This is a genomic window from Paraburkholderia sp. BR10882 (assembly GCF_040948855.1).
Classification (GTDB): domain Bacteria; phylum Pseudomonadota; class Gammaproteobacteria; order Burkholderiales; family Burkholderiaceae; genus Paraburkholderia; species Paraburkholderia nodosa_A.
Genome location: NZ_JBFPKP010000018.1, coordinates 57,160 through 112,684, shown reverse-complemented (window position 1 = coordinate 112,684; position 55,525 = coordinate 57,160). Strand labels below are relative to the sequence as shown.

The 55,525-nt window shown below is 65.1% G+C and carries 57 protein-coding genes (1 of these 57 cut by a window edge); 22 read left to right on the top strand and 35 right to left on the bottom strand.

What is annotated here, in order from left to right; genetic code table 11:
- Positions 1-13, top strand: the final stretch of a protein-coding gene (locus AB3X99_RS32395) for a lipid II flippase Amj family protein (RefSeq protein WP_368619225.1). Its footprint begins 791 nt before the window's first position; the window shows 13 of its 804 coding nt (coding positions 792-804); the start codon falls outside the window, past its left edge; it ends in the stop codon at positions 11-13.
- 117 nt (positions 14-130) lie between these two features.
- The gene (locus AB3X99_RS32390; RefSeq protein ID WP_368619224.1) at positions 131-784 is read left to right on the top strand and encodes a Type 1 glutamine amidotransferase-like domain-containing protein; all 654 of its coding nucleotides are present in this window, start codon (positions 131-133) and stop codon (positions 782-784) included.
- Here AB3X99_RS32390 and AB3X99_RS32385 read toward each other — a convergent pair.
- Positions 701-1,129 (bottom strand): hypothetical protein, encoded by a 429-nt coding sequence (locus tag AB3X99_RS32385; RefSeq protein WP_368619223.1) that lies wholly within the window; start codon positions 1,127-1,129, stop codon positions 701-703. The two genes, AB3X99_RS32390 and AB3X99_RS32385, sit on opposite strands and share 84 nt — an antisense overlap.
- Positions 1,130-1,466: 337 nt before the next feature.
- On the opposite strand from AB3X99_RS32385, the gene fusA reads away from it, so the two are divergent.
- The 3 genes from fusA (at position 1,467) to AB3X99_RS32370 (ending at position 5,194) form a co-directional block, all read left to right on the top strand.
- Entirely contained in the window at positions 1,467-3,521 is a 2,055-nt protein-coding gene (gene fusA, locus AB3X99_RS32380; RefSeq protein WP_368619222.1) for an elongation factor G, read from the top strand.
- A gap of 118 nt (positions 3,522-3,639) precedes the next feature.
- Complete coding sequence (locus tag AB3X99_RS32375) at positions 3,640-4,197, top strand: TetR/AcrR family transcriptional regulator (RefSeq protein WP_368619221.1); 558 nt, start codon at positions 3,640-3,642, stop codon at positions 4,195-4,197.
- Positions 4,198-4,273: 76 nt separating this feature from the next.
- Complete coding sequence (locus AB3X99_RS32370) at positions 4,274-5,194, top strand: alpha/beta fold hydrolase (protein WP_368619220.1); 921 nt, start codon at positions 4,274-4,276, stop codon at positions 5,192-5,194.
- 12 nt (positions 5,195-5,206) lie between these two features.
- Here AB3X99_RS32370 and AB3X99_RS32365 read toward each other — a convergent pair whose 3' ends face one another.
- The 3 genes from AB3X99_RS32365 to AB3X99_RS32355 are packed head-to-tail and all read right to left on the bottom strand — an operon-like array spanning position 5,207 to position 6,457.
- Positions 5,207-5,950: a response regulator gene (locus tag AB3X99_RS32365; protein ID WP_069266943.1), complete on the bottom strand. Its 744-nt coding sequence runs from the start codon at positions 5,948-5,950 to the stop codon at positions 5,207-5,209.
- A complete protein-coding gene (locus AB3X99_RS32360; RefSeq protein ID WP_165979342.1) occupies positions 5,913-6,077 on the bottom strand; it encodes a hypothetical protein in 165 nt (54 codons plus the stop codon). Before AB3X99_RS32360 ends, AB3X99_RS32365 begins: the two co-directional genes overlap by 38 nt.
- Complete coding sequence (locus AB3X99_RS32355; protein WP_368619219.1) at positions 6,074-6,457, bottom strand: GFA family protein; 384 nt, start codon at positions 6,455-6,457, stop codon at positions 6,074-6,076. Before AB3X99_RS32355 ends, AB3X99_RS32360 begins: the two co-directional genes overlap by 4 nt.
- A gap of 232 nt (positions 6,458-6,689) precedes the next feature.
- Between AB3X99_RS32355 and AB3X99_RS32350 the strand changes: the two genes are divergently transcribed.
- The gene (locus tag AB3X99_RS32350) at positions 6,690-7,055 is read left to right on the top strand and encodes a hypothetical protein (protein WP_133181087.1); all 366 of its coding nucleotides are present in this window, start codon (positions 6,690-6,692) and stop codon (positions 7,053-7,055) included.
- A 46-nt stretch (positions 7,056-7,101) separates the two neighbouring features.
- Here AB3X99_RS32350 and AB3X99_RS32345 read toward each other — a convergent pair whose 3' ends face one another.
- Both AB3X99_RS32345 and AB3X99_RS32340 read right to left on the bottom strand, forming a co-directional pair.
- A complete protein-coding gene (locus AB3X99_RS32345; RefSeq protein ID WP_368619249.1) occupies positions 7,102-8,418 on the bottom strand; it encodes an ATP-binding protein in 1,317 nt (438 codons plus the stop codon).
- Between the two features lie 186 nt (positions 8,419-8,604).
- Positions 8,605-9,525 (bottom strand): LysR family transcriptional regulator, encoded by a 921-nt coding sequence (locus AB3X99_RS32340; RefSeq protein WP_368619218.1) that lies wholly within the window; start codon positions 9,523-9,525, stop codon positions 8,605-8,607.
- A 142-nt stretch (positions 9,526-9,667) separates the two neighbouring features.
- Here AB3X99_RS32340 and AB3X99_RS32335 point away from each other — a divergent pair, with 142 nt between their 5' ends.
- Positions 9,668-10,651, top strand: coding sequence for an aldo/keto reductase (locus tag AB3X99_RS32335; protein ID WP_368619217.1), 984 nt, complete (start codon positions 9,668-9,670; stop codon positions 10,649-10,651).
- Between the two features lie 291 nt (positions 10,652-10,942).
- Here AB3X99_RS32335 and AB3X99_RS32330 read toward each other — a convergent pair whose 3' ends face one another.
- Complete coding sequence (locus AB3X99_RS32330; RefSeq protein ID WP_368619216.1) at positions 10,943-11,209, bottom strand: hypothetical protein; 267 nt, start codon at positions 11,207-11,209, stop codon at positions 10,943-10,945.
- 96 nt (positions 11,210-11,305) lie between these two features.
- Positions 11,306-11,698, bottom strand: a complete 393-nt coding sequence (locus AB3X99_RS32325; RefSeq protein ID WP_069266948.1) for a LysR substrate-binding domain-containing protein — start codon at positions 11,696-11,698, stop codon at positions 11,306-11,308.
- A 656-nt stretch (positions 11,699-12,354) separates the two neighbouring features.
- Here AB3X99_RS32325 and AB3X99_RS32320 point away from each other — a divergent pair.
- On the top strand, positions 12,355-14,277 hold the full coding sequence (locus AB3X99_RS32320; RefSeq protein WP_069266949.1) for a hypothetical protein: 1,923 nt from the start codon (positions 12,355-12,357) through the stop codon (positions 14,275-14,277).
- A gap of 345 nt (positions 14,278-14,622) precedes the next feature.
- Positions 14,623-15,060, top strand: coding sequence for a hypothetical protein (locus tag AB3X99_RS32315; RefSeq protein WP_069267048.1), 438 nt, complete (start codon positions 14,623-14,625; stop codon positions 15,058-15,060).
- Between the two features lie 5 nt (positions 15,061-15,065).
- On the opposite strand, the gene AB3X99_RS32310 is transcribed toward AB3X99_RS32315, so the two are convergent.
- The 3 genes from AB3X99_RS32310 to AB3X99_RS32300 form a co-directional block, all read right to left on the bottom strand.
- A complete protein-coding gene (locus tag AB3X99_RS32310; protein ID WP_368619215.1) occupies positions 15,066-16,436 on the bottom strand; it encodes a sigma-54-dependent transcriptional regulator in 1,371 nt (456 codons plus the stop codon).
- The gene (locus AB3X99_RS32305) at positions 16,426-18,291 is read right to left on the bottom strand and encodes an ATP-binding protein (protein WP_368619248.1); all 1,866 of its coding nucleotides are present in this window, start codon (positions 18,289-18,291) and stop codon (positions 16,426-16,428) included. The genes AB3X99_RS32310 and AB3X99_RS32305 overlap by 11 nt, the downstream gene beginning before the upstream one ends.
- A gap of 118 nt (positions 18,292-18,409) precedes the next feature.
- Entirely contained in the window at positions 18,410-19,786 is a 1,377-nt protein-coding gene (locus AB3X99_RS32300) for a 2-hydroxycarboxylate transporter family protein (RefSeq protein WP_368619214.1), read from the bottom strand.
- A gap of 112 nt (positions 19,787-19,898) precedes the next feature.
- On the opposite strand from AB3X99_RS32300, the gene AB3X99_RS32295 reads away from it, so the two are divergent.
- The gene (locus AB3X99_RS32295) at positions 19,899-20,135 is read left to right on the top strand and encodes a hypothetical protein (RefSeq protein WP_368619213.1); all 237 of its coding nucleotides are present in this window, start codon (positions 19,899-19,901) and stop codon (positions 20,133-20,135) included.
- A gap of 10 nt (positions 20,136-20,145) precedes the next feature.
- The gene (locus AB3X99_RS32290) at positions 20,146-20,445 is read left to right on the top strand and encodes a hypothetical protein (protein ID WP_368619212.1); all 300 of its coding nucleotides are present in this window, start codon (positions 20,146-20,148) and stop codon (positions 20,443-20,445) included.
- A 79-nt stretch (positions 20,446-20,524) separates the two neighbouring features.
- On the opposite strand, the gene AB3X99_RS32285 is transcribed toward AB3X99_RS32290, so the two are convergent.
- The 4 genes from AB3X99_RS32285 to AB3X99_RS32270 form a co-directional block, all read right to left on the bottom strand.
- On the bottom strand, positions 20,525-21,664 hold the full coding sequence (locus tag AB3X99_RS32285) for a porin (RefSeq protein ID WP_256094921.1): 1,140 nt from the start codon (positions 21,662-21,664) through the stop codon (positions 20,525-20,527).
- 183 nt (positions 21,665-21,847) lie between these two features.
- Positions 21,848-22,528 carry a response regulator gene (locus AB3X99_RS32280; RefSeq protein ID WP_069266954.1) on the bottom strand — a complete coding sequence of 227 codons (681 nt, stop codon included), beginning with the start codon at positions 22,526-22,528 and terminating at the stop codon, positions 21,848-21,850.
- A gap of 17 nt (positions 22,529-22,545) precedes the next feature.
- The gene (locus AB3X99_RS32275; RefSeq protein ID WP_368619211.1) at positions 22,546-23,922 is read right to left on the bottom strand and encodes a sensor histidine kinase N-terminal domain-containing protein; all 1,377 of its coding nucleotides are present in this window, start codon (positions 23,920-23,922) and stop codon (positions 22,546-22,548) included.
- A 64-nt stretch (positions 23,923-23,986) separates the two neighbouring features.
- Positions 23,987-25,006, bottom strand: a complete 1,020-nt coding sequence (locus AB3X99_RS32270; protein ID WP_069266956.1) for an ABC transporter substrate-binding protein — start codon at positions 25,004-25,006, stop codon at positions 23,987-23,989.
- Positions 25,007-25,762: 756 nt separating this feature from the next.
- On the opposite strand from AB3X99_RS32270, the gene AB3X99_RS32265 reads away from it, so the two are divergent.
- Together AB3X99_RS32265 and AB3X99_RS32260 are read left to right on the top strand one after the other, a co-directional pair.
- Positions 25,763-25,915, top strand: a complete 153-nt coding sequence (locus AB3X99_RS32265; RefSeq protein ID WP_342949442.1) for a hypothetical protein — start codon at positions 25,763-25,765, stop codon at positions 25,913-25,915.
- Between the two features lie 86 nt (positions 25,916-26,001).
- Complete coding sequence (locus AB3X99_RS32260; protein ID WP_069266957.1) at positions 26,002-26,754, top strand: hypothetical protein; 753 nt, start codon at positions 26,002-26,004, stop codon at positions 26,752-26,754.
- Between the two features lie 81 nt (positions 26,755-26,835).
- Here AB3X99_RS32260 and AB3X99_RS32255 read toward each other — a convergent pair whose 3' ends face one another.
- From AB3X99_RS32255 to AB3X99_RS32215, 9 genes are all read right to left on the bottom strand, one after another.
- A complete protein-coding gene (locus tag AB3X99_RS32255; protein ID WP_069266958.1) occupies positions 26,836-27,702 on the bottom strand; it encodes an AraC family transcriptional regulator in 867 nt (288 codons plus the stop codon).
- Positions 27,703-27,819: 117 nt separating this feature from the next.
- Positions 27,820-28,083 carry a hypothetical protein gene (locus tag AB3X99_RS32250; RefSeq protein WP_069266959.1) on the bottom strand — a complete coding sequence of 88 codons (264 nt, stop codon included), beginning with the start codon at positions 28,081-28,083 and terminating at the stop codon, positions 27,820-27,822.
- 22 nt (positions 28,084-28,105) lie between these two features.
- Entirely contained in the window at positions 28,106-29,176 is a 1,071-nt protein-coding gene (locus AB3X99_RS32245) for an MBL fold metallo-hydrolase (protein WP_069266960.1), read from the bottom strand.
- Positions 29,177-29,394: 218 nt separating this feature from the next.
- Positions 29,395-30,534, bottom strand: a complete 1,140-nt coding sequence (locus AB3X99_RS32240) for a hypothetical protein (protein ID WP_368619210.1) — start codon at positions 30,532-30,534, stop codon at positions 29,395-29,397.
- A gap of 131 nt (positions 30,535-30,665) precedes the next feature.
- A complete protein-coding gene (locus AB3X99_RS32235; RefSeq protein ID WP_368619209.1) occupies positions 30,666-31,622 on the bottom strand; it encodes a LysR substrate-binding domain-containing protein in 957 nt (318 codons plus the stop codon).
- A 215-nt stretch (positions 31,623-31,837) separates the two neighbouring features.
- Positions 31,838-32,938 (bottom strand): NAD(P)H-dependent flavin oxidoreductase, encoded by a 1,101-nt coding sequence (locus tag AB3X99_RS32230; protein WP_368619208.1) that lies wholly within the window; start codon positions 32,936-32,938, stop codon positions 31,838-31,840.
- 29 nt (positions 32,939-32,967) lie between these two features.
- On the bottom strand, positions 32,968-34,248 hold the full coding sequence (locus tag AB3X99_RS32225; RefSeq protein ID WP_368619207.1) for an MFS transporter: 1,281 nt from the start codon (positions 34,246-34,248) through the stop codon (positions 32,968-32,970).
- A complete protein-coding gene (locus AB3X99_RS32220; protein WP_368619206.1) occupies positions 34,245-34,460 on the bottom strand; it encodes a hypothetical protein in 216 nt (71 codons plus the stop codon). Before AB3X99_RS32220 ends, AB3X99_RS32225 begins: the two co-directional genes overlap by 4 nt.
- Before the next feature lie 134 nt (positions 34,461-34,594).
- The gene (locus AB3X99_RS32215) at positions 34,595-35,521 is read right to left on the bottom strand and encodes a LysR family transcriptional regulator (protein ID WP_069266966.1); all 927 of its coding nucleotides are present in this window, start codon (positions 35,519-35,521) and stop codon (positions 34,595-34,597) included.
- Positions 35,522-35,631: 110 nt separating this feature from the next.
- Between AB3X99_RS32215 and AB3X99_RS32210 the strand changes: the two genes are divergently transcribed.
- Positions 35,632-36,045, top strand: coding sequence for a hypothetical protein (locus AB3X99_RS32210; protein WP_368619205.1), 414 nt, complete (start codon positions 35,632-35,634; stop codon positions 36,043-36,045).
- Positions 36,046-36,068: 23 nt separating this feature from the next.
- Here AB3X99_RS32210 and AB3X99_RS32205 read toward each other — a convergent pair whose 3' ends face one another.
- The 6 genes from AB3X99_RS32205 to AB3X99_RS32180 all read right to left on the bottom strand — a co-directional run bounded on the left by AB3X99_RS32205 (position 36,069) and on the right by AB3X99_RS32180 (position 42,240).
- Positions 36,069-37,187 carry a malate/lactate/ureidoglycolate dehydrogenase gene (locus tag AB3X99_RS32205; protein WP_342949433.1) on the bottom strand — a complete coding sequence of 373 codons (1,119 nt, stop codon included), beginning with the start codon at positions 37,185-37,187 and terminating at the stop codon, positions 36,069-36,071.
- A gap of 57 nt (positions 37,188-37,244) precedes the next feature.
- A complete protein-coding gene (locus AB3X99_RS32200; protein ID WP_069266969.1) occupies positions 37,245-38,519 on the bottom strand; it encodes an MFS transporter in 1,275 nt (424 codons plus the stop codon).
- 71 nt (positions 38,520-38,590) lie between these two features.
- Positions 38,591-40,138 carry a UxaA family hydrolase gene (locus AB3X99_RS32195; RefSeq protein WP_368619204.1) on the bottom strand — a complete coding sequence of 516 codons (1,548 nt, stop codon included), beginning with the start codon at positions 40,136-40,138 and terminating at the stop codon, positions 38,591-38,593.
- A complete protein-coding gene (locus AB3X99_RS32190) occupies positions 40,135-41,055 on the bottom strand; it encodes an SMP-30/gluconolactonase/LRE family protein (RefSeq protein ID WP_069266971.1) in 921 nt (306 codons plus the stop codon). Before AB3X99_RS32190 ends, AB3X99_RS32195 begins: the two co-directional genes overlap by 4 nt.
- A 163-nt stretch (positions 41,056-41,218) precedes the next feature.
- Positions 41,219-41,572, bottom strand: coding sequence for a cupin domain-containing protein (locus AB3X99_RS32185; protein ID WP_368619203.1), 354 nt, complete (start codon positions 41,570-41,572; stop codon positions 41,219-41,221).
- A gap of 29 nt (positions 41,573-41,601) precedes the next feature.
- A complete protein-coding gene (locus AB3X99_RS32180; RefSeq protein ID WP_368619202.1) occupies positions 41,602-42,240 on the bottom strand; it encodes an FMN-binding negative transcriptional regulator in 639 nt (212 codons plus the stop codon).
- A gap of 122 nt (positions 42,241-42,362) precedes the next feature.
- Between AB3X99_RS32180 and AB3X99_RS32175 the strand changes: the two genes are divergently transcribed.
- Complete coding sequence (locus tag AB3X99_RS32175) at positions 42,363-43,850, top strand: PLP-dependent aminotransferase family protein (RefSeq protein WP_368619201.1); 1,488 nt, start codon at positions 42,363-42,365, stop codon at positions 43,848-43,850.
- A gap of 7 nt (positions 43,851-43,857) precedes the next feature.
- On the opposite strand, the gene AB3X99_RS32170 is transcribed toward AB3X99_RS32175, so the two are convergent.
- Positions 43,858-44,796 carry a LysR family transcriptional regulator gene (locus tag AB3X99_RS32170; protein WP_368619247.1) on the bottom strand — a complete coding sequence of 313 codons (939 nt, stop codon included), beginning with the start codon at positions 44,794-44,796 and terminating at the stop codon, positions 43,858-43,860.
- Positions 44,797-44,906: 110 nt separating this feature from the next.
- Here AB3X99_RS32170 and AB3X99_RS32165 point away from each other — a divergent pair, with 110 nt between their 5' ends.
- The 6 genes from AB3X99_RS32165 to AB3X99_RS32140 all read left to right on the top strand — a co-directional run bounded on the left by AB3X99_RS32165 (position 44,907) and on the right by AB3X99_RS32140 (position 50,746).
- Positions 44,907-45,989: a tartrate dehydrogenase gene (locus AB3X99_RS32165; protein WP_368619200.1), complete on the top strand. Its 1,083-nt coding sequence runs from the start codon at positions 44,907-44,909 to the stop codon at positions 45,987-45,989.
- Positions 45,990-46,080: 91 nt separating this feature from the next.
- The gene (locus tag AB3X99_RS32160) at positions 46,081-47,388 is read left to right on the top strand and encodes an MFS transporter (protein WP_368619199.1); all 1,308 of its coding nucleotides are present in this window, start codon (positions 46,081-46,083) and stop codon (positions 47,386-47,388) included.
- Positions 47,389-47,678: 290 nt separating this feature from the next.
- Positions 47,679-48,119, top strand: coding sequence for a FecR domain-containing protein (locus AB3X99_RS32155; RefSeq protein ID WP_368619198.1), 441 nt, complete (start codon positions 47,679-47,681; stop codon positions 48,117-48,119).
- Positions 48,116-48,730, top strand: a complete 615-nt coding sequence (locus tag AB3X99_RS32150; protein WP_342949426.1) for an OmpA family protein — start codon at positions 48,116-48,118, stop codon at positions 48,728-48,730. Before AB3X99_RS32155 ends, AB3X99_RS32150 begins: the two co-directional genes overlap by 4 nt.
- A 42-nt stretch (positions 48,731-48,772) precedes the next feature.
- Complete coding sequence (locus AB3X99_RS32145) at positions 48,773-50,236, top strand: CHASE2 domain-containing protein (RefSeq protein WP_368619197.1); 1,464 nt, start codon at positions 48,773-48,775, stop codon at positions 50,234-50,236.
- A gap of 102 nt (positions 50,237-50,338) precedes the next feature.
- On the top strand, positions 50,339-50,746 hold the full coding sequence (locus AB3X99_RS32140; RefSeq protein WP_368619196.1) for a DUF1801 domain-containing protein: 408 nt from the start codon (positions 50,339-50,341) through the stop codon (positions 50,744-50,746).
- 36 nt (positions 50,747-50,782) lie between these two features.
- On the opposite strand, the gene AB3X99_RS32135 is transcribed toward AB3X99_RS32140, so the two are convergent.
- Complete coding sequence (locus AB3X99_RS32135) at positions 50,783-51,892, bottom strand: aromatic ring-hydroxylating dioxygenase subunit alpha (RefSeq protein ID WP_069267053.1); 1,110 nt, start codon at positions 51,890-51,892, stop codon at positions 50,783-50,785.
- A 117-nt stretch (positions 51,893-52,009) separates the two neighbouring features.
- Positions 52,010-52,921 (bottom strand): LysR family transcriptional regulator, encoded by a 912-nt coding sequence (locus AB3X99_RS32130; RefSeq protein WP_368619195.1) that lies wholly within the window; start codon positions 52,919-52,921, stop codon positions 52,010-52,012.
- 78 nt (positions 52,922-52,999) lie between these two features.
- Between AB3X99_RS32130 and AB3X99_RS32125 the strand changes: the two genes are divergently transcribed.
- On the top strand, positions 53,000-53,926 hold the full coding sequence (locus tag AB3X99_RS32125; RefSeq protein ID WP_368619194.1) for a carbon-nitrogen hydrolase family protein: 927 nt from the start codon (positions 53,000-53,002) through the stop codon (positions 53,924-53,926).
- Positions 53,927-53,953: 27 nt separating this feature from the next.
- On the opposite strand, the gene AB3X99_RS32120 is transcribed toward AB3X99_RS32125, so the two are convergent.
- Positions 53,954-54,688 (bottom strand): aminotransferase class I/II-fold pyridoxal phosphate-dependent enzyme, encoded by a 735-nt coding sequence (locus tag AB3X99_RS32120; RefSeq protein WP_368619246.1) that lies wholly within the window; start codon positions 54,686-54,688, stop codon positions 53,954-53,956.
- Positions 54,689-54,703: 15 nt separating this feature from the next.
- Positions 54,704-55,303, bottom strand: coding sequence for a GntR family transcriptional regulator (locus tag AB3X99_RS32115; protein ID WP_368619193.1), 600 nt, complete (start codon positions 55,301-55,303; stop codon positions 54,704-54,706).
- Positions 55,304-55,525 lie beyond the last annotated feature (222 nt).

Below are 55,525 nucleotides of genomic sequence, written 5' to 3'. Positions count from 1 at the left end.
CGAACTTATTTAGCGATGCGAACAATACCGGAAACGTGTCTGGCATCGGGCGGCGAGCAAGTCACATCCGACAAAGTATTCTTTTTCATGGACGATTCCAAAACATCTTAAGTTCGCCGGAGACTTCGCTGTGCGAGTGTACCTTTCTTCCTTCGATGTGGGCGCCAGACCAGAACAACTCGTCGGCTTGGTCGGTGGTCAATTGCGAGCGGCAATTGTCGTCAACGCACTTGACCATCGCGAAGCGGCGCGCGCCCAATGGCTGGAGAATCAAACAATCAAACTTCGAGCACTTGGCTTCACTGTGCAGGAACTTGATCTTCGGCAGTTCTTCGGAACAACTGATCGCGTAGATGAGACACTCGAGCAGTTCGACGCGGTACGGATCAACGGTGGAAACGCATTCATACTTCGCAGGGCGATGAAGCAGAGCGGATTCGATGTCGCTATAGCGGATTTGCTCGAACGTGACAGAATCGTCTACTCGGGATTCAGTGCGGCAGCGGTCGTTGCGTCGAGCACGCTGCGCGCACTCGATCACGTCAGCGATCCCACGGAAGTTCCTCCGGGATACGATCCGGCTGTGGTCTGGGACGGGCTCGGAATTTTACCGTTTTCCCTCGTCGTGCACTTTCAATCCGATCATCCCGAGTCGGAGGCGGTCGGTGAGGAGGTCGCATTCTATGAGCGCCACCAAATGTCATATAGGACCTTGAAAGACGGCGAGGCTTTTGTAATGGACAGCATGCGGAGCGAGATCGTTGGCCCGCGGCGTTGCGAATGAACGGTACGCCGCGAACGCCCATTCCATGATTGCGCTAGCACGCTGAAAGACGTTATCCGCGACACGCGGGCACTCGATCCATGCGGACGTGAGCGCATCGAAAAAGTCACACGGCTTGAGCGTATCGACCCGGCGCTCCAGCAGCGGCGCCAGGTGCGCTTTCACGCTACTGAGCCACCGCCGCACGTTTCTGCCGTCGGCTTGCTTCCAGGCACTCTTAGCCTTCTCATGCTTTTTCTCGGCGGCCTGCAAGAACGTGGGCACCTTCGCATCCCGCTCGATAATCACCTGCTCGCGTCTGCGCTCCTGGATGGGGTCATGGCCACCATCGATCTGGCTGCGCATTGCCAGCGCACGCGCTCGGGCGTCGCGCAGCGACGTAGACGTAGCGCCCACTTGCCGCCGTTAGCATTGGGTCGAATCATCAGTCCGGGTACCTGACTATCACTGAGCGGCATGTCGCCGGGTTTCAGGTTGCGCAGCGCGCGGTCGGTCAGCATCGGCATAGGGTATTTCCCAGGATTTTGACCCACCATCTAGCCCACCACTGGACACATGGCAGCAGTCGGAACAAAATGGATCGAACCGGACTCATTATGTTGGCAACCTATTGATTATACAGTGAAATTTGGAAACGCTCGTGGGTCATACCGGATAAATCTGTACAACAATGGATCGACAAATGGATTACAGTCCCGAAGCCATCCGCACGATCGCTCTGGTCGGCCATGCCGGCTGCGGCAAGACCTCGCTTGCCGAAGCGCTCCTGCACCAGGGCGGCGCGCTGCACGCGCCAGGCAGCGTGAATCGCGGCACCGCCCTCTGCGATTTCGATCCCCTCGAACGCAAATACCACCACTCCCTCAACTCCGCCATCGCCCACCTCGACCACCAGGACACGCGCATCTACCTGCTCGACACACCCGGCTACCCCGACTTCGCCGGCATGTCGATGAGCGCGCTGCCTGCGGTGGAAACGGCGGCCATCGTCATCAATGCGCGCACCGGCATCGAGATGACGACGACCCGCATGATGGCGTACGCGCAGCAGCGCAAGCTGTGCCGGATGATCATCGTGAACGGCATCGACGCGGAAAAGGTCGATTTGCCGGGGCTGCTCGAGCAGATCCAGGAGACCTTCGGCAAGACCTGCCTGCCGATCAATCTGCCTGCGCAAGGCGGCCGCGAAGTGGTGGACTGCTTTTTCAACCCGGCTGGCGAGGCCGATTTCTATTCCGTGGAGGCAGCGCACAATGCGCTCGTCGACCAGGTGATCGAACTCGATCCCGAGTTGATGGAGTTGTACCTCGAACAAGGCGAAGCCATCAGCCCCGAGCAACTACACGAGCCGTTCGAACGCGCGTTGCGCGAAGGCCATCTCGTCCCGGTGTGCTTCACTTCTACGGCGACGGGTGCGGGCATCGCGCAACTGCTCGACGTGTTCGTGCGGCTCCTGCCCAATGTCACCGAAGGCAATCCACCGCTGTTCTACCGCGAAGTGGAGGGCAAGGAAGGCAAGGAGCCCGTGCGCGCCGAGCCGGATGCCGACAAGCACGTGCTCGCGCATGTGTTCAAGATCGTGATGGACCCGTATATCGGCAAGGTGGCGGTGTTTCGCATTCATCAGGGCACGGTGACGCGCGACAGCCAGCTTTATATCGGCAACGCGCGACAGCCGTTCAAGGTCGCGCATCTGCTGATGCTGCAGGGCAAGGAGCATACGGAGGTGCAGCGCGCGGGGCCCGGCAATATCTGCGCGGTGGCGAAGGCTGACGATATCGGCTTCGACGCCGTGCTGCACGACGCGCCCGAAGACGGCAACATCCACCTTACGCCGCCTGCGTTTCCCAATCCGATTTACGGTCTCGCTATCGAGCCGGCGCGACCCGGCAACGAGCAACGCGTGTGGGAAGTGCTGCAAAAGCTCGCGGCAGAAGATCCTTGCCTGCAGATCGATCACCCCGAAGGGACCAATGAAACCGTGGTCCGCGGCCTGGGCGAACTGCACTTGCGCTACATGCTGGAGCGGCTCACCGATCAGTACAAACTCGACGTCGTGACGCGTCCGCCGACGATTGCGTGGCGCGAGACGATCGGCAGCAAAGCCGAAGGCCATTGCCGCCACAAGAAGCAGACCGGCGGCGCGGGCCAGTTCGGCGAAGTCATGTTGCGCGTCGAGCCCTTGCCGCGCGGTGCGGGCTTCGAGTTCGTGGATGCAGTGAAAGGCGGCGCGATTCCTTCGCAGTTCATGCCTGCCGTGGAAAAAGGCATCTTGCAGGTGATCGACAGCGGGCCGCTCGCGGGCTTTCCCATGCAGGACGTGCGCGTGATCGTGTACGACGGCAAGCACCATCCGGTGGATTCGAAGGAAGTGGCGTTCGTTACCGCGGGGCGCAAGGCGTTTATCGATGCGGTATTGAAAGCGCAGCCTATCGTGCTCGAACCGATTGTCGATATCGAGGTGATGACGCCCGAGGCCGCGATGGGCGACATCATCGGCGATCTTTCGGCGCGGCGTGGGCAGGTGCATGGCACGCGCACGATGGGCGGGCAGGCCATGGTCATTGCGGGGAAGGTGCCGCTTGCCGAGCTCAACGATTATCAGTCGCGGCTGAATTCACTCGCGGGCGGGCATGGGAATTACAGCATTCAGCTGAGCCACTACGATCCGGTGCCGCCGACGCATCAGGAAAGGCTCGCGGCGCAGCATAAGGGGCGGGGGGAGAGTGTGGAGTGAGGTGTTTGAAATGAGGCTGTTGATTAGGAAATAAACATTTCCTATAATCTTCCCCATGGCATCCGAGCACCCATCCCGACCCCTGGCCCGCTCCCCCGGCCGCCCACGCGAGTTCGACATGGCAACTGTCGTGGACGGCGCCGTGCGCGTTTTCCGCGAGCGCGGTTACCACGCCACCTCAGTAGGCGATCTCAGCGAAGCAACGGGCCTGACAGCAGGGAGCCTCTACAAGGCATTCGGCGACAAGCGCGGTGTCTTTCTCGCCGCGTTCGACCATTACGTCACTACGCGCCACGCCGAACTGCGTCATCGCCTCGACAAGCAGTCCAAAGCAAGCGAGAAGATCCGCGTCATCTTCCTTTTCTACGCCGAATCTTCCCATGGCAGCGAGGGTCGGCGCGGATGCCTCGTGGTTTCCAGCGCAACGGCGCTCGCCACTTTCGACGACGAAGTCGCCACGCGCATCGAAGCCGCCATGCGGCGCACCGAAGAGATGCTGCGCGAACTCCTCCAGCAAGGCCAGCGAGACGGCTCGGTTGCAGCGGAAGTCCATGTCCCGGCGATGGCGCGCACGTTGCTCGCCCTGCTCCACGGCTTTCGTTTGATCGGCAAATCCGGGCGCACGCAGCGCGACATGCTTGCCGCGGCCGACGAAGCCATGCGCTTGCTGCGTTGAAATTTTTTTGGTTAATTTGGAAACAAATATTTCCAATCTATGCCTGTGTTCCTCAAAACCAACGGAGCTTCACGTCATGAGTACGCTCTCACGCATCATCGACCACGGTCCACCGTCGCTGGCCGACCCCGTCCTGCCCGGCTTCGCGCATCGCTTCGAAACTGTCGAAGGCACACGGCTCCATTACGTAATCGGCGGAAATAAGGATGGCGAAACAGTCGTGCTGCTGGCAGGCTATCCAGAAAGCTGGTTCGCGTGGCGCAAGGTCATGCCGCTGCTCGCCGGGCGTTATCGCGTGATCGCACCGGACCTGCCCGGCCAGGGCGATTCCGACCGCCCACAAGGTGGCTACGACACGCAATCGCTCGCAACCGCCCTGCACGCGTTGATCGGCAAGCTCGGAGCGCCCCGTTACCACCTCGCCGCCCACGACGTCGGCGCATGGGTCGCTTATCCCTATGCGGCGCTTTTCGGCGATGAAGTGTCGAGCCTCGCATTGCTCGACGCCGGCATTCCCGGCATCACGCTGCCGGAAGCGCTGCCAGTCGCGCCCGAGCGCTCGTGGCGCACCTGGCACTTCGCCTTCCATGCGGTGCCCGATCTGCCGGAGCTGCTGATAGCGGGCAAGGAGCGCGCGTATCTGGAGTGGTTTCTGCGCCGCAAAACGGCGAATCCGCAGACCTTCACGGATGCCGATATCGACGAATATCTGCGCGTGTTCACGAAGGAAGGCGGATTGCGCGCGGGGCTGGCCTACTACCGAGCGGCCGATGTTTCGGCGCGTCAGAATCGCGAGTTGAGCACGCGCGGCAAATTGCGGATGCCCGTTCTCGCGCTGAGCGCCGATCAGGGCTCGATTGCCGACATGGCCGGTCCGCTGCGCCCTTACGCCGATGAAGTGCAAGGCGCGACGCTGGCCCACTGCGGCCATTTCCTGCCGGAGGAGCAGCCCGCGGCCGTGGCCGAAGCACTGCTGCATTTCTTCGGCCGGACCTGACTCGGGCCGGCGTTACTCCGGCGCTTCGACCGTGGTCACCGCCGAGGAGAACACATACCCCTCGCTGCGCAGCGTCTTGATGTAACGCGGCTCGCGCGCCTCGTCGCGCAGGCGCTGGCGCAACCGGCTCACGAGCAGGTCGATCGAGCGGTCGAACGCGTCGGCCTGGCGGCCTTGCGTGAGGCTCAGCAGCTGGTCGCGCGTGAGCACGCGCTGCGGATGGTCGAGAAACACGCGCAACAGCCGGTATTCCGCGCCGCTCAGCGCGACGATCGTGCCCTCGGCGTCGAGCAGATGCCGCGCCGTGGTGTCGAGTCGCCAGTCGCCGAACGCGAGCAGTTGCGCCGCCTCGCTCACTTCCATGCCCGGCGGCAGCATGCGTGTGCGGCGCAGCACCGAGCGGATGCGCGCGAACAGTTCGCGCACGGCGAACGGCTTGGGTAGATAGTCGTCGGCGCCCATTTCGAGGCCCACGATGCGGTCCGTCTCTTCGTTGCGCGCGGTGAGCATCACCACGGGCACGGCGCGGAACTTGCCCGCACGCAGCTCGCGGCATAGCACGAGCCCGTCGTCGCCGGGCATCATGAGGTCGAGCACGATCAGGTCTGGCGCGCCGCCCTCCAGCACCGAGCGCATTTCGCGCCCGTTCGCGGCCAGCGACACGCGCATGCCGTTCTTTTCGAGGTAGGCTCCGACCAGTTCACGTATGCCGCGATCGTCATCGACGATCAGAACGTGATCCATCTTTTCCGTCATTGGTATTTTTCTCCTTGCGCGCGAGGCGTGAACGGGTTTCTGCGATGCACGAACAGTACACCGGATGCGCAATCTCCGCAGCCAGGCCGCTCGCCGCGAAGAACAGGATGGCGAGCAGGCGTTTCATGCGTCCTCCACCAGGGAAAGACTCGCACCGTCGGCAACCGACGGTTCGAGCGCGTAGACGTCCACGCCCTCCAGGCAGCCGAGATTGACGCGCCAGCGCGCCGGGTCCCTGCGCGTCTGATGAAACGGATAAATGCCGCAGTGCCTGCAGAAAAAGTGCTTCGCCACGCGCGTATTGAACTGGTACAGCGTGAGCGCGTCTTCGCCCGCGAGGATCGTCAGCTCACGGCCCTCGAACGGCGGGCTCATCAGCGCGCCCTTGCGGCGGCACAGGCTGCAGTTGCAACGCCCGGCCGGCTCGATCGGCGTGTGGACTTCGAACTTTACCGCACCGCAATGACAGGAACCCTTCCAGCGGGTCGTGCTCGTCGACGTGCTCATCTTGCTCTCCATTATTTCGATGGGTGATGGATAGCGCGCCACCCGCCGCGTACAACCTGGAACCGCCCCGCCCGATTCGGGACGACAATGACCGCTAGCGCCCATCCGGCGCGACGCATATCGACCTGAAATGGCCGGCGATGACCACAGCCGGGCCAGCCACAAACCGGCATTGTTTATGCTCGCAAGCTGATAGCGAGCGAAACGCAGAGAACGGCTCCAGGAGGTCCCCATGAAATGTCTGCGCATCTACGCCGACGCCCAGGGTGAGTCCCATTTCGAGGACATCGATATCCCGCTCACGCCACTCGAGCTCTTTCCGAACATCCCGCCCATTTACCTGTCGACGTGGGAGCCGGCGAAGGCGGTGCGCTTCGGCTGGGTGCCGGCCGGCCTCAAGGAGGCGGACTGGCACACCACGCCGGTTCGTCAGTTCGTGATCTGGATGACCGGCTGGGTCGAGTTCGAAACGAGCGACGGCGACACGCGCCACTGCGAGCCGGGCACGGTCGTGCTGTGCGAAGACACCATTGGCAAGGGCCATCGCTCGCGCCATCCCGAGGAAGGCCAGTTCAACGTGTTCATTCCGCTCGCCTGAGTAACCGCTTGATTCGCACGACCGGGCGCTCGTGGCGCGCCGCCATTCACGCCTGCGCGCCGCGCAGCACGAGCCGCCCTTCCAGGCCGCCTTCGGGCCGGTTGCGCAGCGTGAGCTCCGCGCCCATCGCCACGGCGAGCTGGCGCGAGATTGCGAGACCGAGACCCGTGCCGCCCGTGCCCCGGTTGCGCGAGGTCTCGAGCCGGTAGAACGGCTCGAACACCTTCTCGAGCGCTTCCTCCGGAATGCCGGGACCGCTGTCGAGCACCGAGATCGTGACGGTCTTGTCCTGCGGCGACGCGCTCACCTCGATGGCCGCCGTGCTCCCGTACTTCAGCGCGTTATCGACGAGATTGCCGACGATGCGACGCAGAGCCTGCACGCGCGTGACGATCGCCACGTTCAGGCGGCGCTCGAAGGTCACGGGCGAGCCCGCATCCACGTAGTCGCATACGAGGCTGTCGAGCAGCGCATCCAGGTCGACGCGGGCGGGCGCTTCGCCGGTGCCGTGCAGCGTACGCGCGTAGGCCACGCCCTCCTTCACCAACTGCTCCATCTCGTGCAGGTCCTGCGCGAGCTTGCCCGCTTGCGCTTCGTCGTCCATCTGGTCCACGCGCAGGCGCATGCGCGTGATCGGCGTCTGCAAATCGTGGGAGATGGCCGCGAGAATCTGCATGCGTTCGGCCACGTGCGCCGAGATGCGCTCCTGCATCGCGTTAAACGCTCGCGCCGCGCGCGCCACTTCGGAGGGCCCTTCTTCCTCCAGACGCTCCGCCTTCAGGTCCGGGCCGAGCGCGTCGGCCACACGCGCGAGTTCGTGCAGCGGCCGCGTGGCGGTGCGCACCGCGAACCAGCAGCACGCCGCCAGCACGACGAGCTGGGCGATGAGCACGGCCGGCAGCCAGCCCGACAGGGGCAGCGCGGGACCCGGGCGGTAATCGATCGTGAGCGGCGAGCCGTCCGACAGCTGCAGGTGGATCTGCAGGCGTTCGTGCTTGCCGGGCACCGAATTGGTCGTGAGCGCGTACTTGTCACCCAGGCCCGCCGCGATGGCCGAGGCCACGCTCTTCGAGCGGCTCGCTTCGGGCGGCTCGCCCGGCGTGCCGGGACCGAGGATGAAGCTATAAGTGCGCCGCGCGAGCTGCGGCAGCCACGCGGCACGTTCGGCGGCGGGCAGATGGTCGAGCAGCGCCACGGAGATGGCGACTTCGCGCGAGATGTAATTGGTCATCATGTTCGCGGTGGCGTCGTTGCGCTCGGTCATCGTGAGCTTGAACGACAGCCCCTGCGCGAGCGCGAGGCCGACGCAAAGGATCAGGGCGAGGCGCGCGAACAGCGTGCGCGGCCAGTGCAGCGCGCGCATTGCCGCGCCGCCCGCTAAAACCGGCGGTGTGCGGCGGGCCGCAAGTCCATCGGCGTGCATGTTCGGACTCCGTGTGCAGGGAATGATGCGTTTATACCCCATGCCGCGAGCGGCTTTGTATCCCACTGTATCGGCGCGGGCACGGGACACAATACATTGCAGGTCGGTTCATTTCACCGCGTCCTTTCATGTTTGCGGCTTGCGCTGCGGTGCGGCATCGGCCCATTCGCGCACGGCCTGCGCGAACAGGCGCAGCGCCGCGGGCGGATGGCGATTGGCCGGATAGTAAAGACAGAGCCCCGAAAACACCGGCCCCCACTCGGGTAGCAGGTGGACGAGCCGCCCGCCAGCCACATGCTCGGCCACGAGCGTTTCCGGCACCCAGGCCACGCCCACCCCGGCGAGCGCCGCCTCGACCATCAGGTTGAGGTTGCCGAGCGTGAGCGGCCCGTCCACGTCGATGCTGGCGCTCTTGCCGCGGTGCGCGAAATCCCAGCGGAACAGCGCGCCGCTCTCGAAGCGAAAGCGGATACAGCGGTGCTGCTCGAGGTCGTGCGGCGCGCGCGGCGGCGCATGCTGCGCCAGATACGCGGGCGAGGCCACCGCGCCAAAGCGCATGTCCTGCGTGAAGCGCACGGCGATCATGTCGCGCGGCACGTCTTCGAGCACGCGCACACCGGCGTCGAATCCACCGGCCACGATATCCACGAGCCGCGAGTCCGTCACGAACTCCACGCGGATGTCCGGATAGCGGGCGAGGAACCCCGGCAGCATATGGCGAATCAGCGGGCGCGCCCCCGATTCCGAGGCGCTGATGCGGATCGATCCCGAAGGCCGGTTGCTCGCGGTCGCGACGTCGTTGACGGCGTCTTCGAGATCGGCCATGGCAGGCCGAACGCGGCTAAGCAGCCGCTCGCCCGCCTCGGTCAGCGCCACGGAGCGCGTGGTGCGGTTCAGGAGGCGCACGCCGAGCTTCGCCTCCAGGTTGCGCACGGTGTGGCTGAGCGCGGAAGGCGAAACGCCGAGCACGCGCGCCGCGCCGCTGAAGCTGTGCTGCTCGGCGATCGTCACGAAGGCCGTCAGTTCGGATAAGCCGGTGCGCACCATCTGTGAATTTCCTTCAATACCCCATGCAAGTTTAGCGGCATTGTTGAGTGACCTGCAGGAACCTACACTCGGTCGGGTAGAAGGCCGCTCCCGTGCGAACTGGAGCGCCGGTCATTTCAGTTCACGCAAAAAGGAGCAAGACATGCAAAAGCGCACACTCGGCAAGAACGGCCTCGAAGTTTCCGCGTTGGGCCTCGGCTGCATGGGCTTAAGCTTCGGCTACGGCCCCGCCACCGAAAAGAACGACGCGATCCGCCTGATCCGCACGGCGTTCGAGCGCGGCGTCACGTTCTTCGACACGGCCGAAGTCTACGGGCCCTTCGTCAACGAGGAACTGGTTGGGGAGGCGCTCGCGCCGATTCGCGATCAGGTGGTGATCGCCACGAAGTTCGGCTTTCAGGACGGCGATTCGAAGAAGCCCATGGATAGCCGCCCCGAGCGCATCCGCGCCGTGGCCGAAGCATCGCTCAAGCGCCTGAAGACCGACCGCATCGACCTGTTCTATCAGCATCGCGTCGATCCGAACGTGCCGATGGAAGACGTGGCCGGCACGGTGAAGGACCTGATCCGCGAGGGCAAGGTCAAGCACTTCGGCCTTTCCGAAGCGGGTGAGCAGTCGATCCGCCGCGCCCACGCCGTGCAGCCCGTCGCGGCGCTGCAGAGCGAGTATTCGCTCTGGTGGCGCGAGCCGGAGCACAAGGTGATGCCGGTTCTCGAGGAGCTGGGCATCGGTTTCGTGCCGTTCAGCCCGCTCGGCAAGGGCTTTCTGACCGGCGCGATCGACGAGCGCACGTCGTTCGACCAGAGCGACTTCCGCGCCATGGTGCCGCGCTTTACGCGGGAGAACCGCAAGGCGAACGCGGGGCTGGTCGACGTGCTCGGCCGCCTCGCCGACGGCAAAGGCGCGACGCGCGCGCAGATCGCGCTGGCCTGGCTGCTCGCGCAAAAGCCGTGGATCGTGCCGATTCCTGGCACCACGAAGCTTTCCCGGCTCGACGAGAACGTGGGCGCGGCCAGTGTCGAGTTGAGCGCCGGCGATCTCGCCGCGATCGAAGCGGCGCTCAACGAGATCCAGGTCGTGGGCGACCGCTATCCGGCCCAGTGGCAGCAGCGGGTGGATCGCTGAGCCTGCGCGCACGTGCCATGTCCGTCGGCAATGGGCCGGCTACAGATCCGCCGGTTCGACATTCCTCGCTATTCCTCGGAACTGATAGAACCTGGCAGCTACTACGCGAGTCGAGAATCCGACCCGCGGCGAAGCGCGAAGGCAGAGGCGTGTTCTATCGCCGCGTGCAAGGGTCACCTCGTGGAAACGCCCGCCATCGATGCGCCTGGCAAAAGCGAAGCCCCCGTTGACGAAAGGTCTCGGGGGCTTCGCGCTAGTCGGGTAAATATTGGCGAGCGGTCCGGAACGCACTCAGAGATCGGTGGCTGCCAGTGTGATCCGCTCGTTGACGAGTAGAGGATATCGATGCTCGATCAGGCGAACGAGCCTCGATTTATTGAGCGCAAATGCCAGCATGAGTTGTTTCGGGGATCCCTTGCCGTAGCGATTGCCGGCCACGGTCACGCTGAATCCGCCATTTCGTACGGAATCCATACCAACAGGATTGCGCTCGCCGGTCTGAAAGCCGAGATAAGGCACGCGGCCGAGGCGGTCGTCGAAGCGCGTGAGCACGCTCATCGGCGCAATCTCATCGGTCGACACGTGTCTTTCAATGCGTCCGGCGTGACGCCCGGCAGATCGGCGCCGTTCAGTTGCCGCTCGACCTGCACCGGGTCATTGCAAAGAAACAGTACGCGGCCGGTCAATTCCAGTGTTGCCATCCAATTTCTCCTTGAGGGGAAATCTAGACGGCGGCGTGCGGCGCGATGAAGTGCTCGATCGGCACCTGGCGCTCGAGGATATCCCCACGTCCGCGCGGTCTTCCATACAGGCCCGCACTACACCGTCGCTGATCTGTTCGGTCAGGGCGATCTGCACGAGCGGGTAGCGCGCCTGAAAGTCCTTGAGCCGTTCCGGCAGAAAACCAATGATTGCGGACGCGTTAGCGAACAGGCGCACCACGCCCGCCACCTCGCCGCTGAGCGACCGGACTTCCCGCGCCAGCGACTGCAACTGGTCGTGCACCGCCACCGCGCTTGAAAACGCGTGACGACCCGCCTCGGTCAACTCGACGCCCTACGTGCTCGCAATAATACCAATAGAGTCAATTAAAATCCGACCCGAATAAAACAGAAAGCAATTTAAAAGGGAAATATAGACGAAAGAATAAATTACATCGATACACTTCAGACCATCCCAGAACTGCCGATATAGCCGGCAATAGCAGGCGAAACACGCGATCCATGCAGTAAGCATTACCTTCTGCATTTGAGGTAATTAATACCTTGCTATTGGCGAAAATTGACTAAGTTTCGGTAATTGAAACTCGAGCCAATTCGTGTGACATTTTGTTACGTCTGATTTTCACATGGCAGGGGGAATTATCGGTAATATCCGCCGCGCGTCTGACTTCAAGCAGTGACTTCGTAATCTTCGTCCGAAAAAATTGCGCACGTCTCCCCTCCTTCAGGGATCCAGCGCAGGGCCGAATTCCCGACGGGGCAGCCGTAGCGAGGGTGCAAGATTTACCCACGTGAAAGCAAGGACAGATACGCACGTTCGCGCAATAGCGCGAGCCGCGCGGCGCACGTAGCGGGCGCAGGGCTCATCGAGCCGTTGTGCAGCGTCCGTTAAATCTCATTCTTCAGACCTTAGCCAGCATCCGAGCGCTATCGCGCGCCGTCGCCGGCTGGGCGTCGTTTTGTCTTTTTTTTCTTCGATCGATGAAACTCTTCTATCTCTTGCTGTCGTCGTCGTTGTTCCTCGCGGCGTGCGGCGGCGGCTCCGGAAGCTCCGGTGCGAATGCAACCAATGCCTCGGCCACGGCACAAAGCGCGAGTGACGCGACTGCCATGGACGCCACCGCAAATGCGGCCACCACCACGCGCGGCACACTGCACTGCGGCTCCGCCGTGAAATCGAGCGCGGGCTCCAGCAGCGAACTGGTGAGCGTCGATACGCCGACCACGCAGAGCGGCCGTGTCTTCGCCTCGGGCGCGGCATTTCCCCTCGCGTTCACCACCAACGCGCCCGCGGCCGACACCGTGAACTGGTCGATCAGCGACCATCTCGGCAAGGTGGTCACGAGCGGCAGCCTGCGCGTGACGGCAGGCCCGGTGACGACCACGCTGAGCTGCTCGTCGACGCTCGCGGGCTACTTTGCCGTGACCGCCAAGCTCGCGACCGCCGGCGGTCAACTCCCCGAACTGGGCACCCGCCCCGCCGGTACCGCGACCTTCGGCGTGCTGCCCAATCTGGCCGGCATCGTGCCGACTGTGACGTATTCGCATCAGGACCTGCACCGCTTCGGCATGCAAGGCGAAGACGACAACACTTCGGTGCTCTCCTCGCTCGGCATCTCGTGGACGTACGACCACCGCGAGCTGTACAACATGGAGCCGAACGGCCCCAACACCTTCAACCCGAACGTCAACAATCTCGACCCGTTCTACAACACGGGCAACGTGATGCGGCTCGTGCGTCTGGACGGCATTCCCGCCTGGGCGAGCCCGACCGGCGCGTTCGAGGACGAAGCCCTTCCGCCGAGTAACCTCTCGTACTACCAGAACTACATGAGCCGGATCGGTACGGAGTCGAACCTCATTCGGACGGCTTATTTTCCGAAGCAGGCGTCGAACTACTACCAGCTCACCTGGGAGCCGGACGCCCAATGGCAAGGCAACAACACGCAATTCGTGCAGCTCTATCAGGCCGTCTATCAAGGTATTCACTCGACCGACCCGCACGCAGTCGTGATGGGGCCGACCGATACGGCGCCGTCCGGCACGGCCGATCACCTCAAGGCCCTCGCGCCGCTCGGCTACGCGCAGGACATCGACGGCGTGACGACGCACGGCTACTACGACATCAACGGCAGCTCGCCTTCGTTCCCGCCCGAGCGTCAGGAAACCGATCCGGCCAACGCGTCCGGCTCGCTGATGGGACAAATGCGCGCGCTGCGCAGCGAAATGGCGGCTGACTACAAGCCGGGCACGAAGCTGTTCAGCACGGAGCTTGGCATCAGCTACGACAACGGTTCGTCGTACGGTCCCAACTATCCGACCGGCAATATCCTGTACGCGCAAGGCGCAGTGGTGGCGCGCAGCCACCTGATCATTCTGGGCGAAGGCGCCGATCAAACCTGGATCTTCTACGGTGCCGACTTCCCGGGCCTCGTGGGCTACGGCACGTTCTTCGATCTCGCCGACGCACAGGGTCAGTATGGCGCGCAGAACATCAGCCCGAAGCCCGCGGCCATGTCCGTCGCGGCCATGACGCGTATTCTCGACGGCACCAACACGCTCGGTCCGGTGAAGAAGACCCCCTCGGGCGTCTACGCCTACGCGTTCCAGCAGCTCAACAACGGCGCGGTCATCACGGCCTTGTGGACGCACAACAACAGTGTGTGGAGCGCGAGCGCCGGCTACAGCTCGACCTATAGCGTGGGCTACAGCCTCGCGGTGGATGCACCCGGCACGAGCGGCACGGTCACCGTGCTCGATGAAATGGGCAATCCGACCACGAAGAGCTACACCAACGGCAAGGTCGCGCTGAGCCTGACCGAGTCGCCGGTGTATGTGATTTCGCAGAACGCTTCGGTGGCGAGCGCCAATGCGACGCTGCCCACGGGCTACGTGGCGAACTAATCGAACCGGGCGGCCACCTGGTCGCGCGAAACAAGCTGTACCCCGAGGCGCCCGGCCCGCGGACATTGTTCTGCGGGCCGGGCGCCTCTTCCGTTTACCGTCGGCGAGGCATGCTTGCCGCGGTAGACTTGCGCTCTGTCCATCCGCGAGCCGGAACATGGAGAATTCGACGTCGACATCCGGCTGCACAGATCCTTCACGGCCTCATCGGTTAGTGATTGTCGAGGGCATCGCTCTGCACGGCGTACGTGATCGCGACGCCTGCTCGCGGCACTCTCGAACCCTTGAATTTTCGACGCAGCGACAGAAATGAACGAAAATCCTGCGAAGCCACTGGAAAGCAACATGAAACGACTGTTACTCGCCGCACTCACCGCCGCCTCGTTCGTGACCTGCGCTCATGCGCAAAGCGACGCGACCGGCTCGTTCGCCACCGCCGCAGGCACGGTGCAATTCGTGCGCGACGACCGCGACTTCGTGGCGGTCCTCGGCAAGGATATCTTCGACCGCTTCGACGCGAAGACGCTCGCGCACTTCGACGAAGTGGGCCACGACAACAGCACGATTACGCGCATGCTCGTGCAAACCGCATACGGCCCGGTGCTGTACGACTTTCGCCACAATCCGCCGCTCGTGCAGCACGTGAATACGCGCATGACGATCAAGCGCGTGTTCTGGCAACCCGACGAAGTCGTGATGCAAGGCTCGGAGGGCTGGTTCCGGCTCAAGAACGGCGCGCTCACCAGGCTGCAATCGTCGACGACCACGTACCGCACCAATTAATCCGGTCAGAGGTCTTTGTCGTCCTTCTCGTCGCCCTGCGTGTCGCGATCCGCGATCTTCAGCTGACGCAGCTTGTGATACAGCGTTTTCTTCGGCATCCCGAGCTCCTCGCTCGCCTGGGCGACGTTGCCGTGATGGCGGCGCAGCGTGTTCTCGATCAGCATCCGCTCGAAATACGCCAGCTGGTCCGCCAGCGTCTCCCCTTTCACGGTAGCCGCGCCCGCTGAAAGCAGGCTGTCGCCAGTCAGCCCGAGCACGAAGCGGTCAGCGACATTCTGCAGCTCGCGGACGTTGCCGGGCCATGCGTGCGTCATGAGCTCGGACACTTGCGCAGCCGTCACGACCGGCGCCGGCGTGCCGAAACGCCGCGCGGCCGCGAGCACGAAATGCTCGAACAGCAGGGGAACGTCCTCGCGCCGCTCGCGCAGCGGCGGCAATTCGATCTGCGCGACGTTCAGCCGGTACAGCAGGTCGGCTCGAAAGCCTCCTTGCGCAGACACTTCCGCGAGGTCGGCCTTCGAAGCGGCAACGATCCGGCAATCCACCGGAATCAGCTCGTTTGCGCCGAGGCGCTCGACCACGCGCTCCTGCAGCACGCGCAGCATCTTGATCTGCAGCGCCATCGACATCGTTTCGATCTCGTCGAGAAAGAGCGTGCCGCCGTTCGCCCATTCGATCTTGCCGACGCGCTTCTTGATCGCGCCCGTGAACGCGCCCGCCTCATGCCCGAACAGTTCGCTCTCGAACACCTGCTCGGGCAAACCGCCACAATTCAGCGCCACGAAATGCGCGTCGCGCCGCGCGCTGAAGTCATGCAGGCTGCGTGCGATCAGCTCCTTGCCCGTGCCGGTTTCACCAGTGATCAGCACCGACACGGAGGTATCCGCGAGACGCAGAATTTTCTTGCGGACCTCCGCCATGGCCGGCGACTTGCCTAGCACCAGCGCCTCGATCCCCTGCCAGTTGTGCAGCGAAGCGCGCAAGCCCTCGACTTCGAGCGTGAGCCGCCGTTTCTCGACCGCGCGTGCCACGCGGCCCGCGATGACATCGGAGGAGAAGGGTTTTTCGATGAAGTCGTAGGCGCCCACGCGCATCGCGCTGACCGCCGTCGAAATGTCCGCATGCCCGCTGATCAGCAGCACCGGAATTTGCGGGTCGATCGCCATCACGTGATCGAGCAGTTGCAGGCCGTCGATGCCGGGCATGCGTACGTCGGAGACGATCACGATCGGCGCGCCCGGCGCGATGTCGGCATACGCATCGGCCGCCGACGCATAGGCGCTCACCGGAAAGCCCGCCAGCGCCACCGCCTGCTCGACGCCGATGCGGACATTCTCGTCATCCTCGACGACCAGCACCCGAATCTCATCTGCCATGTTCTGTCCTTTGCGGCTCGGCGGCCGCGAATTCGATCGTGAAGCGGGCTCCGCCTTCGTCGCGATTCGTTGCGGTGATTTTCGCGCCAAAGCCTTCCACGATGCGCGACGTGATCGCGAGCCCGAGCCCGAGTCCTTGCCCGCGCGGCTTGGTCGTCACGAACGGCTCGAACAGGTGCGCCAGCACATCCGGCGCGATGCCGGGGCCGCTATCCTCGATCGTGAAGCGCACACGGCCTTGCGCGTCAGGCTCACTCGCCTCGATCGCGATCACGCGGGTGCTCGCGTCGCGCACGGCGTCGAGCGCATTGCCGAGCAGATTGACGATCACCTGCTGCAGCTGACTCGACTCCGCATACACCGTCGTGCCCGGCGCGATCCGCACATCGAGCCGCACCGCTTCGTCGCGAATCCGCGACTCGTAGATGAGCCGAGCATGCGCGACGGCTTCGCCGAGCGACACCGCCACGCGCTCCACTTCCGGCTTACGCGCGAACGCCTTCAGCTCGCTCGTGAGCACCGCCATGCTGTCCACGAGACGGCCGACGCGCTCGAGATTGGCGATCGCTTGTGCGCTCTGATTGCGCTCGAAGAAGGTACGCGCATTGTCGCAGAGCGTGCGGATCGCGACGAGCGGCTGGTTCAGTTCGTGTGTGAGCCCCGCCGCCATCTGGCCGATCACCGCAAGCTTGCCGGCATGCACGACTTCCTGCTGCGTGGCGCGCAGACGCTGCTCGGTGCGTTCGCGCTCGGCGATCTCGCGCTGCATCTGCGCGTTCGCTTGCGTGAGCGCGGCGGTCCGCTGCGCCACGGTCGTTTCCAGCTGATCGTTCGCGCGCCGCAAGGCTTCTTGCGCCTTGAGCTTCTCCACGATCACACGGCGGCGCTGCACCGCATACAGCGCGTAGAGCGCGGCGATCAGAAACACGCCCGTCACGAACGCGAACGCAAGCCGTTGCTGGCGCCGCGCGCCCGCCGTGTCGAGCAGCACCATGATCGTGTCCTGCCCTTGCGGCGCGGGGCGGGACATCACGAGAAGGCGGGCCGTGCGGCCCGCGCGGCGCAGGTCGGGAAAGATGCCGATCCACGCGCTGTCATTCCAGTCGCCCACGCGCCGGTATCGGAGCGCCTCGACGATGCGCCCCGCGTATTGGCGCGATGCCTGGATATCGCGCTGCTGCGGCTCGGTCATCGCGCGCATCGCGGTGAATTTCCATTCGGGCTGGGTCGAGATCACGATCACGCCGTTGCTGTCGACGACGATGGCCGCCTCGCCAGGCGTGCGCCACGCGGATTCGAGCGCGTCGACGCTGACCTTCACGGCTGCCGCGCCGATCGCCGTGTCGCCGTCGTGAATCGCACTGGCGAAGTAGAGCCCGGGAATGCCGGTGTTCGTGCCGATGCCGAAGAAGCGGCCGCGGCCCTGCGCGAGCGCGTCCTTGAAGTACGGGCGATACGACACGTTGGTGCCGACGAAGCTGACCGGCTGATTCCAGTTGCTCGCGGCGACCACCGTGCCGTGCGCGTCGATCACGTCGACCGCGCCGCTGCCGACATCGTTGTTGACCGCTTCGAGATAAGCATCGACCGCGGGCAACATGCCATGCGCTTCAGCGGGCGGCGCCTTGAGCAACGCGCGCACGCTGTCCTGGCGCGCCACGAGCGCGGGGACCATCTCGAAGCGTCCCAGCTCGCTTTTCAGGCTCGCCGCGTAGAGATCGAGCCGATGCTCGCCGACGTCGGCCAGCGCGTCGATCGCTCGGTTCCATGCGAACTCCACCGCGGCGGCGGCCGCACCGACATACACCACGGCCGCCGCCGCCCATCCCCACCATGGAATGCCCTTGTAACGCATCTGCACGTTCGCCCTCGTCGATTGGCTGCCGCCAGACGGCGGGTTCAGCGGATACCGCGCGCCGGATGCACCGGCGCCACGATCGCGAAGGCGCGTACGAGGGGCGCACAGCCGCGCGTCATGCGCCGAAATGCGCGAGCAGAATGAGCGTCACGGTCACGACGATGGCGCCGCCAATGCGCGTGGCGATCTGCGCGAACGGCATGAGCTGCATGCGGTTCGCGGCGGTGAGGATCGCCACGTCGCCGGTGCCGCCCTGGCCGCTGTGGCACGCGTTCACGATTGCGGTGTCGATAGGGTACATCTTCATCAGGCGGCCCACCACGAAGCCCGTGCCCATCAGCGTGACCACGGTCGCGGCGATCGTCACGACATTGACGAGCGTGAACGCGGCCATGAGCTTGTCCCACGGCGTCATCGCCACGCCGATCGCGAACAGCAGCGGATAGGTGACCGCGGTCGAGAAGAACTTGTAGACGACGAACGCGCCTTCCTGCAGCGGCGGCGAAACCGCGCGCGCGAGCTTCACGAGCACGGCGAGGAACAGCATCGCCACCGGCGCGGGCAGGCCGAACAGCTTGTTCGCCATCAGGCCGATGAGGTACAGCGTGATCGCGGTGATGCCGGCCGCGGCGATGTGGCTCACGTCCACGTGCCCGCGAGCCTCGTCGTTCGACGACGCCAGTTCGTCGCTCGCGCCGACTTGCAGACGGCCGTTGCCGGTGAGATGCGGCATACGCTTGCCCAGCATGTCGAGCATGCCCGAGAGGATGATCGCCATGAGGCTGCCGAGCATCACGGGCGGCAAGACCTGCGCGAACAGGTCGCCTTGCGCGACGTGCATGATTTCCGAATAGCCCACGGAAAGCGGAATCGCGCCTTCGCCCACGCCGCCGGCCATGATCGGCACGACGATGTAGAGCAGCGTGTGCTTGACGCCGAGACCGAGCGCCGCGCCGACCGCGGTGCCCACGATGGTCGCCGCCACCGTGCCGGCCGCAAGCGGAATGAAGATCTTCAGGAAGCCTTGAATCAGCACGCGCCGGTCCATGCTGAGAATACTGCCGACGATGATCGAGGCGATGAAGAGATAGAGGAAGTTGGTCTGCTTCGTGAACTCGACCGTGAGGTGCTGCACGGGCTGGGGCAGCACGTGGTAGTACACGAGCGCCGAGGGCACGAAGGTCGCGAGAATCGCCGCCGCGCCGATATTGCGCAGCAGCGGCAGGCGCTTGCCGAGTTCGGCGCATGTGAAGCCGCAGAAAGCGAGCACGGCGATGGCCATCGAGATCTCGCCGGGCACCTTGCCGGTGACCGCGAAGCCCGCGATCAGCGCAAACAGGATCACGTAGATCGGCAGCGGAATGATGCCGATGCGAATTTCCATCAGCTTCCACCAGCCTTCGGGCCAGAAGCGGGTTTGCGTTGTTTGGGATGACTCGGGGACCGCCTGGTTGACCTGCGAGGCGGCGGATACGGATGCACTGTTCTGCACGGGATGTCTCCTTCGTTTTCGCGACCGGACTGCGTCGCATCTCCGGTGCTTGTTTAATGAGGGCTGCGGGCTATTCAGGGATAGACCGTCGGAGTTCTATAAAGCAGTAGCCGTGCCAGCGCGCATCGACGTCTGGAACAATCCGCAACACATTGATTTCTTTGTCATTTTCCGGAACGCCACTCGGCTCGAATCCGCCATCGATCCGAGATTTCAGAATCGGCTCGAGCCGCAGGCCGAAATCTCGGCCTGCCTCGACCCGACCGTTGAGTGTATGGCAAGAGTGAGTTTCAGAATTCGCTCTGGAACGGCGCCGATCGTTGGCAGAAGATGGATCACCGCAATGTGAGGAGTGAGCCATGAAGATCGTCTTGCCAGGATGCGCCGTCGTTTGCGCCGCGGCGCTATGGAGTGCCGGCGCGCTGGCCGCGCCGCCGGGTTCGGCTTACCAGACGCCTGTGCAGTTATCGAGCGGAAGGAATCTGCTTTGCAGCGTGAACGCATCACAGCCTGCCGGCGAAGCGGCCGCGCTCACGCGTCGCGAGCAGGTGCAAGCCGATGTCCTCGCCACGCAGCCTCTGAGGCTCGTGAGCGGACCGGCATCGCCTTATCCCTCGGCCTATACGGCGCCGAGCGTTGCCTGCGTGGACGCGGGTTGATGCCGCAGAAAGCACCGCGGGGCTCGATTCGCCTGACGAATCGAGCCCCGCGTGCTACGAAGTTGAGTGAGAAGACCGATCAGAAGCGCGTGCGCACGCCCGTCGTCACTTCGACCTGGTTGGTCGCACCGAAGGTCGTGCCCACCGTGTAGCCGCCGTGCAGCTTCATGTAGTCGCCTGCCAGATACACTTCGGTGCGCTTGGACAGGTGATAGAAGATCGAGCCGTAGAGCGTTTCCTTGAAGCCGTTGTGCAGCCCGCTCGTGGGATCGAATGCGCCGATGTTGGCGTTCGGAATATTGCCATCGACGTTATACGCGGCGTTGTGCGTGCGCATTTGCTGGTAGCCGAGTTCGTAGTCCAGCGCGCCCTTCGGCACGAGCTTGAACGAGACCGTCCACGCATTGTCCTGACGCTGGCCGAGCGCCCCCTGATTGCCCCAGTAGCGGAAGTAGCCCGCATTGGCGCGCACGATGCCGATCGTGTAGTTGCCGCCAACCGAGAACGCCTGGTTCGTGTTGCCGTCGCGGTTCACGTGGTTATAGAAGGTCGAGGCCGTCCACGTCGGGGCGTTGTAGCCGAGTGCGAACTGATAGTTCGCGTTATTGCCGAAGCTCGTCGAATTGCCGAAAGCGTAGCCCGCTGCCGCGTAAATACCGTTATCGAAGACCTTCTTCCACGCGAGGCCGTTTTCGTAACGGGTGCCCGTTGCGCTCGCCGCGTAGAAAATCATCTGCTTGAAGTTGTTGGCGTTGGTCCAGCCGCCCTCTTCCGTCGTGAGCTTCGCATTGCCGTACGGGTCGCCGTAGATGGCCGCGGCGTCACGCGCGATGGTGTTCTGGAAGCCCGCCGTGAGCTTGCCGAAGCGCTCGTCTTCCACGCCGACCCAGGCGTCACGGTCGAAGATCTGGCCCGGGTCTTCCATCTGGCCATCGCTCGCGCGGTATTCGCTTTCGAGCCGGAAGATCACCTTCGTGCCGCCGCCGATGTCTTCGGCGCCCTTCAAGCCCCAGCGGCTGCCGCTGAACCACGGTTCGCCGGCAATGCCCATGCCGATCACGTGGTTGCCGTTGGCATCCGCGTGCGATTGATAGGTGGGGACGCTCAGGTCGATGAGGCCGTAGAGTTGAACGCTCGATTGCGCGTGTGCGCCGCTCGCTGCGAGTGCGCCGAAGGTCGCGCCTACGGCAGCGACAGCAAGTTGTTTTCTCTTCAAGATCGTCTCCAGGGGTTGCTTCGTTGGAAGTTTTCATGGACCCGCTGCCATCACTCGCCGGTTTCGGCGAGCCGTGTGAATCAGCGGGTGAGACGAATAGTAGAGAGGTGAATCCTTCGCGATTCTTTCACGAACGATGGGTATTCCTAAGTAGATCCACTAATACCGTAAATAAAGCCGGCCTGCTCAGGCCGCCACCGCCTCTTTCACGCGAAGGATGTAGCCGAGGCCGCGCAGCGTGGTGATCTGCACGCTCGATTCCGCCAGATGCTTGCGCAGGCGATGGATGTAGATGTCGATCGCGTCCACGCTCGGTTCGTCGCTCAGGCTGCAGATGCGATCCAGCAGCGCCTGCTTAGGCACAGCCTTGCCCTGGCGCAGCATGAGTGCTTCGAGGATGGAGTGCTCGCGCCGGCGCAGGGTGAGCGGTGCATCCTTGTGGCGAAACTCGCGCGTGTCGCAAACGTACTGCAGGTCGCCGCAGGTCAGCCAGCCCGACTTCTCGCCAGTCTGCCGCCGTATCAGCGCCTTGATGCGCGCAACCAGTTCGCGGCTGTCGAACGGCTTGACCACGTAGTCGTCGGCGCCCGCGCCGAAACACGCCACCTTGTCGTCTATCGAGCCATGCGCGGTCAGCATGAGCACGGGCACGTTGTTGCGCCTGCGCCGCAAACGATTGAGCACGTCCTTGCCGCTCAGTCGCGGCAGGCGCATATCGAGAAGCACGAGGTCATAGCTCTGCGTGAGCAGCACGGAGTCCGCGGCTTCTCCATCGGCCACGCAGTCCACCGTGAAATTCTCGGCGCGCAGCAGGTTGACGATCCAGTGCGCGAGTTCGGCGTTGTCTTCTACGAGCAGCAGCTTCATGGTCCTTCTTACCCTCCTCATCCGGGCCAGACGGGCAAACGCACCGTCGCGACCAGACCCACCCGCTCGGCCCCCGCGGCAACGCTCACCGAGCCGCCGTGCGAGCGCGCGACCTGATGCACGATGGCGAGACCAAGCCCCGTGCCGTCGGTATCCGCCGCGACGCGATAGAAGCGCTCGAACACGTGCGCACGGGCCTCGGCTGGAATGCCGGGGCCGTTGTCCACCACCTGCAGCATGACCTGCTCCCCTTCGCTGCGGCACACGGCCGTCACGCGGCCGCCCTTGTGCGTATAGCGGATGGCGTTGTCGATCAGGTTGGACACGAGCGAGGCCAGCAGGCCGGTGTTGCCCGCCACGTGCACGTCGTCGTCGAGTTCCGCGCCGAGATCGATGCCGCGCCGCTCCGCCGCCTGGACCATCTCTTCGAGCACGGAAGACACGACCTCGGTGAGATCGACGCGCGTCTGGCTCGGCGACGATTGCGTCATCGATTCCGCCTGTGCGAGCACGAGCAGTTGATTCGTCAACTCCGCCATTTTCTGGCTGGTGCGGCGCACACCTTTGAGTGCGTCGAAAAGCGCGGGATCGTTCGCGTCGCACTGACTCGCGAATTGCGTTTGCGTGGTGAGCAGCGTGAGCGGCGTGCGCAGCTGGTGCGCCGCGTCGGCGATGAACTGCCGCTGCATGGCGGCATGCACCTTGAGCCGCGCGATGCACTGGTTGATCGCCTCGACAATCGGCCTCAGTTCCGACGGCAGATGATCCGGGCGGATCGGCTCCAGTTGCACGGGCTCGCGGTCCGCGACGTCGTCCTTGAGCTTCATGAGCGGCCGCAGCTCGAGCGTAAGCCCGAGCGGCACGAGCAGCGCGACGAGCGCCAGCATGAACCACTGGCGTGCGAGTTGCGGCCTCCACAAGGCGTTGATCATCGCCTCGCGCGACGCGATCGTCTTGCCGACGATCACCATGACGCGTTCGGCCCGGCCCGAGTCGTAGAGCATGCGCTCGTAGGCAACGGCGCGAATCGGCAGTCCCGCATACGCGGTGTCGTAGAACACAGGCACCTCGGCGGTGTTCGCGCGCGGCAATGGCAAGTCCGGCGCGCCGCCCAGCAAGCGGCCATTGCCGGCGAGCACCTTGTAGAACACATGATCCTGCCACGGCGATTCGAACAGTTCCAACGCCGCCGGCGGGATTGTCGCTCTGAGGGAGCCGTTGTCCCAGTCGACGTCTTCGATGATCGTGCGCGCCGAATCCAGCAGCGAATGGTCCTGCACGAGATCCGCGGTCTGCCGCGCGGCATCGTACGACTCGCAGCTCGTCACAACGACAAACGCGGCGAGCGGCACCAGCAGCCACAACAGCAACCGCCCACGCAGGCTATGCACCATGTCGCGCTCTCTCAGATACCGGACCGCCAGACGGCGAGCGCAGGACGGCAGCTCCGGACCTGCTTCATTTCGCGCTGACGAATTCGTTCGTGTAGGTGCCGGACAGATCCACGTGCTTGCCCTTCACCGAGGGATTGAAACTGGAGAGCACCTTCAGTACGGTCGCCGGACCGTCGGCGGGCATCTTGCCGTCTGCGGTGTACATCGGCAGCGAGGCCTTGAGTGCGCTCACATAAAGCGCCTTGTCCTTTTGATAGTCGGCGGGCATTTGCGCGGCGATTTCCTCGGCGCTGTGCGTGTGAATGAATTGCATGGTGCGCACGAACGCGTGCGCGAGCTTCACCGCCTGAGCCTTGTGCGACTGGGCCCATGCGTCCTGCACGTAAAGGCTTGCGGCGGGATAGGTGCCGCCGAGCGCGGCGCGCGTGCCTTCGACCGTGCGCATATCGACGAGCACCTTTGCATCGCCGGCTTTTTGCAGCGCCGATACGGTCGGCTCGGTCGTCATGCCCGCGTCGATGCGCCCCTGCTTGATGGCCGCGATGAAGCTCGCGTCCGCGCCCACCGGCAACATGGTGTAGGCGCTGGAGGCGATGCCATGCTGGCTCGCCAGATACTGCGTGAGAAAACTGGTCGAGGACCCAAGGCCCGTCACGCCGAGCGTCTTGCCTTTGACGTCGGCCATCGACTTGATCGTGCCCGCCGCTTTCGACGACACCAGTTCCACTTCGCCCGGCACCTGGCCGAACACGACGATCGCCTTGACGTCCTTACCCTTGGTCTGCAGGTCGATAGTGTGATCGTAGAAGCCGACCACGGCCTGCACCGCGCCTGCGAGCAGTTCGTTCTCCGCATCCACGCCCGCGGGTTGCGAAAGCAACTCGACGTTCAGCCCTTCGTCGCGGAAATAGCCCAGTTGTTCGGTGAGGCGCGCGGGCAGGTAAATGAGCTTCGTGATACCGCCGACCATGATGGTGATCTTCTCGCCGGCATCGTCGGCGGCATGCGCGCCTTGAAGCGCCATGGCAAACAGCAGGCCACCAGCGAGTGCGACTCGACGCAGCGCGCCAAAACTCAATTGCATTGATTGTCTCCGTCGGGATAGGCCGGTGGCGCGATGCTCGCCACTTCGATCGTTTCGGGGATTCTAGTGATTCAAACCCTTCCCGAAGCTTTCGCGGGTCACGCGGATTTATACGGGATTTCCATGAGCGACGGTGTTATTTATGCTTTTAATTATTCTGAATAAAAATGGCTTTTATTCAGAATGATGACTGCGGTGCAGTCGATTCAAACAGGATTACTGATCGATTTGGTGCAAAGCTGAGAGACCCGGTTCGAGAGTCTCTGCCAAGGGAAATACCGGCCGGGGTTATTGCGGCAGTGCGCCCTTCATGACGCGCACCACGTCGCGGGGCTCAATTCCTGGCCTGCCGACCAGCGAGTCGTCACAGAACGCGCTGGACGGCCCGGGCGGAATCTGTGATGTCCTGCCCGAAACCGGCGACTGTGTTGCAGCCCGCCAAAGCGGCCAAAGCGCCGATCATCGATACCGCCGCCAGAATCCGTCCAATCATGTTCAACTTCCCCTAAGCTCGATTTTTGATTGTTGCGCGGGCGGCCGCTCATGGCCATTCGCCCGCGGAGTCCAGCCCGATTTGAGTCGGCCGGAATTTCGTATTCTGCCTGTGCCGGGTCTTTGCGTGCAAATCGGCAGCGGATGCGGTCACGCGCGGGGGCATTGCGCCGCCCGCGCAATCCGGCAGTTGCTTGAATGCGGCGCTCCTTCTCGAGCAAGGCGCCAACGCCAGCTATTCGCTTTGGGCAGCCGTATGGCGCGATGACGAATCTGATCGAAGCGGGAGCCGATCCGTCCATCGCCGACCCGCAAGGCCGCGATAGCATGGCGATCGCGCGCGAACGCAAGCTGCCGGCGGGTATCATTGAAAAGCTCGAGTCGCTGCAGCGCAAACTGCCTGGGCGTCGCCATTGATCCGCCAGCTTCCAGTCATTTCGACGCCTGCGACGCATAACACAATCACGTAACACAACCACGCAACACAACGGGCCCTCTCGTCAATGCGCATTTTCGGAATCAGCCTTTACGTCATCATCGCGCTGCTTTTTGCAGTGCACGCGATCCGCAACCAGCAGAACATGTACTGGCTGCTGATCCTGTTTCTTTTCCCCGGGCTTGGCAGCCTCGTCTACTTCTTCGTCATTTATCTGCCGAGCCTGCGCCAGTCGCGCGGGGCGAGGGCAACAGGCCGGGCCATCTCGCAACTGGTCGACCCCAACCGCGCCGTGCGCGAAGCGCGCAACGATTTCGACCGCGCGCCGACCGTCGCGCACCGTATGCGCCTGGGCGCTGCGCTGCTCGACGCGGGCAACGCCGTCGAAGCGCTGCAGCACTACCAGGCGGCGGCCACCGGGCCGTTCGCATCCGATCCCGCGTTGCTCGAAGGTCTCGCACGCGCGCAGTTTGCCAATGGCAATACCGCAGCCACGCAGGAGACGCTGGAAAAGCTGTTCGCCCTCCAGCCTGTCGCCCGCCAGCAGCCGGATCCCTCCTTGTTGTATGCACGGGCGCTCGCCGCGAATGGCGCAGCGGGCACCCGCGCCGCGTTCGAAGCCGCGCTCTCGTGCGCGAGCGACGCCGCTCCGCGTTGTCTCTTCGCCGACTGGCTGGCAAAGCAGCCCGGTGACGCCGATCGCCAGCGCTCGCGCGAGCTTTACGCCGAGATCGTGCACGACGCGAAGCACTGGCCGCGTCACGCCCGCGAGCACAATGGCGAGTGGCTGCAACGGGCTCAGGCCGCGTTGAGCCGATAGCGTGCCGAGCAGCGCCGCGGTGTCATGGTGTGCGCCGGTCATCGCGCCTGGAATCGATATGACATGACCTGCCGGATGCGTTCAGTCCGGCGTGTGCGCGTCCATGCGCGCGCACATGCGCCGGTAGGCGGCCGGCGTCATGCGGTACGCGCGGCGAAACCAGCGGCCGAGATGGCTCTGGTCGGCGAAACCCACTTCAGCCGCGACCCGCGCCGGCGTGTGGCCCGCCGCCAGCAGCCTGCGCGCGGCACGCAGGCGCAAGCGCACCAGGTACGCATGGGGCGACGTGCCGAACTCGCGCTGGAACAGGCGCGTCAGACGAAACCGGTCGATGCCCGAGCTATCGACGAGTTCGTCGAGCCCGATGTTCGCGCTCATGTGTTCGTGCAGCAGGTCGCGCACACGGGCAAGGGCGGGCGAAGCGGGGCGCGCCGCTGCGGTCGTATCGAGCAGATGGCCGCCCAGGCGCTCCAGCAAGCAGTCGAGCGCCTCGTCGCGCGCGAGCCGGCCTTCCTCGCCGTATAGCGCAAGAAACGCCCGGCGGATCGACTCGGTCAGGCGCGGGTCGTCAACGAGCGTCTGGCCGAAAGCGGCCGCCACGCCGCCCAGGCCCGCGATGTTCAGCCTGCGCGCCGCACACTCGACCCACGGCTGCGGGAGGTACAGCATCGCGTAGGTGAAGCCGCCCGGTTCGGGCGCGTGGCCGTCGTGCAGCGCGCCCGGTTCGATCAGGATCGCGCGGCCCGGCACGCTCGTATGCAGCGACCGGTGACACTGAAAGCGCTGCACCCCCTGCTCCGTATAGCCGATCAGCATGTCGTCGTGATCGTGGGGATCGTAAGCGTGGCCGCTGAAATGCGCGCGCAGACTCTCGATGCCCGTCTGCGCATCGCGCCGCGCGACGAGCCAGTGATCATTCCGGCCCTCAGTCACCGTGGCGTTCGTCATGGCAAGCCTGGCTCCTCGTTTCCGATTCCTTTCCCAAGGGGACGAGTGTACGCCGGCCATGCGCGGAGGACCGTACGTGGCCTCGTCGGCGTCATCGGCGCCGGCGCTCCATGGGGTTCAGTCGTCGAACTCGCCGGCCTGCAGCGCTTCGTCGAAATCCGTGATCCACGGGGCGAAGTGATCGGTGTCGTAGGTGGCCGTCTTGCCGTTGGCGATCCGTGTGACGGATACCTGGCGAATCGCCGCGCGCTCACCGCCGGCAGCGGTTTTCTCGTTGTCCGAGATCCGGAACTCGCCCAGGTCGAGCCCCCGGCTCGCGAGCACAGCCTTGACGTCTTCCTGCTCATCCCAGGAAAACTCGGCGAAGTCGTGGGCTGTCATGTTCGTCTCCTCCAGGGCGTCATCACGGACTGCACGGCGCGACGGGCAATCCCTCGGCCTTCCAGCGCAACATGCCGCCAGCGAGATTGGCCACCTTGCCGAAGCCCGCCTTGGTCAGCAATACGCTTGCCTGCGCGGAGCGCACGCCGGAGCGGCACACCGCCACGACCGGCCGGTCGCGATCGAGCTCGTCGATGCGCGACATCAGTTGCGAGAGCGGCACGAGTTTCGCGTCGGGCAGATGGCCGAGATGGTCGATGAACTCGGGCGCCTCGCGCACGTCGACGATCTGCAGCGCCGCCGCATGCTCCAGCAGCGCCATGGGCTCGATTTCCCATACGCCGCTGAAGCGCAGCGTGAGCGGCGCCCAGTCGGGCGTTTCCTGGATCGGCGCGTCGCCTTCCGGCTTGCCGCAGCGCAGGTTGGCGGGCACCGCGACGGCCATCTGCTTGGGGTGCGGCAAATTCAGGTTGTGCATGTAGCCCGCGAAGTCGCCGAGATCGACGTCGCCGCCCAGGCGCGGATTGAAGCGCCTCTCCTCCGCCACGCTCGTGACCGTGATGCCGCGATAGTCGTGCGCCGGGTAGAGCAGGCAGTCGTCGGGCAGCGTGAGAATCTGCTCGCGCACGGAAGTAAACAGCTGCTCCGCGCTCCCGCCCTGAAAATCGGTGCGGCCGCAGCCGCGTATCAGCAGGCTGTCGCCGGTAAAGGCCATGCTCGCGTCGTCGAGGACGTAGGTCAGACAGCCGCTGGTGTGACCAGGCGTGGCGCGCACTTCCAGATACCGTTTGCCGAAGGCGATGCGATCGCCGTGCCGCAGCGGACGGTTCACGCCCTCGGCGCCCACCGCGTCGGCGAGCGCGATCTGGCTCCCGCTGCGCTCGCGCAAACGCCACGCGCCCGTGACATGATCGGCGTGCACATGGGTATCGAGCGTCGCCTGCAGGCGCAAGCCCAGCTCCCGCAGCAGCGCGAGGTCGCGCGGCACCTGCTCGTAGACCGGGTCGATCAGCAGCGCCTCGCCGCTTTCGGGGTCGCCGAGCAGGTAGGTATAGGTAGACGATACGGGGTCGAAAAGCTGGCGAAAGATCATCGCGGCTCTCTGCGAAAACAAACGCGTGGTTCACTTTCCAGTATGCCGCATCCGGTATCGGCCCGGCGGCTCCACGTGCGCGATCTACCCGCGTTTCTTCGGCAGAGAACCAAAGAGCCGCAAGGTCGCTCGCCGCGATGCGGCTCATCGATTGCCATTGCCCGGCTCACCCCTGTGCTGCGGGGCGAGCCGTGGGAAGTGACGTGCATTGTTGGCGATCAGTTACCCGTGCGCAACGTCCAGACCGTTGCCGCGTTGGTAGTGTCGTCGACGGCGGCGAACTGCGAGTGGTGCTGGCTGTCCATGCCAAATGCGAGCCCGAACGCGGAACCCGTCGTGGGATCGACCGACATCTGCGCGACGAACTGGCCTTCCACGGTGAATTCGACGATCTCGCTGGGCTGTTGCGCGTCGGCGTTCACGGCGTCGCCATTGGCCGTGACGAGATGCCCGTTGGGCGCGAGCGCAAGGGCAAGCGGTCCGTGCAGGTGGGTATTGTCCTGATAGATCAGCCGCCCCACTCCGCCGCTATGATTCGCACCCGCCGCGCCGTAGATGGCGAACACCGCGTTGTCGCCTGTCGAAGCGACGTAGAGCACGTCGTGCTGGCCATCATAGGCGAGGCCCGTCGGGCCGACGACCAGCGCAGCCGGATCGGTGCGATGCATGTAGCCCGAAGCGACGATGGTCGAGGAGGGCAACTCCTTCACGCCGTCCTCGCCGATCGCAAGGTCTATCCGGGCGACGGTGCCGTCGAGCACGTCCGAGACGAAGACCTTCACGATTTGGCCGCCGTCGAGCACGGTGAGGTCCCAGGGGCCGTCGAGCAGCCGCGCATCTTTCAGTTCCTTGACGAGCCGGCCCTGCGGATTGATGACGAGAAGCGAGCCCGGCGCGATGACGTCCTTGCCGTTCGAGGTCGGCACGTTGCCCACAAGTACGAAGCCGCTTCGCAGCACGGCGAGCGCCGTCGTGAGACCAAGGTTGGCGCCCTGGAAGAACGTCACTGGCGGGCTATTCGGAACGAGCTTCACGATCGTCGTGCCGGTGCCTTGCAGATTCGATTTCGCGTTGAAGTTGGACACCACCACGTCACCGGGCTTGAGCGTACTCCATGAGGGCACGCCAAGCGGTACGAATGCGATGCCGTACGGATTGACGTCGCCATTGGACGGCACGGTCGATGAAGTCGCAAAGGCCGGCGGCAGGATCGCCTGCAGGCCGTCGGCGCGCACGGTCCCAAGCGTCAGGGCGAAGAGCCCGGCGCCCAATGCGAGATGACGCAGTCGCGGCACGAACGCCGCCCGGTTCCAGCCGAAGTATGAACGACATGCAGACAACGAGCGGGAAGCTTTCATCTGACACCTCCTTCTCGCGGGGACGGTCCGGACGCCAGGACGACTCGCGCGGCCAGTGAACGCACCATGCTTCGCGCGCCCCGCGTTTTGCGTAAACGATCCAGCGGCGAGGCTATTCCGCTAGTCGCGCTTCAACGCTTTGCCATTCCGATTTTCGCTTTTGGCGAAACCGCAGGCGCCGAAAGCTGCTCCACCAGAAAATCCACGAACGCCCGCACCCGCGACGTCAAATAACGTGCGTGCGGATACAGCAGGATGAACGGCCGGGTACGCCCCCCCTCCCCGCGCAGCACTTCCACGAGCCGGCCTTCGCGCAGGTCGTCGGCCACGACGAAGCGATACGTCTGGAACAGCCCCGCTCCCGCGCGCGCGAGCGTTACGCCGGCGAGCGCGTCGCCCGACGTTCCGTAACTTCCGCTCGTGATCACGTCGCCATCTTCATTGGCATTGCCGTCGAACGTCCAGGCAAGATGGCGCCCACTACTTGGCAGTTCGAACTGTATGCATTCGTGCGACTGCAGATCCGCCACGGTCTTCGGCACGCCCGCGCGCTTCAGATAGGCGGGCGTGGCCACCACCACCATCTCCGCGTCTTCCAGCTTGCGCGCCACCAGGTTGGAATCGGCGGGCGCGCGCCCGCGGATCGCCAGGTCGAAGCCTTCGTCGGCGAAGTCGATGTTGCGGTTGCTCAGATGCGTGTCGACCTGCACCTCCGGATAGCGCTCGCGAAACGCCGGCAAGAGCGGCAGCACGCGATAGTGCCCGTAGGGCGTGGGCATGCTGATGCGCAGCACGCCAGCCGGCGTGGTCTGTTCGCCCGTGACTTCGCGCTCCGCGTCCACGAGTTGCGAGAGCGCCTGGCGGCACTGCTCGAAGTAGCGCCGCCCCGCATCGGTCAGGCGAATCTGGCGCGTCGTGCGCACGAACAGGCGCACGCCGAGCCGCTCTTCGAGCCGCGCCACGGACCGGCTCACCGCGGCGGGCGTGACGCTCGCCGCATTGGCCGCCAGCGTGAAGCTGCCCAGCTCCGCCGCCTGGCAGAACAGTTCGATGCTGCCCAGCAGCAGATCGTCGAATTTACGTTGCATGCCCTTTTCTCCTGATGGCTCCAGCTCGCGCCAGATGCTTTAGTTCTATTCTGATGCGTCCAACATGAGGCGAATACGCATCGCCACTCGAGGAGAACATGGTGTCCGTCGAACCTCTGCCTGCCTGAAGCCGTCTTTGCCACCGCCTAAAGGAACATCGGCACGCGCATCCATCGCGCGTGCCGATGTTCCCGTTTGCGTCGATCAAATGCCGCTCAAGCCCATACCGACTGCAGCCGTGCGATGCTCTCGCGCGTCTCGCGCTCCAGTTGCGCCACCAGCTCCGCCGCCGGCAACGCGCGCGCGAGCGGCGCGGCCTGGCCCGCCCACTGCGCGCCGTAGCCGAATTCACCCCTGGCCTTCGCAGCCGCGATCAGCGCCTTGCCCGCGTCGTACGTGATCGGATAAGACGGAACGCGCGGCGCCTTCGGATCCTCGCCAAGCGCGGTGAAGCGATTGACGATGCTGCGCGCAAGCCGCCCCGAGATTGCCGAGGTGAACGTCGTATGGCGCGCGGGGTCGCCGAGCAAGGCGGCGCGATAGCCTTCGTCGGCCGCGCTCTCCGGGCAGGCCACGAACGCCGTGCCCAGTTGCGCCGCCTGCGCGCCCAGAGCGAGCGCGGCCGCGATGCCCGCGCCGTCCATGATGCCGCCCGCCGCAATCACGGGCACGTCGAATTCGCTCACCAGCAGGCGCGTGAGCGCGAACGTGCCGAGGCCGTCGTCGCGGGCGTTCTGATCGAACACGCCGCGATGGCCGCCCGCCTCCACACCCTGCGCGACGATCGCATCCACGCCCGCCTCCACCGCTGCGGCCGCTTCGTCGAGATTCGTTGCGCTCGCAAACAACCGGACGCCCGCGTGCTTGAGCTCGGCGATCACCGCATCGGGCGGCAGGCCGAAATGGAAGCTCACCACGGCCGGCTTCTCTTCGAGCAGCATGGACTGCATGGCCTTGTCGACGACGAAGCTCATGTAGATCTCCGAGAGCGAGGCAGGCGGCTTCGCGCCGTATTGCTCGAACACCGGCGCGAGCCAGTCGAGCCACGCGCGCTCCACGGCCGCGTCGGGCGTGGCCGGGCGATGGCAGAACACGTTGATGTTGAACGGCTTCGCCGTCAGCTCGCGCGTCTGGTGGATCGCGCGACGCGCGTTCTCCGCGTTCATCGCGGCCACGCCCAGCGAACCGAGCGCGCCCGCATTCGACACGGCGGCGGCCAGCGCCGGCGTGGTAGTGCCCGCCATGGGCGCCTGGATGATCGGCTTCTGAATGCCGAGCGAGCGCAGCAACGCCCGCTGGTCCACTTGAGTACTCATGTTGCGTTCCCTCCGGATCCGTTCCCGTTTCAAGCGTGAGCGCGGCGCTGCGCCCAGTGCGCGAGTCCGCCGCATGCGACCAGCAGCGCGCCGGTCGCGAAGAACACGGCGTGCAGACCGAAGTGAACGCCGACCACGCCGCCGATCACCGGCCCCACCACCTGGCCGCTGAATTGCGCCGACTGCAAATAGCCGAGCATGCGGCCCGTTTTGCTTTCGTCTACCGACTGCCGCGCGAGCTTGCCGATGGAAGGCAAGAGCCCCGCGAGCGTCATGCCCATCACCACGCGCAGGCCCGCGAGCTGCCACCAGTGTGTGACGAACGCTTGCGGCACCATCGCGAGCCCGGTGAGCACGAGGCAGGCGACGATCACGCGCCAGCTCCCGAAGCGGTCGGCCAGTGCGCCGAGGCGCGCCGCCGTGAACATGCTGCCAAGCGCCGAGCATGCCATGACCACGCCCGCCACGCGCGCGAGATGCGCCGCGCCCACGCCCAGACTGCCGATATACACCGTGATGACGGGCTCGATCGACATGTTGGCGAGCAGCACCATCATCGCGGTCACGAGCAGCGCGGCCACCACCGCATAGTCGGGGCGGCGCGCACCGCTGGCCGAACCGGCCGCCGCGTTGCTTGCGTGCGGTTTCGCGTCGCTTTCTGGATGAAACTCTTCCTTCACGACGAAGATGGTCAGGAGCGCCGCCACGGCGATCATCGCGCCGCCGGCGAAAAAGGTGCCGCGAATGCCGATCCACCCGGGCAGCACGCCGCCCACCAGCGGCCCGACGAGATTGCCCGCGAGCGCGCCCGTGGAAAGAATGCCGAGCGCCCAGCCCGCGCGCTCGCGCGGCGCCTGGGTGCCGACCATCACCGTGGAAGCCGACGCGTAGCCACCTACGAGGCCGGCGATCAGACGCAGCGCGACGAGCTCGTACACATTGTGCGCCACGCCGATCATCGACATCACCACGGCCATGCCGATGGCCGCGCGCACGAGCATGGGCTTGCGGCCATAGCGGTCGGCAAGGCGGCCCCAGATCGGGGCGGTGAGCGCCGTGCCGAGGAAGGTCGCGCCGAATGCCACGCCCGACCACTGGATCACGGCGGACTGCGAGCTCACGCCGAGCTGCCGAACGTAGAGCGGCAGGAATGGCAGCAGCATGCTGAGGCTCACGAGCGTCGTGAACGAGCCGATCACGCACACGACGAGATTGCGCCGCCAGTACTGCGCATTGCGCTCCGAGTAGCCGCGCGGTTGCGGCTTTGACTGCCGCAGCGCAGGCGCGGGCGAGGAAACAGTGGTATTCACTTGGCCCTCAACGCAGAGAAGAGATCGACGAAGAGCACGAGCACGAGCGCCGCGGCGCCGATCGCGACCAGCGCGAGGTAGTCGCCACCGCTCGACGAGAACACGAACGACAGGCCGTACGCGGCAACCGCCTGCATCACGGCGAAGCTCGTCGTGGCGGAGACCCCGTTGCAGGCCGCAGGCGCGGACGGATTCGAGACGGCTTGATGCATTGCGACTCCCAGGAGCGAATGCAATGAAGCACCCGCTGAACATGGGAGCCAGTCTAGGTTAGATCGCGCAGCGAGAGAATCACCGCGATACGTAAGTCATTCTTCCGTGAGGCGAACGAATGGTGAGGACTTGCTCAATCGGCGTCGGTAATGCGCCGGGCCTGCTCGAAGTACTCACGTAGCCGGGGCACGGCGAAATCGACGAAACTGCGCACCTTGGGCACCGACAGGCGCCCGTGCGGCGTGACGAGATTCGCGGGCAGCGGCCCATGCTCGCTGTCGCGCAGCACGATCCGGAGCCGGCCCGCCTCGACCTCTTCGGCCACGTGATAGGAAAAGAGCCGCGTGACGCCATGCCCCGCCACGGCCGAAGCCCGCGCCGCGCGTATGGTATTCACGATGAAGCGCGGCGAGAATTGCACGACCTGGGGCAGCGCGGTCTGACGCGCCGCCGGGAAGCTCCACGAGTCGAGCCCGAAATGCGTCATCGAGATGATCGGGTGGCTCGCGAGATCGGCGGGCGTCTCGATGGCCGGATGCGTGGCGAGATAGTCGGGCGAGGCGACCACCACGCGCCGCACCTCGCCCACCGGGATGGCGACGAGCGTCGAATCCTGCAGATGCGCAATGCGCAACGCCACGTCGATGCCCTCGTCGATGAGGCTCGCGGGCCGGTCGAGCAGGTGCAGACGGATCGACACCTCGGGGTTGCGGTCGATGAACGCCTCGATCATCGGGCGCAGCACTTCTTCGCCCACGGCCACCGCCGCCGTGACGCCCAGCAGCCCGCGCGGCGCGGAGCGTTCGTCGGCGGCGAGCAGGTCGGCTTCCTCGAGATCGGCGAGAATGCGCCGGCATGCCAGCGCATAGCGCTCGCCCGCCTCGCTCAGGCGGATCGTGCGCGTGGTGCGGTACAGCAGCGCCGTGCCGGTGTGCTCCTCGAGGAACGCAATGGCCCGGCTCACCGCGGCGGGCGAGCGGCCCAGCCGGCGGCCCGCGCCCGCGAGACTTCCCTCGTCGAGCGTGGCGACGAAAACCTTCATGGCGTCGATTCGGTCCATTGCGCGTTCTGGCTTGCGGTCGCTTCGCTCTGTGAATTCCGCGTCGATCTTAGCGGATATCGCGCAGGCGTTAAAATCGGCGCTTCCACTTTTGCGGCAATCGATCACTCATGAAGTGTCCTACCCTCTCGCCGGTCCTCGCTGCCTTCGCTGCCATGGCGCTGGCCGCGACGCCCGCCCTTGCCCAGACGTCGTCGGGCGCTTCGAATTCGAAGCGCGACTGCGCGATCGGTTATGTGACGGGCGTGGCAGGCTCGGCGCAAAGCGTGCGCGACTATCTGGCCACGCCCGACCGCGACCGCATTCGCTACCTCAAGGACAACGAGATTCAATGCAAGATCGCCGACGACGACAGCCACGCGTCCGGCTGCACCGGCGTCACGCTATTGAAGAACGAGAAGGTGAGCGTGTACGACGATAGCGACCCTGCCACCACCGCCATCGTCGTGCGCGTCGAACTCGATCGCGGCACCTACCCGGTGATCATCGTCGCGCCCAAAAACGAGGTGAAGTGCGACGAGTGAGCGGAACGTAGTTAGCCTGGCAGTTAACGCGAGCTGCGCTCGCACGCCGCGATTTCCGCCTCAGTCACGCCCGCCATGCGCGCGGCATCGACGATCTGCGACCAGCTCGTCGCATCCACGGGAATGCCCTGCGCTTCGCGCTGCCGCCGCGTCGCGTCCTCGCGCTCGCCGGGCAGCAGGATCTCGTCGACACCCGCTGCGCGCCGCGTGGCCTTCAGCCATTCCACGAACGCGAGCGCTTCGTGCTCGCGCGAGGGCGCGTCGAACGCCGCCGGATCGACGATCACCGACGTCATGCAATTGACGATCGCGTGCGTGGAGACGATGGTTTGCTCGCGCGTGGTGAAGCCGCCCGAGAGCGCGCCCGCCAGAATTTCGCACATCGCGGCGAGCCCCGAACCCTTATGGCCCGCCACCGCGCCGCCGAAAGCGCGCAGCGCACCGTGCTGCGTATCGCTGAACAGCGCGCCCGGATCGCGCGTAGGGCGGCCGTCGCTGTCGATCAGGGCGTCGGCGGGCACATCCACGCCCTTGTTGTAGGCCACGCGCACTTTCCCCGCCGCAATCGCGCTCGTGGCGAAGTCGAGCACCAGCGGCGAGCGCCCCTCGAGCGGAAACGCCGCGCAAAACGGATTGGTGCCGAAGCGCCGGTCGATGCCGCCGAACGGCGCGACGAGCGGATCGCCCGCGACGTTGACGAAGTGGAACGACACGAGCCCGGCGCGCGCGCATTGCTCCGCCCAGTGCCCGATGCGTCCGATGTGATGCGCGTTGCGCAGGCCGAGTGCACACACGCCGAGCGATTTCGCGCGCTCGATGCCGTGTTCCATCGCCTCGAAGGCCGTGACTTGCCCGAAACCGCGCCCGCCTTCGATCGTGAGCACCGCACCCGCGTCGCGCGCGACCTGCGCGTGCGCGTTCAGTTTGAGCTCGCCTTCGCGGCACGACAGCATATAGCGCGGAATCATGCCCACGCCGTGCGAGTCGTGCCCGGCGAGATTGGCTTCGACGAGGTGATCGGCAACCAGCGTCGCCTCGCGCGCCTCGCTGCCGGCCGCGCGCCAGATGGCGACGACGAAGGCGTGCAGCGCACGAGCCTCGATAACGACTTCTGAACCTTTTGCAGCAGCGGCATTCGACATGTACGTGACCCTGTGTATGGCAGCGGAGTAAGAGGCCGCGCCTTCGTGGTTACGTGCTTACGTGCGCGGCGCGTAAGCCGGTTGGTCGACGCGGCTGGCCTCGGGAGCCTCAAGCGGCTCGACGCGTCCGACAATCACAAGATAGCTCACCGCGCCGAGCACGCAAAACCCACCGGCGACCACGAGCGGAATCGTGAACGAGCCGCGCGTGAGCTGCAGCATCACGCCGGTAAACGTCGTCAGCGCGATGCCTGCGAGATTCGACGCGAAGTTCTGAATGCCCGCCAGCGAAGCGACATGCCGCGGCGTGGGCGCGACGTCGGCAGGCAGGGACCAGATGCTGGCCGCCGCAGCCGCGAGGCTCCCATAAGCAATCGCGAAGAGTGCGAGCATTACATAGATATCCTGAACAACGCCGGTTAGCGTGATCACGGACGAAAGCAGCATGCCGCCGACGATGCACGTCTTGCGCGCAGCCGTCAGGCTCCAGCCGCGCTTCACGAGTGCATCGGAAAGCCAGCCGCCCAGCCAGCCGCCCGGTATCGAGGCGATGGCGGGCAAGGTGCCGAGCGTACCGAGCGACTTGAGCGAGAAACCGCGCGCCTCGACGAGATAGCTCGGGAACCACGTAATGAAGAAGTAAATGACGAAGTTCAGGCAGAAGAAGCCGAGCATCATGCCCCACACGGTGCGGTAGCGGAACAGGCCGCTCCAGCGTATCGAGGCGGCGGCCGGCGCGGGGGCGCGCGGCTTGTCGAGTGCGGCCCGCGCCTCGGGTTCCCGGTACATCACGATCCAGCCCAGGATCCACACGAGCCCGAGCGCGCCGGTAATCACGAACGACGCCTTCCAGCCCCACGCGGCCATGATGGCGGCCACGAGCGGCAGCGAGAGTGCGGAGCCCACGCGCGAGCCGCTGTCGAAGATGCTCGTGGCGAGCGCGCGTTCATCGCGCGAGAACCATTGGCTCACGAGCTTCGCGCACGACGGATACGCCCCCGCCTCGCCCACGCCGAGCATGAGCCGGCAGCCGAACATCGCCGCGAAGCCGCCCGCCACCGCGGTGGCCGCGGTGAACACCGACCACCAGCCCACGGCGAACGGCAATGCGATGCGCGCACCGGCCCGGTCGACGAACCAGCCAAACGGCAGTTGCATCACGGCGTAAGTCCAGAAGAAGCCGCTGAGCAGCAGCCCCATGGCGGCAGGACCAATGCCGAGGTCCTTCATGATGTGCGGCGCCGCTACCGCGAGATTGGCGCGGTCGATGTAGTTGACCGCTATCGCCAGAAAACAGAAGAAAATGACCAGCCAGCGCGATTTTTCCTTCATCGAAAGCACTCCTTCTGAATGTGGCGTCGTCTGTCCAGTGAATGGCGGCGCCTGTTCGAATCGCTCCCGCTCTACATGACCGCCCCCAGATGCCAGGGCACGAATTCGTTCTGGCCGTAACCGTGCAGCTCGCTCTTCGTGCGCTGCCCGGAGGCGGTCGCGAGCATCAGCTCGAAGATCGCAGCACCGGCCTCGTCCACGCTTTGCTCGCCGTCCAGAATGCGGCCGCAGTTCAGGTCGATGTCCTCTTCCTGGCGTCGCCACAGCGCGCTGTTGGTGCCGAGCTTGAGCGACGGCGAAGGCGCGCAGCCGTAGGCCGAGCCGCGGCCCGTCGTGAAGCAGATCAGGTTGGCGCCGCCCGCCACCTGGCCTGTGGCGGACACCGGGTCGTAGCCCGGCGTATCCATGAACACGAGACCCTGGGCGCGCACGGGCTGCGCATACTCGTAGGTTTCGACGAGCCGCGTCGTCCCGCCTTTCGCCACTGCGCCGAGCGACTTTTCGAGAATGGTCGTGAGGCCGCCCGCCTTGTTGCCGGCAGACGGGTTGTTGTTCATGTTGGCTTCCATGCGCGCGCAATACGCTTCCCACCAGCGAATGCGCGCCACCAGCTTTTCACCCACCTCGCGCGACACCGCGCGCCGCGTGAGCAGATGCTCGGCGCCGTAGATTTCGGGCGTTTCGGAGAGGATCGCCGTGCCGCCGTGCATGACGAGCCGGTCCACGGCCGCGCCGAGCGCCGGGTTCGCGGAAATGCCGGAATAGCCGTCCGAGCCGCCGCACTGCAAGCCGACCATGAGGTGACGCGCATCGACCGGCTCGCGCGTCACGCGGTTCGCATCGGCCAGCAGCGCACGCACCTGTTCGATGCCCGCTGCCACCGTGCGCGCGGTGCCGCCCGTCTGCTGAATCGTCATGGTCGAGAGGCGCGTACTGCGCTCGAGTTGTTCCGCTTCCACGAGACCGTCGATCTGATTCGTCTCGCAGCCGAGCCCGACGATCAGCACGGCGTAAAAGTTGGGGTGCCGCGCATAACCCGCGAGCGTGCGGCGCAACACCGTGATCGGCTCGCCCTCGGCCGCTAGCGCACAGCCTTCGCCGTGCGTGAGCGCCACCACGCCATCCACGTTGGGGAACGCTTCCAGCGCTTCGGGGTGGATGTCGCGGCGAAAGTGATCGGCAATCGCGCGCGCGACCGTGGCCGAGCAGTTCACAGACGTCAGGATGCCTATGTAATTACGCGTCGCGACGCGGCCATCCGCGCGCCGAATGCCGAGAAACGTGGCCGGTTGCGCAGCGGCGGGCGTGTCGTGCGCGTCCACGCCGAAGGCGTAGTCGCGCTCGAAATCGCCCATCGAGAGATTCTGCGTATGCACGTGTTCGCCGCGACGGATCGGCCGGCTCGCAAAGCCGATGATCTGCCCATAGCGGCGCACGGGTTCGCCCGGCTCGATATCGCGCAGCGCGACCTTGTGGCCAGGCGGAATCATGCCCGCGACCGTATGGTCGCCATAGAGTGTCGAGCCAGGCATCAACTGTCCGCGCGCGATGGCAACGTCGTCGCGCCGGTCGAGGAGAATGAGCGCGGCCGAAAGCGAGGCGGGGTCGAGAAGTGTCATAGCCGGTCTCCGTAGGCAGCGCCGCGCACGCCCACGTAAAGCGAGTACAGCGACGTGCTGGCTGCAATGAATAGGCGATTGCGATTCGGGCCGCCGAACACGAGATTCGCGACCGTCTCCGGCACGAGAATCTTGCCGAGCAGCGTGCCATCGGGCGCATAGCAGTGGATGCCGTCGCCCGCGCTCGTCCAGACGTTGCCATGCTCGTCCACGCGCATGCCGTCCGGCACCCCAGGCGAAACGTCCGCGAATAACCGCCCGTTGTGCAAACCGCCTTGCGGATCCACGTCGAATACGCGGATGTGATGCGGGCCGTTCTCGATATGCGATGCGCCCGAGTCGGCCACATAGAGCCGCAATTCATCGGGCGAGAAGGCGAGCCCGTTGGGCTTCATGAAGTCGTCGGCCACGCGCCGCACCACGCCCGTATCGGGCGCTACGCGATACACGTGGCATGCGCCGATCTCGCTCGGCGCCCGAAAGCCCTCGTAGTCGCCGAGAATGCCGTAGTCGGGGTCAGTGAACCAGATCGAGCCGTCCGAATGCACGATTACGTCGTTGGGCGAATTCAGCCGATGCCCTTCGTAGCGGTCGGCAATGACGGTGATGCGCCCGTCGTGCTCCGTGCGCGTGACGCGGCGCGTGCCGTGCTCGCAGGTCACGAGCCGGCATTCGCGGTCGAGCGTGTTGCCATTGCTGAAATTCGAGTTCGCGCGGAACACGCCCGTGCCGATGCCGGGCACCCAGCGCATCATCCGGTTGTTGGGAATGTCGCTCCAGACAAGAAAGTCGCCGGCGGGAAACCACACCGGTCCTTCCGCCCACATGCAGCCGCCCGCGAGCTTCTCGAACTGCGCGTTGGGCTGCAGCAGCATGCGAAAGCGCGCATCGTGGATTTCGTATTCGTGGGGATTCATCGTTCCGGCCTCGTACCGTCAGGGTCAGGTCACGGCGACGCGCGTGACCCGTCGCTCACTGCCGCGCCGGTTTATTAAATACTAGTTGAATAGGCCTGTGAAGATTTTCTTCAAGCGCCTGGAATGTGGTTTACCCGTGTTTCCCCGCGAGCCTGTGTGGCGATCAGGTTTTGTCGAACACCTGGTCCAGGTCGTAAACGAGCAGGAACACGCAGCCCGTGTCGCTATGAAATCCCGCGTCGACGGTGCCCCGTTCGGCAATGCCCACGTATCCCGCAGGGAGCCGCCGGCCGTTTTGCACGGCCTCGCCTTCGAGTACGTAGATGAACTCGGGGCCCGTATGGCGGTGATCAGGGAACGTTGCCCCTGCAGCGAACCGGACCAGTTGCATCGCGCGGCCGTCTGCCTTGCCGAGGTTCTTGACCTCCACGCCGGGCGCGAAGCGGGAGGGCACCCATGGCAGGCTCGCTGAATCGATGCCTGAGAACCCAGGCGCGAGCGGCGGGTCGTTTGCCATGACGGTGCCCTCGTGTGCGCGGTTGCGCGTTATTGCGCCTTCGCGTCGGCAGCGGCGAGCATGGCGTCGGCGATGCGCGACTCGCCGCTCGATTTGAGCGCGTCGCCCGCGCCGCGAATATCGCGCTCTTCCTTGTTCTGGCTGAGCTTGCTCTTGCCGACCAGACGCGTGATCTCGATCTCCACGCCGACGATCGCCTTGACGAGCGTGTCCGTGTAGTCCTTGGGCGCATCGGCCATCTTCCAGGGCTTGGGCTGCGTGGCTTCGTGCGTGCGCGTCAGGCGGCCAATCACGCCGCGCACGTAGCGCTCGTCGTCGAGAATCTTGATGCGCCCGTGAGCATGGACCACGACGTAATTCCAGGTCGGCACCTGCTTGTGCGCCTCGTGCTTGCTCGGATACCAGTTCGGTGAAATATACGCGTCGCCCGCGCGGAAGATCACGAGCACTTCGTCGCCGTTCGCCACGTCCTGCCAAACCGGGTTGGCCCGCGCGACGTGCGCACGCAGCACGCCCAACTCGCCCTCGCCCGCCGCGAGTTCAAAGGGGATGTGATTGGCATCGAGCCCGCTCTTTCCCTGTGTGACCAACGTGCCGAACGGATGTTGGGCGATGCAATCGTGCAGAACGTCTTGGCGGTTTTCGGCGAAATGGGCTGGTACGTACATGCGTTTGTCCCTGCTCGTAAGGTGATGGGCGAGCGCGGCCGCAGCCGCCACAAATCCGAGTCTGCCGCAAAAGTGGTTTATTCTATAGATCCAGTTTATTCATAATCCAGTGAACCAGAATCATGCCGAGAACCGCACAGGCCGCTGAGATGCCATCGTTCGGCACGCTGGACCGGGAGGCCGGCAATCTCAGCCGCCAGGTGGCCGAGGCGCTGCGCGAAGCGGTGCGCAAAGGCGATCTTCGGCCCGCCGATGCATTGCCTTCCACCCGCGCGCTCGCCGCTTCGCTCCAGGTGGCGCGCGGCACGGTGGTCGAGGCCTACGAGCAACTGATCGCCGAGGGCTTTCTCGAATCGAAGGCCGGAGCCGGTACCCGCGTGGCGCTCGCGCTGGCGGAGCCGCCGCCCGCACGCGAGCCCCGCGTGGCTTCATCGCAGGCGGCGCAAGCCGGGCTGCCGGAGCGCGCCGAAGCGTTCGCCAGGATCGGACGCGAGTTCAAGCCGCTTCCTCCAGTACCGTTTGCCATATCGGTGCCAACGGGTATGACCGCCCCCGGCGATGTCTGGCGCCGGCTCGGCAACCGCCTGCGCGCGCGGGGCCCCGCCTCGCCGACCGGCTATGCCGACCCGCTGGGCGCCCTGGCGCTGCGCGAAGCGATTGCCGATTATGTGCGCAAGTCCCGCTCGGTGCGCTGCGAAGCGGATCAGGTCATCGTGACGAGCGGCACCCAGCAGGGGCTCTTTCTCGCAAGCCAGGTGCTGCTGGGGCCGCGCGACCAGGCGTGGGTCGAGAACCCGGCCTATCGTGGCGTCACCGCCATCCTCGAAAGCCTGCCCTACCGCGACGCCATGGTGCGCGTGCCCGTGGACGCCGAGGGTCTCGACGTCGAGGCCGGCATTCGCATGGCCCCGAAGGCGCGCGTGGCGTTCGTCACGCCTTCGCATCAATATCCGCTCGGCATGCCGCTGAGCATGGCGCGGCGCGCGGCGTTGCTCGCCTGGGCGCGCTCGGCCCATGGCTGGGTCGTCGAAGACGACTACGACAGCGAACTGCGCTACGAGGGCTCTCCGTTTCCGGCGCTTCAGGGCCTCGCGCCCGATCGCGTGGTGTATCTCGGCACCTTCAGCAAGATCCTGTTTCCGTCACTGCGGCTTGGCTACGTCGTCGTGCCGCCCAGCCTCGTAGATGCGTTCTGCGGCGCGCGCGTACTCATGGACCGGCATCCGCCAACGGCCGATCAACACGTGCTCGCCGCCTTCATGACCGAGGGGCACCTGGAACGGCACGTCCGCAAGGTGCGCAACGTCTATGCAGAGCAGCGGCTCAGCCTGATCGAAACGCTCGAAGCGCTTTTGCCCCGTGAACTCGCGTGGATCGAGCCCGGCGATCAGGGCATGCATCTCGTGCTCTGGCTCGCCGCGAGGCTGGACGATCACGAAATCGTGCGGCTTGCAGCGAACGAGGGTATCGCGGTGCGCGCAGCGTCGCCGATGTTCGCCGCGGGCACCGCACGCCCAGGGCTCATCCTGGGTTTTGGCGGCTTTATCAGCGCGCACATGAAAGCGGCCGCAGAGCGCCTCGCCGCCGTGATCGCCACGGCGGCGACATGAAGCATCGCTAAGCGCTTCGGGCTACTGGATATCGCTGCGACTTGCTCAATTCGATAGCGAGGAAGTCGACGAACGCCCGAATGCGCGTGGACAACTGGTGCCGCTGCGCATACACGGCGTAGATATCCGCACCGGGCGTTTCATACTCGGGCAGCACGACCACGAGCCGCCCGTCCGCCAGATACTCGTTGATGTCCCATTCCGCGCGCATCAAAATGCCATGCCCGTCCAGCGCCCACTTCACGGCAATCTCGCCGTCGTTGGTCGTGAGATTGCCATTGATCCGGACGGCTTCCGATTTGCGCGCATTGCCGCGCTCGTGCGAAAGCCGCCACACGCCATAGGCTTCGTCGCCCTGACGAATGCTGATGCAGTTGTGCTTCACGAGGTCGTGCGGCGTGACGGGCGTGCCCCGGCTCGCGAGATAGGCGGGCGAAGCGCAGAGCAAACGCCGGTTCGCTGCGAGACGCCGCGCGATCACGCGCGTATCGGGCGGCTCGCCGAAGCGGATGCAGACATCGTATGAATCTTCCGTGAGCGGCGGCGGCATGACTGAAAGCTGAAGCTGCACGGAAACCTGTGGATACTGCGCGACGAAACGCGAAAGCGCGGGCCCGATATGGCTGCGCCCAAAGCCGAGCGTCGCGTTCACGCGCAGCAAGCCCTTGGGATGCTTCTTCGAGCCGCCCAGCAGCTCGCCCAGCTCGTCGATCTCGTCGAGAATGCGGCGCGCGTGCTCCAGGTACACCTCGCCTTCTGGCGTCAGCATCATGCGGCGGGTCGTGCGGTTCACGAGCGGCACGCCGGCGCGCTCCTCCATTTGCGCGAGCCGCTTGCTCACGGCGGCGGGCGTGAGGCCCAGTTCGCGCGCGGCGGCGCTCAGGCTGCCCGAGGAGGCGAGCGTCGAGAAAAAGCCCAGATCGGCGGGTAGAACGGTGTCGGTCACGGTCGCCACTTGTGAATTCAAGTTAAGGATGCTTTGAGTCTAGCACCGGTTTTTGAACCGGGAGTTCGGTAAAGTGAACCCACACTGGCCTCACTTCACAGGAACGAGACATGAAGACCTATCGCATCGCGACCATTCCCGGCGACGGCATCGGCAAGGAAGTCGTGCCCGCGGGCAAGGAAGTGCTGGAAGCGCTTGCGAAAACCACGCAGCGCTTCGCGTTCGAATTCGAAAACTTCGACTGGGGCGCCGACTACTACCGCCAGCACGGCGTGATGATGCCGGCCGACGGGCTCGACGCCATCCGCAACAAGGACGCCATTCTGTTCGGTTCCGCGGGCGACCCCGACGTGCCCGACCACATCACGCTCTGGGGCCTGCGCCTGAAGATCTGCCAGGGCCTCGATCAGTACGCGAACGTGCGCCCCACGCGCATCCTGCCCGGCATCGACGCGCCTCTGAAGCGCTGCAAGCCCGAAGACCTGAACTGGGTGATCGTGCGCGAGAACTCCGAAGGCGAGTATTCGGGTGTGGGCGGCCGCGTGCACCAGGGGCATCCGCTCGAAGCCGCGACCGATGTCTCGATTCTCACGCGCGCCGGCGTCGAGCGCATCCTGCGCTTTGCGTTCCGCCTCGCGCAGTCGCGCCCGCGCAAGCTGCTCACGGTCATCACCAAAAGCAACGCGCAACGCCATGCCATGGTGATGTGGGACGAGATCGCGCAACAGATCTCGAAGGAGTTCCCGGACGTGAAGTGGGACAAGGAACTGGTGGACGCCGCCACGGCGCGCATGGTCAACCGCCCGGCTTCGCTCGATACGATCGTCGCGACCAACCTGCACGCGGATATTCTCAGCGACCTCGCCGCCGCGCTCGCGGGCAGCCTGGGCATCGCGCCGACCGGCAACATCGACCCCGAGCGGCGTTATCCGTCGATGTTCGAGCCGATCCACGGTTCGGCCTTCGACATCATGGGCAAGGGACTGGCGAATCCGATCGGCACGTTCTGGTCGGTCGCGATGCTGCTCGAGCACCTCGGCGAGACCGAAGCCGCCGCTCATGTGATGCAGGCCATCGAGACCGTGACCGCGAACCCCGCGCTGCACACCGGCGACCTGGGCGGCAAGGCGACCACGGCGCAGGTCACGGCCGCGGTGTGCGAACTCGTCGAGAAGGCGGCCGTCGCTGCCTGAGCGCTAGCGCGCCGTTAAAAAAGCAGACACGGGGGCGCGTGACACCAAAAATACCCGCATGCCCCCGCCGAACCCTCCAGGGAGGAGACACGTGAATTCGGATACCGAAGCAATCGTCACGCGCAAGCTCATGTGGCGCATCATCCCGTTCGTCATGCTGCTCTATTTCGTGAGCTTTCTCGACCGGGTCAACGTGGGCTTCGCGGCAATGACGATGAACAAGGCGATCGGCCTTTCTCCCACGGCGTTCGGCCTCGGCGGCGGCCTCTTCTTCATCGGCTACTTTCTGTTCGAAGTGCCTTCGAATCTCATCTTGCACCGCGTGGGCGCGCGCATCTGGATCGCGCGCGTCATGGTCACGTGGGGCATTGTCTCGGCGGCGTCCGCCTTCGTGACCGGCCCCACCAGTTTCTATGCGCTGCGCTTTTTGCTCGGCGTAGCGGAAGCGGGCTTCTTCCCCGGCATCATCCTCTACCTGAGCCTCTGGTTCCCGACGAAGCAACGCGCGGCAGCCGCGGCGTGGTTCATGGCGGCGGCGCCGATTTCGACGGCGCTCGGTTCGCCGATTTCCGGCGCGCTCATGCAATTGCCGACCCTGTTCGGGCTTGCCAACTGGCAGCTGCTTTACGTGATCGAAGCGGTTCCCGCTGTGCTGCTAGGTTTCGTGGTCCTGAAAGTTCTCACCGATGCGCCTTCGAAAGCACACTGGCTGAAGCCGCAAGAGCGCGACTGGCTCATGGCGAAGCTCGCCGACGAAGCGAGAACGCGCGAAGGCCACGCAGGCCACACAGCCGGGGCGCTGAGCGCCCTGCGCGACCCGCGCGTGCTGGCGCTCGCGCTGATCTACTTCGGCACCTCGGCCGGCCTGTACACGCTGGGCCTGTGGGCGCCGCTCATCATCCGGCAATATGGCTTCAGCGCGCTCGAAACCGGGCTGCTGAACGCGATTCCGAGCATCGTGGCGGTCGTCGCCATGATTCTCTGGGCGCGGCACTCCGACCGCACGGCGGAGCGCACCTGGCACGTCGTGATTCCCTGCGTCCTGGCATGCGTGGGCTTCGTCTTCGCGGGGCAGGCCAGTACCGCGCTGATGATCGTGCTGGCGCTCGTGGTGGTCAATGTCGGCATCAGCGCCGCCAAGGCGCCGCTCTGGGCCATGCCCAGCATGTTCCTCTCCGGCGCCGGGGCCGCAGCGGGCATCGCCATGATCAATTCGATCGGCAATCTCGGCGGGTTCGTCGGGCCCGCCGTGATCGGATGGCTGAAAACCCAGACCGGGAGTTATGCCGCGGGCTTGTACGTCGTTGGCGCGGCGCTCGCGCTTTCCGCGGTCGTGACGTTGATGCTGAGCCGCAAGGCGAGCCAGCCGGTGATGGCGCAGGTAAGGCACGATCACTGAAAGCAGGCAGGCCCTTGCGCGGGCATCGGCCGGGTGCGTCAGGCCTTGCCCGCCAATCGCACCGCAATCACGCATAGGCTTCGGTCCAGAGCAGCGCCTGCACGATCGTCCCGCGGAGGTTTTGCCGATTCTGGCGCACGTTGAGTGCGCTTGCACTATGTGCGCTAGCGCACGGAGCAGGCCGCGCGGAGTCACTATCCTCGCCGGGTGCCCGAGAGACCCGGCGCGAGCCCTCACGTTCGTTTCGCCAAACGGTATCGCCAGTGCGTAGCCAAGCCATCCAATATGCCTTGCTTCTCGCCTGCGGGTGCCCGCCAGCCTTCGATGCGCACGCAGCCGATGCAATTGGCATAGTCAAGACGATCAAAGGCTCGGTGCATATCGAGCGTGCGAGTCAGCCGGTCGGCGTCGCGGTAGGCAGCGAGGTGTTCGCGAGCGACCGCGTCCTGACCGGCCCCGCGTCTTCCGTCGGCATCACCCTGCGCGACAACACGCTGCTGACCGAGGGCGCCAACTCCGTTCTCGATCTCAACAAGTTTGCATTCAACACCACCACCTACGACGGCGCGCTCGACGTGAGCATCAAGCGCGGCTCGCTCGCCGTGGTCGACGGCAAGCTCGCAAAGGCCAATCCGGAAGCCGTGCGCTACAGCACGCCCACCACCACACTCGGCGTACGCGGCACGGAGTTCATCATCGAGGTGGGAGGAAGCGGGGAGACCGATCATTGAAGACGACGAACGCCGCACACTGCCTGCCGCAATGCATGGCGCTCACGCTGTGCGCGTGCCTCTGCGCGTGCAGCACGCCCGACAAGATCACGCTCCTGCCCAACCCGGACGGCAGCGTCGGCAACGTGATCGTGCATAACGGCGGCAAGACGCAAGTCATCAATAAGGCCTACACGCGCGCCGATGTTTCGAAAGGCGGTGCGATCGAGCAAACCGCCGGCAACAAAGCCGCGGTGGATGCCCAGTACGGCGACCTGCTGGCCGCAGAGCCGCCCAGGCCCCGAACGTTCACGATCAACTTCGTATTCGACTCCGCCACGCAGCTTGCGCCCGAGTCCGCGGCCACCGTCGCCGAGTTGAAAAAGGTATTGGCGAACTGGCCCGCGCCTCACCTCACGGTGGTCGGCCACACCGATATGGCAGGCTCCCAGGAGTTCAACGACCGGCTTTCCATGCGCCGGGCGCAAAGCGTGGCGTCGTTTCTGGTCAAGTCAGGCATACCCGCGCAGCAGATCGAAGTTGCAGGCCGAGGCAAGCGCGAGCCGCTCGTCCATACTGCGGACGGCGTGCCCAACCAGGCAAACCGTCGCGCGGTCATCACCGTTCAGTAATCCGTATCGATCCGCGATGCGCTTCATCGATCCCATGCCGCCATGAAACGCTACCGCAACTCATGCATCGCCTTCCTCAGGCGCATGATCCGGGCGCGCAAAGGGCGCCCCTGGGCGCTCGCGGTGCTCTTGACGCTTCTGTTCATCAACCTGTGCAGCGAATGGCCCGGCGATATTGCGCGGCCGGCCTTGCTCGACACGCTCGATAGCGTGTTGCCCGACACCTTCGGCTCGGCACGCCAGCTTCTTTTCGACCACTACCAGCGCCGCTTTCCGCGTGTGCCAACGACGCAGCCGGTGACCATCGTCGAGATCGATGACAAGACGCTCGAAACCTTCGGCCAATGGCCCTGGCCGCGCAACCGCCTCGCCGGGCTCGTCGATGCGATCGAGGCGAACAGACCGCTGGCGATCGGCCTCGACATCTACATGCCCGAGCCCGACCAGACCTCGCCTGGCATCGTGGCCGACAACCTGCCCGCCTCGGAGGCCGCGCTCGCTACGCAACTGCGCGCGCTGCCCAGCCATGAGCGCATTCTCGCGACCGCGTTGCGCGCATCCCCTTCGATTCTCGGCGCAGCGGCCTTCGACTACGCGACCTCCACGACGCGCACCGACATCCTGAGCGCCCCCGTGCTCGTGCACGGCCCGGACGCCCTCGCGAACGTTCACCGCTTCAATTACGTGCTCGCGAGCCTCCCCGAATTGCAGGGCGCCGCCCACGGCCAGGCCATGCTCAACGTTGCACAGGAACAGGGCACGGTACGGCGCATCCCGCTCGTGCTGGGTCTTGGCGACAAACTTGTGCCGAGCCTGCCCATCGAAATGCTGCGCGTGGCCACCGGCTCGCCAGCCATCGAGGTGTTCGCGGGCCCATCCGGCGTGCGCGCCGTCGGCGTGGCGGATGTGCGGGTGCCCACGCAGCCCGACGGCGATATCTGGCTGCATTTCGCCTCGATTGCGCGTACGCAGCAGCGTTATGTTTCCGCACGCGATGTGTTGCAGGGCAAGGTCGATGCGAGCCGCATCCGCAACAAGCTGATTCTCGTCGGCCTCACCGGCACGGGCCTCACCGACATGCGCACAACGGCGTTAGGCGAACTGGTGCCCGGCATCGAGATTCAGGCGCAGGTCATCGAAACGATTTTCGAGGGCAGATTCCTGCAGCGCCCGGACTGGCTGATCTGGTGTGAGACGGTTTTCATCCTCGCGCTCGGCCTGTTCTTCATCTGGTATGTGCCGCGCAACGATTCGCGGCTTGCCGTCTTCATGCGCGCCGTGCCGAAGGCCTCCGCGATCATCGGTCTTACGCTTAACTTGTTGACGCTTTCGATTTGCTTCCTCGTATTCCGTTATTTCGGCTTCCTCGTCGATGCCGCATCGATCTTCATCATTCTTTCCGCGGTCATGGGCAGTTTCTTCACCATCTCCCTCATGGAGCCGGAAGCGCACAACGCATCCGCCTCCGCCAAGACGCCCGGTTCGAGCGCGACGACCAACACTTAACGATTGCTTCGGTTGCCTGCATGGCTTCGACCTGGCAACCTCGGTGCTACATTACGATCCTGATTGCCCGACAACAGGAAGTCATGCAAGCACGGAGCGCGAATGACCCCATCGGAACGGATTGACCAGCTGATCGCGGAACTCACCGACTGGCGCCGCGAAACCTTCGTCGCGATGCGCGAGGCCGTTCTCGCAGCCGACCCGGCGATCGTCGAGGAATGGAAATACATGGGCAGCCCCGTGTGGTATCGGGACGGCATGATCGCCGTGGGCAACGCGCACAAGGGCAAGGTGAAGCTTACGTTCCTGTACGGCGCGAGTCTGCCCGACCCGAAGCAGCTGTTCAACGCCGGGCTCGACGGCAACGCGCGGCGCGCCATCGACTGGCTCGAGGGCGACAAGGTCGACAAACGCGCGCTCACAGCGCTCATTCGCGCGGCGATCGAATTCAACCAGGGCAACGCGAAGAAAAAGGCACCTGCCAAACCGCGCGCCCGCAGAACGGCCTGACGCTAGCGGGAGGCGGCGCGTCACAGCACCTTCGCCTCAGGCGTCGGCCTCGATCATCTCGCGAATGGGAATCACGGTGCGCGCGCCGCAATCGCGCAGCAGGTCGCGCAATTCGTTGATGACAGGAAACACTTCGTGATTCCAGTCGGCGCCCTGGTTGTCGTGCGCGGCCTGTTCGAGTTCGACGATGGTGCGGTCTTCCTTGAAGATGCGCTCCGTGAACCAGACCAGCAGCGGCCACGCCGCGTCGAGCAGGAAGGGAATGGCGGGCCTGCGGATCGAAAGGAGTCCAAAAGTCCGGTTCGTGCGCTGCCGCGCGTCGAGCGGCACATAAACGATCCACAGGTCCATGAGGAGCGAGTCGTCGCCCGAGCGTATTTTCAGCGTTTGATACGGATATTCCGTGCGGATCGTCATCACGCTCTGATCGCTCGGGTCCGCGCGGTTCTTGCTCGCGCCAAACACGAGCGCCTCGCCTGCGGGCTGCTTGCCCGCCATGCGCGCGAACGTGTAGTCCACTTCGATGGAGTTCTCGCCACGCCGCCGGCCAAGCGAACGCGCCCGCATCTGGCCCATCTGGCGGCGGTGCAGAAACTGGTGATTCATGTCCATCAGATTCTCGTGCATGAACGAGTAGTGGCACTTCACCTCCTGCCCGAAGCGGCGCGTCTTGTATGCCTTGTCCGTGACTGAATCCAGCACGGGCAGCGGCGTTGCTTCGGCGAGCGTGGCGTTGCCGGGAAAGACGAAGATCATGCCGTGCGCCTCGCGGCACGGATAGGCGCGCACGCCGTTGGGCAGGCGCTCCCTGCCGAGGTAAGGCACGTCCACGCATTGGCCCGAACAATCGTAGGTCCAGCCGTGGTAGCCGCAGCGAAGCGACTCGCCCTCCACCACGCCCGCATGCAGCGGCACCTGGCGATGCGCGCAGCGGTCTTCGAGCGCGTGCACCGCGCCGGACGCGGTGCGAAAGAGCACGATGGGCTCGCCGGCGAAATGCGTGCCCAGCGTCTTGCCGGGCTTGAGTTCGCGCGACCAGGCAAGCGGATACCAGTGATCGGGATGAATGGGCACTCGGCGCAGGTCGCGCGGTTCCTGCAAATGTGACTCGATCGTATAGCCGTCGGGGAAAGGCATTGCGCGCATGCGGAGAAACTCCTTGTCGAGTCCGTCGATATGGTCGTTATCGTCGTTCCGGGAAATCGGTACGTCGACGCAATTCTCGTGCCCGCCCATTCAACGCGAATGGCGCATGCGTGTCGATCAGTGTTTTGCCGGAAAGCACGCGATGATGGCCGCCTGGACCTTGACGATGGCGGCGTCGCGCAGCGAACTGTTGCGCCACCCGAGCTCCACGGGATAGCGCGGCAGATCGATCGGACACTCGAGCAGCTTCAGGCCCGTCACGCGCGCGATCGCCTCGGCCGCGTGGCGCGGAATCGTGGCGACGCTGCGCGTGCCCTTGAGCAGAAAGGGCAACGCGGCGAAATGCGTCGTCGAGGCCACGACATTGCGCTTCAGGCCCCGCGCGGCGAGCCCTTCGTCGACGATTCCGACGACGCCGCCCGACGACACCAGGATGTGGCCTCTCGACACGTAGTCGCTCAGCGTCAAACGCCGCGGCGTGCGCGGTGCGTCGTCCACGAGGCACGCATAGCTGCCCTCGCCGAGCACCCGGTGACTCAGCCCGCGCGAAGCGAAGCCCCCCGCCGCGACGGCCAGATCCATGTCCTGATTGGCAAGCGCATCGGCGACGATCTGACTATGCGTCTGGCGAAAGATGATGCGCAGACCCGGCGCGCTGGTTTCCAGCGTTTCGATGATGCGCCGGCCGAAAGCCACTTCGAAGTCGTCCGAAAGCCCGATGGAAACTGCGCGACCGTGAAACGTGGTGGCATCGGGCGAGGCGATCGCGAGGCTATGGCGGCAACGGTCGAGCGCTTCGCTGATCACGGGCTTGAGCTCCTGCGCACGCGAGGTCGGCGCGAGCCCGCGGCCGGTGCGCACGAACAGCGTGTCCGCATAGAGCGCGCGCAGACGCCTGAGCGCCGCGCTCACGGCCGACTGCGTCATGTCGAGGCGAATCGCGGCGCGGCTCGCCCCGCCCTCTTCGAACAGGGCCTCGAATATCTTCAGCAGATTCAGGTCCACGCCGGCGATATCAAACTGGTTCATATCACATAGTATCGATATACGTTCTCGCGATTTTATCGCCGTGGAAAGATGTGGGCAGTCCAACCCCTGGGAGCCATCATGGCCAAGTCGAAAGTCGCCGCGCTGCAGATCGGTTCGTCCGCCGCCGGCAAAGCGCACACGCTGGAACAGATTCTCTCGTTCGAAGCGCAGATCCGCGCCTCGGGCGCGAAGCTCGTCGTCATGCCCGAGGCGTTGCTCGGCGGCTACCCGAAGGGAGAAATATTCGGCACGCGCCTCGGCTACCGCTTGCCCGAAGGCCGCGAGGCATTCGCGCGCTACTACGAAAATGCGGTCGACGTGCCCGGCGCGGAAACCGAAGCGCTCGCGGAGCTTTCGACGCGTTGCGGCGCATCGCTCGTGATCGGCGTGATCGAGCGCGACGGCAGCACGCTCTTTTGCACCGCGCTGTTCTTCAATCCGGGTGAGGGGCTCGTGGCGAAGCATCGCAAGCTCATGCCGACGGGCACGGAACGGCTCATCTGGGGGCAGGGCGACGGCTCGACGCTGCCGACCGTTCGCACGCAATCAGGCGTCGCGGGCACGGCCATCTGCTGGGAAAACCACATGCCGCTGTTGCGCACGGCGATGTACGCGAAGGGCGTGCAGATCTGGTGCGCGCCCACCGTGGATGAGCGCGACATCTGGCAATGCTCCATGCGCCATATCGCGCACGAAGGACGCTGCTTCGTGATCAGCGCTTGCCAGGTGCAGCCTTCGCCCGCGGCGCTCGGCGTCGAAGTGCCGGGCTGGGACGAGAACCGGCCGCTCATCAACGGCGGCAGCCTGATCGTCGGGCCGCTCGGCGATGTGCTGGCCGGCCCGCTGCGCGGTGAAACCGGGCTCATCGTCGCCGAGATCGATACCGACGAACTCACGCGCGCCCGCTACGATTTCGATGTGGTGGGCCACTACGCACGGCCCGATGTGTTCGCGCTTGCGGTCGACGAACGGCGCAAGCGCACGGTCTCGTTCATCGCGGAGTAACGCCGCGCGGAAGCGAAAGGCGCGCCGTCAGGCCGAATAAAGCCCTTCCGGCCCGTTGCGCAGCGTGCGCGCCAGCAGTTCCAGCCCTTCTCGCAGGGCCTCGTGGCTGCGCGCGCCGCCGAGGCTCAGGCGCACCGCGTGCGGCGCCGACCCGCGGCCAATCACGAAGCTGTCCGCCGTTTTCGCGAGCACGCCGGCCTGACGCAGCGCCGCGGAAAATTCGGCGGCGCGCCAGGGCTCGGCGAGCGGCAGCCAGAGATGCGGGCTCGTCGGATCGGTGCGATACGTCCAGTCCGCCAGCACTTCGGCGGCGATCGCATGGCGCGCGTCCACCTGCGCGCGCTGCTGCGCGACGAGCCGATCGACCTCGCCATCCACGATCCAGCGTGCCGCGATCTCTGCTGCGAGCGGCGACGTCATCCAGCAGTCGCTGCGTATCACCGCGAGGATCTTGCCGACCCAGTCCTGCGGCGCCTGCACATAGCCCACGCGCAGGCCCGGCGCCACTGCTTTCGAAAGACTGCTGATGACGATGCCGTGCTCGGGCAGCCGCGCGGCGAGCGGCGTGGGCGGCGCGTCGAGCAACGCGGCGGGCACGAGGTCCTCGATCACGACGAGGTGATGGCGCATCGCGATCTCCGCGATCTGCGCGCGGCGCGCTTCGGAGAGCGTCGCCGTGGTCGGGTTGTGCAGCGTCGGCACGCAAAAGAGCGCGCGCGGGGCGAGTAGCCCGCACGCGCGCTCGAGCGCGGCGGGGACGATGCCCTCTTCGTCGATTTACACACAGGCAAGTCCGTGCTGCGCGCCCTGCGTCACGAGCACACGCTCTGCAGCCACCGTGCAGCCCATGCGCGCGAGCCAGCGCGCACCCGCCTCGCGGTGCGAGCGGCGCCCGCCTTCGGGCTGATAAAGCAGCAGTTCGCCCGCGAGGCGCTCGTCGGTGGCCAGCTCGCGCAAGGTCTGTGTCAACAGGAAGGCTTCGTCGGTCGGCATCGGCACGTTCTGACCGAGATCGATCAGGCGTCCCGGCGCATGGACGCCCGGCGCACCGGGCGTGACCTGCGCGGCGGCGGCCCGCTCGCTGGACTCGGGCACGCTGCGCGTGCGGTCCTGGATGCGCGCGCCGTCGGCGTCGGGCTCGGCCACATAGGTGCCATCTCCCACGCGCGCCACCACGAGACCGCCGCGCTCCAGCTCCGCATAAGCACGGCTAACCGTGCCGGTTGTGACGCTGAGCTTCTTCGCGAGCAGCCTGTGCGCGGGCAGCTTTTCTCCGGGCAGCATCTGGCCGCCGTGAATGGCCTGTGAATAGGCCTGGGCGATCGCCCGGTACTTGGGTTCGCTGCTGCGCGAGAGCGTGGGCATCCAGCCATTCATGGTTTTCCCGAAGGAGATCAGCACGCCGCGGCACGGCGCGACGGCTGCGTCATTATCGCGCCCAATCCGCGGAAATGAAGGCTGTCATTTACTTCAATTGACTTCATTGAGTGCACGAAATTGACCCTCTAGGATGCCGTAACGCCTGACAAGGCCAAGGAGACAATCGCCCGCCCCACGGCGCGCAGCATTGCGTAGCTTCAGACGTAAGCCACGCAATGC

What these genes read in the sequence shown, in the direction of transcription:
- AB3X99_RS32330 (WP_368619216.1), bottom strand. Translation starts at nt 11,209, where the DNA reads ATGAGCGTGCTCACGCGCTTCGACGACCGCCTCGGCCGCGTGCCTTAT.
- AB3X99_RS32335 (WP_368619217.1), top strand. Translation starts at nt 9,668, where the DNA reads ATGCAAAAGCGCACACTCGGCAAGAACGGCCTCGAAGTTTCCGCGTTG.
- AB3X99_RS32205 (WP_342949433.1), bottom strand. Translation starts at nt 37,187, where the DNA reads ATGTCGAATGCCGCTGCTGCAAAAGGTTCAGAAGTCGTTATCGAGGCT.
- AB3X99_RS32260 (WP_069266957.1), top strand. Translation starts at nt 26,002, where the DNA reads ATGCGCATTTTCGGAATCAGCCTTTACGTCATCATCGCGCTGCTTTTT.
- AB3X99_RS32350 (WP_133181087.1), top strand. Translation starts at nt 6,690, where the DNA reads ATGAAATGTCTGCGCATCTACGCCGACGCCCAGGGTGAGTCCCATTTC.
- AB3X99_RS32315 (WP_069267048.1), top strand. Translation starts at nt 14,623, where the DNA reads ATGAAACGACTGTTACTCGCCGCACTCACCGCCGCCTCGTTCGTGACC.
- AB3X99_RS32175 (WP_368619201.1), top strand. Translation starts at nt 42,363, where the DNA reads ATGCCGAGAACCGCACAGGCCGCTGAGATGCCATCGTTCGGCACGCTG.
- AB3X99_RS32145 (WP_368619197.1), top strand. Translation starts at nt 48,773, where the DNA reads ATGAAACGCTACCGCAACTCATGCATCGCCTTCCTCAGGCGCATGATC.
- AB3X99_RS32370 (WP_368619220.1), top strand. Translation starts at nt 4,274, where the DNA reads ATGAGTACGCTCTCACGCATCATCGACCACGGTCCACCGTCGCTGGCC.
- AB3X99_RS32320 (WP_069266949.1), top strand. Translation starts at nt 12,355, where the DNA reads ATGAAACTCTTCTATCTCTTGCTGTCGTCGTCGTTGTTCCTCGCGGCG.
- AB3X99_RS32140 (WP_368619196.1), top strand. Translation starts at nt 50,339, where the DNA reads ATGACCCCATCGGAACGGATTGACCAGCTGATCGCGGAACTCACCGAC.
- AB3X99_RS32310 (WP_368619215.1), bottom strand. Translation starts at nt 16,436, where the DNA reads ATGGCAGATGAGATTCGGGTGCTGGTCGTCGAGGATGACGAGAATGTC.
- AB3X99_RS32265 (WP_342949442.1), top strand. Translation starts at nt 25,763, where the DNA reads ATGACGAATCTGATCGAAGCGGGAGCCGATCCGTCCATCGCCGACCCG.
- AB3X99_RS32245 (WP_069266960.1), bottom strand. Translation starts at nt 29,176, where the DNA reads ATGATCTTTCGCCAGCTTTTCGACCCCGTATCGTCTACCTATACCTAC.
- AB3X99_RS32355 (WP_368619219.1), bottom strand. Translation starts at nt 6,457, where the DNA reads ATGAGCACGTCGACGAGCACGACCCGCTGGAAGGGTTCCTGTCATTGC.
- AB3X99_RS32365 (WP_069266943.1), bottom strand. Translation starts at nt 5,950, where the DNA reads ATGACGGAAAAGATGGATCACGTTCTGATCGTCGATGACGATCGCGGC.
- AB3X99_RS32230 (WP_368619208.1), bottom strand. Translation starts at nt 32,938, where the DNA reads ATGAGTACTCAAGTGGACCAGCGGGCGTTGCTGCGCTCGCTCGGCATT.
- AB3X99_RS32220 (WP_368619206.1), bottom strand. Translation starts at nt 34,460, where the DNA reads ATGCATCAAGCCGTCTCGAATCCGTCCGCGCCTGCGGCCTGCAACGGG.
- AB3X99_RS32215 (WP_069266966.1), bottom strand. Translation starts at nt 35,521, where the DNA reads ATGGACCGAATCGACGCCATGAAGGTTTTCGTCGCCACGCTCGACGAG.
- AB3X99_RS32360 (WP_165979342.1), bottom strand. Translation starts at nt 6,077, where the DNA reads ATGAAACGCCTGCTCGCCATCCTGTTCTTCGCGGCGAGCGGCCTGGCT.
- AB3X99_RS32270 (WP_069266956.1), bottom strand. Translation starts at nt 25,006, where the DNA reads ATGCAATTGAGTTTTGGCGCGCTGCGTCGAGTCGCACTCGCTGGTGGC.
- AB3X99_RS32185 (WP_368619203.1), bottom strand. Translation starts at nt 41,572, where the DNA reads ATGGCAAACGACCCGCCGCTCGCGCCTGGGTTCTCAGGCATCGATTCA.
- AB3X99_RS32200 (WP_069266969.1), bottom strand. Translation starts at nt 38,519, where the DNA reads ATGAAGGAAAAATCGCGCTGGCTGGTCATTTTCTTCTGTTTTCTGGCG.
- AB3X99_RS32130 (WP_368619195.1), bottom strand. Translation starts at nt 52,921, where the DNA reads ATGAACCAGTTTGATATCGCCGGCGTGGACCTGAATCTGCTGAAGATA.
- AB3X99_RS32135 (WP_069267053.1), bottom strand. Translation starts at nt 51,892, where the DNA reads ATGCGCGCAATGCCTTTCCCCGACGGCTATACGATCGAGTCACATTTG.
- AB3X99_RS32255 (WP_069266958.1), bottom strand. Translation starts at nt 27,702, where the DNA reads ATGACGAACGCCACGGTGACTGAGGGCCGGAATGATCACTGGCTCGTC.
- AB3X99_RS32275 (WP_368619211.1), bottom strand. Translation starts at nt 23,922, where the DNA reads ATGGTGCATAGCCTGCGTGGGCGGTTGCTGTTGTGGCTGCTGGTGCCG.
- AB3X99_RS32290 (WP_368619212.1), top strand. Translation starts at nt 20,146, where the DNA reads ATGAAGATCGTCTTGCCAGGATGCGCCGTCGTTTGCGCCGCGGCGCTA.
- fusA (WP_368619222.1), top strand. Translation starts at nt 1,467, where the DNA reads ATGGATTACAGTCCCGAAGCCATCCGCACGATCGCTCTGGTCGGCCAT.
- AB3X99_RS32180 (WP_368619202.1), bottom strand. Translation starts at nt 42,240, where the DNA reads ATGTACGTACCAGCCCATTTCGCCGAAAACCGCCAAGACGTTCTGCAC.
- AB3X99_RS32250 (WP_069266959.1), bottom strand. Translation starts at nt 28,083, where the DNA reads ATGACAGCCCACGACTTCGCCGAGTTTTCCTGGGATGAGCAGGAAGAC.
- AB3X99_RS32375 (WP_368619221.1), top strand. Translation starts at nt 3,640, where the DNA reads ATGGCAACTGTCGTGGACGGCGCCGTGCGCGTTTTCCGCGAGCGCGGT.
- AB3X99_RS32115 (WP_368619193.1), bottom strand. Translation starts at nt 55,303, where the DNA reads ATGAATGGCTGGATGCCCACGCTCTCGCGCAGCAGCGAACCCAAGTAC.
- AB3X99_RS32165 (WP_368619200.1), top strand. Translation starts at nt 44,907, where the DNA reads ATGAAGACCTATCGCATCGCGACCATTCCCGGCGACGGCATCGGCAAG.
- AB3X99_RS32305 (WP_368619248.1), bottom strand. Translation starts at nt 18,291, where the DNA reads ATGCGTTACAAGGGCATTCCATGGTGGGGATGGGCGGCGGCGGCCGTG.
- AB3X99_RS32210 (WP_368619205.1), top strand. Translation starts at nt 35,632, where the DNA reads ATGAAGTGTCCTACCCTCTCGCCGGTCCTCGCTGCCTTCGCTGCCATG.
- AB3X99_RS32385 (WP_368619223.1), bottom strand. Translation starts at nt 1,129, where the DNA reads ATGCGCAGCCAGATCGATGGTGGCCATGACCCCATCCAGGAGCGCAGA.
- AB3X99_RS32345 (WP_368619249.1), bottom strand. Translation starts at nt 8,418, where the DNA reads ATGCGCGCGCTGCACTGGCCGCGCACGCTGTTCGCGCGCCTCGCCCTG.
- AB3X99_RS32280 (WP_069266954.1), bottom strand. Translation starts at nt 22,528, where the DNA reads ATGAAGCTGCTGCTCGTAGAAGACAACGCCGAACTCGCGCACTGGATC.
- AB3X99_RS32125 (WP_368619194.1), top strand. Translation starts at nt 53,000, where the DNA reads ATGGCCAAGTCGAAAGTCGCCGCGCTGCAGATCGGTTCGTCCGCCGCC.
- AB3X99_RS32195 (WP_368619204.1), bottom strand. Translation starts at nt 40,138, where the DNA reads ATGACACTTCTCGACCCCGCCTCGCTTTCGGCCGCGCTCATTCTCCTC.
- AB3X99_RS32340 (WP_368619218.1), bottom strand. Translation starts at nt 9,525, where the DNA reads ATGGTGCGCACCGGCTTATCCGAACTGACGGCCTTCGTGACGATCGCC.
- AB3X99_RS32190 (WP_069266971.1), bottom strand. Translation starts at nt 41,055, where the DNA reads ATGAATCCCCACGAATACGAAATCCACGATGCGCGCTTTCGCATGCTG.
- AB3X99_RS32235 (WP_368619209.1), bottom strand. Translation starts at nt 31,622, where the DNA reads ATGCAACGTAAATTCGACGATCTGCTGCTGGGCAGCATCGAACTGTTC.
- AB3X99_RS32240 (WP_368619210.1), bottom strand. Translation starts at nt 30,534, where the DNA reads ATGAAAGCTTCCCGCTCGTTGTCTGCATGTCGTTCATACTTCGGCTGG.